At 71.2% G+C, this 45,446-nt stretch carries 40 protein-coding genes, 1 tRNA gene and 2 pseudogenes (1 of these 43 cut by a window edge); 27 read left to right on the forward strand and 16 right to left on the reverse strand.

All coding sequences use genetic code 11. The annotated features are described in order from the left end of the window. The 3 genes in view from BLT76_RS10075 to BLT76_RS10085 are tightly spaced (at most 44 nt apart) and all read left to right on the forward strand, a layout consistent with a single transcriptional unit that may run on beyond the window. Positions 1-503, forward strand: partial view of a Trp biosynthesis-associated membrane protein gene (locus tag BLT76_RS10075; protein ID WP_170867005.1) — the 3' portion only. The gene continues 121 nt to the left of window position 1, outside the view; only the last 503 of its 624 coding nucleotides appear in the window; its start codon lies off the left edge, out of view; its stop codon occupies positions 501-503. Positions 504-547: 44 nt separating this feature from the next. After that, on the forward strand, positions 548-748 hold the full coding sequence (locus BLT76_RS10080; protein ID WP_090854736.1) for an HGxxPAAW family protein: 201 nt from the start codon (positions 548-550) through the stop codon (positions 746-748). 7 nt (positions 749-755) lie between these two features. After that, positions 756-1,187, forward strand: coding sequence for a DUF2752 domain-containing protein (locus BLT76_RS10085; RefSeq protein ID WP_211752855.1), 432 nt, complete (start codon positions 756-758; stop codon positions 1,185-1,187). Positions 1,188-1,217: 30 nt separating this feature from the next. Here BLT76_RS10085 and BLT76_RS10090 read toward each other — a convergent pair whose 3' ends face one another. Further along, positions 1,218-1,529, reverse strand: a complete 312-nt coding sequence (locus BLT76_RS10090; RefSeq protein ID WP_090854739.1) for a DUF4190 domain-containing protein — start codon at positions 1,527-1,529, stop codon at positions 1,218-1,220. A gap of 145 nt (positions 1,530-1,674) precedes the next feature. Between BLT76_RS10090 and trpC the strand changes: the two genes are divergently transcribed. The 8 genes from trpC (at position 1,675) to pyk (ending at position 13,755) form a co-directional block, all read left to right on the forward strand. Continuing rightward, positions 1,675-2,457 carry an indole-3-glycerol phosphate synthase TrpC gene (trpC, locus tag BLT76_RS10095; protein WP_090854742.1) on the forward strand — a complete coding sequence of 261 codons (783 nt, stop codon included), beginning with the start codon at positions 1,675-1,677 and terminating at the stop codon, positions 2,455-2,457. Continuing rightward, a complete protein-coding gene (gene trpB, locus BLT76_RS10100) occupies positions 2,454-3,722 on the forward strand; it encodes a tryptophan synthase subunit beta (protein WP_090854746.1) in 1,269 nt (422 codons plus the stop codon). Before trpC ends, trpB begins: the two co-directional genes overlap by 4 nt. Further along, a complete protein-coding gene (gene trpA, locus BLT76_RS10105) occupies positions 3,719-4,516 on the forward strand; it encodes a tryptophan synthase subunit alpha (protein ID WP_090854748.1) in 798 nt (265 codons plus the stop codon). Before trpB ends, trpA begins: the two co-directional genes overlap by 4 nt. Beyond that, positions 4,509-5,111 (forward strand): SCO family protein, encoded by a 603-nt coding sequence (locus tag BLT76_RS10110; protein ID WP_090854751.1) that lies wholly within the window; start codon positions 4,509-4,511, stop codon positions 5,109-5,111. The genes trpA and BLT76_RS10110 overlap by 8 nt, the downstream gene beginning before the upstream one ends. A 1-nt stretch (position 5,112) precedes the next feature. Further along, positions 5,113-6,033 (forward strand): prolipoprotein diacylglyceryl transferase, encoded by a 921-nt coding sequence (lgt, locus tag BLT76_RS10115; protein ID WP_090854753.1) that lies wholly within the window; start codon positions 5,113-5,115, stop codon positions 6,031-6,033. 171 nt (positions 6,034-6,204) lie between these two features. After that, positions 6,205-10,749, forward strand: a complete 4,545-nt coding sequence (gene gltB, locus BLT76_RS10120; RefSeq protein WP_090854755.1) for a glutamate synthase large subunit — start codon at positions 6,205-6,207, stop codon at positions 10,747-10,749. After that, positions 10,742-12,211, forward strand: a complete 1,470-nt coding sequence (locus BLT76_RS10125; protein WP_090854758.1) for a glutamate synthase subunit beta — start codon at positions 10,742-10,744, stop codon at positions 12,209-12,211. The genes gltB and BLT76_RS10125 overlap by 8 nt, the downstream gene beginning before the upstream one ends. Positions 12,212-12,282: 71 nt before the next feature. Continuing rightward, positions 12,283-13,755 carry a pyruvate kinase gene (gene pyk / locus BLT76_RS10130; protein ID WP_090854761.1) on the forward strand — a complete coding sequence of 491 codons (1,473 nt, stop codon included), beginning with the start codon at positions 12,283-12,285 and terminating at the stop codon, positions 13,753-13,755. Between the two features lie 3 nt (positions 13,756-13,758). On the opposite strand, the gene BLT76_RS10135 is transcribed toward pyk, so the two are convergent. The 3 genes and pseudogenes from BLT76_RS10135 to BLT76_RS10140 form a co-directional block, all read right to left on the reverse strand. Continuing rightward, a complete protein-coding gene (locus tag BLT76_RS10135; RefSeq protein ID WP_244509371.1) occupies positions 13,759-14,247 on the reverse strand; it encodes a hypothetical protein in 489 nt (162 codons plus the stop codon). Positions 14,248-14,394: 147 nt separating this feature from the next. Then, positions 14,395-14,499, reverse strand: a pseudogene (locus tag BLT76_RS26580) (helix-turn-helix domain-containing protein); the annotation flags it as partial. A 40-nt stretch (positions 14,500-14,539) separates the two neighbouring features. Continuing rightward, positions 14,540-14,612: transfer RNA gene (locus BLT76_RS10140), tRNA-Leu, on the reverse strand. Between the two features lie 90 nt (positions 14,613-14,702). Between BLT76_RS10140 and BLT76_RS25680 the strand changes: the two genes are divergently transcribed. From BLT76_RS25680 to BLT76_RS10165, 6 genes are all read left to right on the forward strand, one after another. Continuing rightward, the gene (locus BLT76_RS25680) at positions 14,703-14,888 is read left to right on the forward strand and encodes a hypothetical protein (RefSeq protein ID WP_170866998.1); all 186 of its coding nucleotides are present in this window, start codon (positions 14,703-14,705) and stop codon (positions 14,886-14,888) included. 38 nt (positions 14,889-14,926) lie between these two features. Then, positions 14,927-15,538: an ANTAR domain-containing response regulator gene (locus BLT76_RS10145; RefSeq protein WP_280139635.1), complete on the forward strand. Its 612-nt coding sequence runs from the start codon at positions 14,927-14,929 to the stop codon at positions 15,536-15,538. 274 nt (positions 15,539-15,812) lie between these two features. Beyond that, positions 15,813-17,027 (forward strand): ABC transporter permease subunit, encoded by a 1,215-nt coding sequence (locus tag BLT76_RS10150; RefSeq protein WP_170867006.1) that lies wholly within the window; start codon positions 15,813-15,815, stop codon positions 17,025-17,027. Positions 17,028-17,040: 13 nt separating this feature from the next. Next, the gene (locus BLT76_RS10155) at positions 17,041-18,036 is read left to right on the forward strand and encodes a branched-chain amino acid ABC transporter permease (RefSeq protein WP_090854766.1); all 996 of its coding nucleotides are present in this window, start codon (positions 17,041-17,043) and stop codon (positions 18,034-18,036) included. Then, on the forward strand, positions 18,026-18,931 hold the full coding sequence (locus BLT76_RS10160) for an ABC transporter ATP-binding protein (RefSeq protein WP_090854767.1): 906 nt from the start codon (positions 18,026-18,028) through the stop codon (positions 18,929-18,931). The genes BLT76_RS10155 and BLT76_RS10160 overlap by 11 nt, the downstream gene beginning before the upstream one ends. Further along, on the forward strand, positions 18,928-19,698 hold the full coding sequence (locus BLT76_RS10165; RefSeq protein WP_090854769.1) for an ABC transporter ATP-binding protein: 771 nt from the start codon (positions 18,928-18,930) through the stop codon (positions 19,696-19,698). The genes BLT76_RS10160 and BLT76_RS10165 overlap by 4 nt, the downstream gene beginning before the upstream one ends. 439 nt (positions 19,699-20,137) lie before the next feature. Here the strand turns inward: BLT76_RS10165 and BLT76_RS10170 are convergent, their stop codons facing one another. Together BLT76_RS10170 and BLT76_RS10175 are read right to left on the reverse strand one after the other, a co-directional pair. After that, a complete protein-coding gene (locus BLT76_RS10170; RefSeq protein ID WP_090854772.1) occupies positions 20,138-21,451 on the reverse strand; it encodes an ABC transporter substrate-binding protein in 1,314 nt (437 codons plus the stop codon). A 156-nt stretch (positions 21,452-21,607) separates the two neighbouring features. Continuing rightward, positions 21,608-22,354 (reverse strand): DUF554 domain-containing protein, encoded by a 747-nt coding sequence (locus BLT76_RS10175; RefSeq protein WP_170867007.1) that lies wholly within the window; start codon positions 22,352-22,354, stop codon positions 21,608-21,610. A 119-nt stretch (positions 22,355-22,473) separates the two neighbouring features. Between BLT76_RS10175 and BLT76_RS10180 the strand changes: the two genes are divergently transcribed. Beyond that, the gene (locus tag BLT76_RS10180) at positions 22,474-23,052 is read left to right on the forward strand and encodes a GNAT family N-acetyltransferase (RefSeq protein WP_170867008.1); all 579 of its coding nucleotides are present in this window, start codon (positions 22,474-22,476) and stop codon (positions 23,050-23,052) included. Between the two features lie 7 nt (positions 23,053-23,059). Here the strand turns inward: BLT76_RS10180 and BLT76_RS10185 are convergent, their stop codons facing one another. Further along, positions 23,060-23,491 carry a PaaI family thioesterase gene (locus tag BLT76_RS10185; RefSeq protein WP_090854775.1) on the reverse strand — a complete coding sequence of 144 codons (432 nt, stop codon included), beginning with the start codon at positions 23,489-23,491 and terminating at the stop codon, positions 23,060-23,062. Between the two features lie 42 nt (positions 23,492-23,533). Between BLT76_RS10185 and polA the strand changes: the two genes are divergently transcribed. Beyond that, complete coding sequence (gene polA / locus BLT76_RS10190; protein WP_090854778.1) at positions 23,534-26,224, forward strand: DNA polymerase I; 2,691 nt, start codon at positions 23,534-23,536, stop codon at positions 26,222-26,224. Positions 26,225-26,372: 148 nt separating this feature from the next. Further along, positions 26,373-27,698: a hypothetical protein gene (locus BLT76_RS10195; protein WP_139175470.1), complete on the forward strand. Its 1,326-nt coding sequence runs from the start codon at positions 26,373-26,375 to the stop codon at positions 27,696-27,698. Here BLT76_RS10195 and BLT76_RS10200 read toward each other — a convergent pair. Both BLT76_RS10200 and BLT76_RS10205 read right to left on the reverse strand, forming a co-directional pair. Next, positions 27,682-28,971, reverse strand: a complete 1,290-nt coding sequence (locus tag BLT76_RS10200) for a lipopolysaccharide biosynthesis protein (RefSeq protein WP_139175471.1) — start codon at positions 28,969-28,971, stop codon at positions 27,682-27,684. The genes BLT76_RS10195 and BLT76_RS10200 overlap by 17 nt on opposite strands. A gap of 24 nt (positions 28,972-28,995) precedes the next feature. Then, a complete protein-coding gene (locus tag BLT76_RS10205) occupies positions 28,996-29,706 on the reverse strand; it encodes a class I SAM-dependent methyltransferase (protein WP_170867009.1) in 711 nt (236 codons plus the stop codon). Positions 29,707-29,731: 25 nt separating this feature from the next. Here BLT76_RS10205 and BLT76_RS10210 point away from each other — a divergent pair, with 25 nt between their 5' ends. Continuing rightward, entirely contained in the window at positions 29,732-31,456 is a 1,725-nt protein-coding gene (locus BLT76_RS10210) for an MmpA family trehalose lipid delivery protein (RefSeq protein WP_170867010.1), read from the forward strand. Between the two features lie 48 nt (positions 31,457-31,504). Beyond that, a complete protein-coding gene (locus BLT76_RS25685) occupies positions 31,505-31,654 on the forward strand; it encodes a hypothetical protein (RefSeq protein WP_170867011.1) in 150 nt (49 codons plus the stop codon). On the opposite strand, the gene BLT76_RS10215 is transcribed toward BLT76_RS25685, so the two are convergent. The 3 genes from BLT76_RS10215 to BLT76_RS10225 are packed head-to-tail and all read right to left on the reverse strand — an operon-like array spanning position 31,632 to position 36,339. Next, a complete protein-coding gene (locus tag BLT76_RS10215) occupies positions 31,632-32,750 on the reverse strand; it encodes a glycosyltransferase family 4 protein (RefSeq protein WP_090855605.1) in 1,119 nt (372 codons plus the stop codon). The genes BLT76_RS25685 and BLT76_RS10215 overlap by 23 nt on opposite strands. Before the next feature lie 11 nt (positions 32,751-32,761). Continuing rightward, on the reverse strand, positions 32,762-34,810 hold the full coding sequence (locus BLT76_RS10220) for a hypothetical protein (protein WP_090854790.1): 2,049 nt from the start codon (positions 34,808-34,810) through the stop codon (positions 32,762-32,764). Next, the gene (locus tag BLT76_RS10225; RefSeq protein ID WP_090854791.1) at positions 34,807-36,339 is read right to left on the reverse strand and encodes a bifunctional glycosyltransferase/class I SAM-dependent methyltransferase; all 1,533 of its coding nucleotides are present in this window, start codon (positions 36,337-36,339) and stop codon (positions 34,807-34,809) included. Before BLT76_RS10225 ends, BLT76_RS10220 begins: the two co-directional genes overlap by 4 nt. 118 nt (positions 36,340-36,457) lie before the next feature. On the opposite strand from BLT76_RS10225, the gene BLT76_RS10230 reads away from it, so the two are divergent. Beyond that, a complete protein-coding gene (locus tag BLT76_RS10230) occupies positions 36,458-37,306 on the forward strand; it encodes a 2OG-Fe(II) oxygenase (protein ID WP_090854794.1) in 849 nt (282 codons plus the stop codon). Positions 37,307-37,319: 13 nt separating this feature from the next. On the opposite strand, the gene BLT76_RS10235 is transcribed toward BLT76_RS10230, so the two are convergent. Then, entirely contained in the window at positions 37,320-38,492 is a 1,173-nt protein-coding gene (locus BLT76_RS10235; RefSeq protein WP_170867012.1) for an acyltransferase family protein, read from the reverse strand. Here BLT76_RS10235 and BLT76_RS10240 point away from each other — a divergent pair. From BLT76_RS10240 to BLT76_RS10250, 3 genes are read left to right on the forward strand one after another with little or no spacing between them, the layout of a single operon-like run. Next, positions 38,482-39,597 carry a PorA family protein gene (locus tag BLT76_RS10240; RefSeq protein ID WP_170867013.1) on the forward strand — a complete coding sequence of 372 codons (1,116 nt, stop codon included), beginning with the start codon at positions 38,482-38,484 and terminating at the stop codon, positions 39,595-39,597. The genes BLT76_RS10235 and BLT76_RS10240 overlap by 11 nt on opposite strands. Before the next feature lie 15 nt (positions 39,598-39,612). Then, entirely contained in the window at positions 39,613-40,773 is a 1,161-nt protein-coding gene (locus BLT76_RS10245; RefSeq protein WP_090854798.1) for an acyltransferase family protein, read from the forward strand. Continuing rightward, positions 40,770-41,933: a hypothetical protein gene (locus BLT76_RS10250; protein WP_139175476.1), complete on the forward strand. Its 1,164-nt coding sequence runs from the start codon at positions 40,770-40,772 to the stop codon at positions 41,931-41,933. The genes BLT76_RS10245 and BLT76_RS10250 overlap by 4 nt, the downstream gene beginning before the upstream one ends. On the opposite strand, the gene BLT76_RS10255 is transcribed toward BLT76_RS10250, so the two are convergent. Next, positions 41,874-42,728, reverse strand: a complete 855-nt coding sequence (locus BLT76_RS10255; protein ID WP_170867014.1) for a class I SAM-dependent methyltransferase — start codon at positions 42,726-42,728, stop codon at positions 41,874-41,876. The two genes, BLT76_RS10250 and BLT76_RS10255, sit on opposite strands and share 60 nt — an antisense overlap. Then, positions 42,725-43,321: a hypothetical protein gene (locus BLT76_RS10260; protein ID WP_090854804.1), complete on the reverse strand. Its 597-nt coding sequence runs from the start codon at positions 43,319-43,321 to the stop codon at positions 42,725-42,727. Before BLT76_RS10260 ends, BLT76_RS10255 begins: the two co-directional genes overlap by 4 nt. A 41-nt stretch (positions 43,322-43,362) precedes the next feature. Between BLT76_RS10260 and BLT76_RS10265 the strand changes: the two genes are divergently transcribed. Continuing rightward, positions 43,363-44,232 (forward strand): phosphotransferase family protein, encoded by an 870-nt coding sequence (locus tag BLT76_RS10265; protein ID WP_090854807.1) that lies wholly within the window; start codon positions 43,363-43,365, stop codon positions 44,230-44,232. A gap of 18 nt (positions 44,233-44,250) precedes the next feature. On the opposite strand, the pseudogene BLT76_RS26150 reads toward BLT76_RS10265, so the two are convergent. Further along, positions 44,251-45,446: pseudogene (locus tag BLT76_RS26150) on the reverse strand (hypothetical protein); the annotation flags it as partial.

Raw genomic sequence — 45,446 nt, forward strand, 5'->3', positions numbered from 1 at the left:
CGGTCTCCGGCCAGGCGCCCCTGGTCGGATACTCGCTGTCCGACTCGGCGGGCGAGGTCCCGCTCGCCGGCGCCCTCGCGCTGGTGGTCCTGGCCTGCTGGGGCGTCGTGCTCGTGACCCGAGGTCGGGTTCGCCGCGCCGTGACCGTGCTCGCGCTGGTGGCCGCACTCGGCCTCCTGGTGACGAGCCTCGTCGGTTGGGGACCGGCGGCCGACGGCATCCGCGACGCGTTCGCGCAGTCCGGCCTGGAGCCCGACGTCGGGCGGACCGTCTGGTTCTGGGTCGCCGTGGTCACCTCGCTCGTCTCGGTCGCGGCCGCGGCACTCGCCGTCCGGCTGGTGCCGCAGTGGCCCGAGATGGGCCGGCGGTACGACGCCCCCGCGGCGGGCGCGGTCGAGGACCGTCCCGACGCCGCGCCCGAGGAGCAGTCCAACCTCGAGCTGTGGAAGGCCCTGGACGAGGGGCACGACCCGACCGACCGCCACCCCGACGACGACCACTAGACTCCATCGCGACACACCCGCCCCACCCCGAGGAGCCAGCACCGATGAGCGCCAACCACGGCAACACCCCCGCAGCCTGGACCGCGGTCGTGATCGCGCTGCTCGGGTTCCTGGTCGGCGGCATCGCCCTGATGCTCGACCCCGCCAGTTGGGTGGTCTTCTGGGTCGGCGTCGGCCTGGTCGTCGCCGCCGGCGTCGTCTTCGTGATCATGGACAAGCTGGGCCTGCACGGCACCAGCCACTGAGCGAGCGGTGAGCCAGCAGCTCGCCCCGCCTCCGCCGCAGACGCGGCGGCAGCGGATGGTCGCGCCGGTGCTCACCCTCGGCGGACTCGCCGCCGCCACGCTCGCGCTGCACCTGCGCGACCCCCACTCGAGCGGGTCGTGGGGTCAGTGCCCGACCGCGGCCCTGGGCTTCGCCTGTCCCGGCTGCGGCGGTCTACGCGCGGTCAACGACCTGACGAACCTCGACGTCGCCGCGGCCGCGTCGAGCAACCTGGCCTTCGTCGTCGCGCTGCCGTTCATCGTGGCCGCGCTCGCGCTCTGGACGGTACGACGCTGGCGCGGCACGACGGTCCAGATCGACTGGCAGCGTCGTCAGCACATCGTCTTCGTCCTGCTGGCCGGTCTTGCGGCGTTCACCGTGCTGCGCAACCTGGCGGTCGGGCACTGGCTGGCGCCCTGACCCCGGAGGGCCAGGGCGCCAGGGAACGGTTCAGTTGCCGAGCAGGGTGAGGCGGACGATGAGGCCCACGATCGAGAGCACGGTGCCGATGATGCCGCAGATGTAGCCGGCCTTGATGAGGCCGCGGTTCGCGGTCGGCACCGGGTTGGCGTCGATCTCGGCGAGCGCCGAGCGGCCCATGATGAAGGCCGGGATGCCGGTGAACAGACCGCAGCAGACCAGGCTCAGGATGCCGAGCACGAGGATCAGGGTGCCGCGGGGGTGGTTCTGCGGAGCGCCGCCGTAGGGCGGCTGCGGAGCGCCGTACTCGGGAGGCGGAGGCGGCGGTGCGGAGTAGCTCACGGGGGAGACCCTTCGTCGGAGTGGACCGGCACGGACCCGGTCGGCTGGGGGGAACGTACCGTCCTGCGGCCCGGCCAAACCTCACGCATGGCCCGGGTGAGAGACTGGACGGGTCCACCCCGCCCGCTGTTCCGGAGGCTCTCGCATGTCCGTGCTCGACGACATCGTCGCCGGGGTCCGGGCCGACCTCGCGGAGCGCGAGGCGGCCGTCCCGCTGGCCGACCTGCGGGCCGCCCTGGCCGACGCGCCACCGGCCCTCGACCCGATGCCCCACCTCCGGGCGCCGGGCTCGAGCGTGATCGCCGAGGTCAAGCGCAAGAGCCCCAGCAAGGGCGCGCTCGCCGACATCCCCGACCCCGCCGCCCTCGCCGCGCAGTACGCCGCCGGCGGCGCGGCCGCGATCAGCGTGCTCACCGAGCAGCGCCGCTTCGGGGGCAGCCTCGACGACCTGCGCGCCGTCCGGGCCGCGGTCGACGTCCCCGTGCTGCGCAAGGACTTCATCGTGACCAGCTACCAGCTCGTCGAGGCCCGCGCCGCCGGTGCCGACCTGGCGCTCCTGATCGTCGCCGCGCTCGACGACGACGAGTTGCGCCGGCTCTACGACGAGGCCCGCCAGCTGGACCTGACCGTGCTGGTCGAGGCCCACGACGAGGCCGAGACCGAGCGGGCCGTGGCCCTCGGGGCCGAGCTGGTCGGCATCAACGCCCGCAACCTCAAGACGCTCGAGATCGATACCGACGCCTTCGGCCGCCTCGCGCCGCTGGTGCCGGACGACCGCGTCAAGGTGGCGGAGTCCGGGATCTTCTCGGAGCAGGACGTCAAGCGCTTCGTCGCCCAGGGTGCCCGCGCGGTGCTCGTCGGCGAGGCGCTCGTGAAAGACGGCGACCCCCGCGCAGCGGTGGCCGCCATGACGGGAGTGGAAGCATGACCACCGAGGTGCAGCGGACGACGTCGTACGACGCGGACGAGCAGGGCTGGTTCGGAGGCGCCGGAGAGGGGTTCGGTGGCCGCTTCATGCCCGAGGCTTTGATCGCCGCCCTCGACGAGCTCACGGTCGCCTGGCAGGACGCGATGGCCGACCCGGCCTTCGTCCACGACTTCGACACCATCCTGCGCGAGTACGCCGGCCTCCCGAGCCCGCTCTTCCACGCCCAGCGGCTCAGCGACCGGGTCGGCTGCCGGGTCCTGCTCAAGCGCGAGGACCTCAACCACACCGGCGCCCACAAGATCCGCAACGTGCTCGGCCAGGCCCTGCTCACCAAGCGGATGGGCAAGACCCGGGTGATCGCCGAGACCGGCGCCGGCCAGCACGGCGTCGCCAGTGCCACGGCCGCGGCGTACTTCGGACTCGACTGCACCGTCTACATGGGCTCGGTCGACACCCGCCGCCAGGCGCTCAACGTGGCCCGGATGAACCTGCTCGGCGCCAAGGTCGTCCCGGTCGACTCCGGCAGCGCGACGCTGAAGGACGCGATCAACGAGGCGATGCGCGACTGGGTGGCCAGCGTCGACCACACGGCCTACCTCTTCGGCACGGCGGCCGGTCCGCACCCGTTCCCGAGCCTGGTCCGCGACTTCACCCGCGGCATCGGCGACGAGGCCCGCGCCCAATGCCTGGAGCGGTACGGCGTGCTGCCCGACGCGATCGCCGCGTGCGTCGGTGGCGGATCCAACGCGATCGGCCTGTTCACGGCCTTCCTCGACGACGCCGACGTGGCGATCTACGGCTTCGAGCCGGGCGGCGACGGCGTCGACACGCCCCGCCACGCGGCGACCATCTGGGCCGGGGACCGGGGCGTGCTGCACGGCGCGCGGACCTACGTGCTCCAGGACGAGGACGGCCAGACCGTCGAGTCCCACTCGATCTCCGCCGGCCTCGACTACCCCGGCGTCGGCCCGCAGCACGCCCACCTCGCGGCGACCGGGCGGGCGTCGTACCTCCCCGTCACCGACGACGAGGCGATGCAGGCGCTCGCGCTGCTGAGCCGCACCGAGGGGATCATCCCGGCCATCGAGTCCGCGCACGCGGTCGCCGGCGCGCTGAAGGTGGCCGAGCAGTTGGCCGCCGAGAAGGGGCCGGAGGCCACCGTGCTGATCAACCTCAGCGGCCGCGGCGACAAGGACATGGGCACCGCCATCGAGTACTTCGGCCTGGGCGACCCCGAGAAGGTGACGGAGGACCCGGTCGGATGACGACTGCCACTGCGTTCGAGAAGGCCAGGGTCGACGGCCGCGCCGCGCTCGTCGGCTACCTGCCGGCCGGCTACCCCGACGTCCGGGGCGGCATCGACGCGCTGAAGGTGCTCGTCGACGCCGGCTGCGACGTCATCGAGATCGGCCTGCCCTACAGCGACCCGGTCATGGACGGCCCGACCATCCAGGCGGCGGCGCAGGCCGCCCTGGAGGGCGGCGTCCGCACCGCCGACGTGCTCCGCACGGTCGAGGCGGTCGCGGCCACCGGCACCCCCACCCTCGTGATGACCTATTGGAACCCCGTCGAGAAGTACGGCGTCGAGCGGTTCGCGGCCGACCTGGCCGGCGCCGGGGGAGCGGGCCTGATCACGCCCGACCTGACCCCCGACTTCGCGCCCGAGTGGATCGCCGCCGCCGACGCCCACGAGCTCGACAAGGTCTTCCTGGTCGCGCCCTCGTCGACCGAGGAGCGGATCGCGATGACCACGGCCGCCTGCCGCGGCTTCGTCTACGCCACCGCGGTGATGGGCGTGACCGGTGCCCGGACCTCGACCAGCGACCTCGCGGGACCGCTCGTCGCGCGGACCAAGGCCGCCACCGATCTGCCGGTCGGCGTCGGTCTCGGGGTCAGCAACGGCGACCAGGCGGCCGAGATCGCCGCGTACGCCGACGGCGTGATCGTCGGCTCGGCCTTCGTGCGCACCCTGCTCGACCACGCGGACGACCGGGCGGCGGGCCTGCGCGCCCTCGCCGCGCTCACCGAGGACCTCGCGGGCGGCGTCCGACGTGCGTAGGGCAGGCATCCTGCTGGCGAGCCTGCTCCTGCTCGTCGGCTGCGGCAGCGACACGCCCGAGGGCGAGCTGAGCGCGACCGTCGTACCTGACCGGCCGTTCGAGATCGGCGCGCAGCAGCTGACCGACACCGACGGCGAGCCCGTCTCGCTGGCCGACGGGGCCGACGCCCGGCTCACCCTGGTCTTCTTCGGCTACACGCACTGCCCGGACATCTGCCCGGCGACGATGCAGACGATCGCCTCGGCGCTCACCCGGCTCTCGGACGCGGACCGCAAGCAGGTCGGGATGACCTTCGTCAGCACCGACCCGACCCGCGACACCGCGCCGGTGCTGCGCCGCTACCTCGACCGCTACGACCCGTCGTTCGTCGGGCTGACCGGCGACATCACGACCGTGGCCGAGCTCGGCAAGACCGTGGGCATCTACGTCGTGGAGGGCGAGGAGGGCAAGCCGCTGACCGACGAGGAGCTCGGCGGGCACGGCACCCAGGTGCTGGCCCTCGACGGCTCGGGGGAGGTCCCGGTCTACTGGGGCCAGGACACCTCCTCGGCGGAGTACGCCGCGGACATCGAGATGCTCCTGGGAGACGACTGACATGACGATCCTGGCCATCCCGAGCCCCGACTCCGGGGTCTGGAACCTCGGTCCGGTCCCGCTGCGCGGCTACGCGCTGGCGATCATCCTCGGCATCGTCGCCGCCATCTGGATCGGCGAGCGTCGCTGGATCGCGCGGGGCGGCAAGGCGGGGGAGGTGCAGGACCTGGCCATCTGGGCGGTGCCCTTCGGCATCGTCGGCGCCCGGATCTACCACGTCGCCACCGACCACGGCCTCTACTTCGGCGAGGGCCGCACCCCGTGGCGCGCGCTCTACGTCTGGGAGGGCGGCCTCGGCGTGTGGGGCGGCATCGCCGCGGGCGCGCTGGGCATCATCGTCGGCGCCAAGGTCAAGGGGATCCGGCTGCTGCCCGTCCTCGACGCGCTCGCGCCCGGCGTCCTGGTCGCCCAGGCGCTCGGCCGCTGGGGCAACTGGTTCAACCAGGAGCTGTTCGGCAAGCCGACCGACCTGCCCTGGGCCCTCGAGGTCAGCGACGACACCGCCCGCGATGCCGGCTACGCCGCCGGCACCACCTTCCACCCCACGTTCCTCTACGAGTGCCTGTGGTGCCTGGCCGCCTTCGCGCTCATCGTCTGGGCCGACCGGCGCTTCCGCCTCGGCCACGGCCGGGTGCTCGCGCTCTACGTCATGGCCTACACCCTGGGCCGCGGCTGGATCGAGATGCTGCGCATCGACAACGTCGAGCTCTCCGACGTCGGCGGCCTGCGCTTCAACGTGTGGACCTCGATCGTGCTCTTCGTGCTGGCCGCGGCGTACTTCGTCTGGAGCCTCCGGGCGCACCCCGGCCGCGAGGAGCAGGTCTACGACGAGCCCGCCGCCGAGCCCGTCGAGGAGCCGGTCGACGAGCCGGTCGAGGAGCCTCGCGACGTCCCCAGGACGTCCGCCGACGATCGCGAGTAGCACGAGCGCCGCAACGTGCTGGTAACCTAAGCCCCTCCGCGTGGGCCAGTGTCGTCCCCTGCCGATCTGGGTCCAGATCACGATCTGCCAGATCCCAACTGCATTGCCGATTCCGCCGGCCAGGGGACTCCCCGCGAGCCACCTCCGGCGCTGACGACGACGGGAGGATCCGTGCCATACCAGCACGCGTTCCCGCCGCCCCAAGGGCTCTACGACCCCCGCCACGAGCGCGATGCGTGTGGCGTGGCCTTCGTGGCGACCCTGACCGGCGTGGCCAGTCACGACATCGTGGCGAAGGCCCTCACCGCCCTGCGCAACCTCGAGCACCGTGGTGCTGCGGGGGCCGAGCCCAACTCGGGCGACGGCGCGGGCATCCTGATGCAGGTCCCCGACGCCTTCCTCCGGGCCGTCGCGGGCTTCGACCTGCCGGCCGCCGGCGCGTACGCCGTCGGCACCGCGTTCCTCCCCGGGAACGCCGACGAGGTCGCCTCGACCCGCGCCCGCATCGAGGAGATCGCGACCGAGGAGGGCCTCGCGGTCCTCGGCTGGCGCGACGTCCCGGTCAACCCCGACATCCTCGGCAAGACCGCGCTCGGCGTGATGCCGACGTTTGTCCAGCTGTTCGTGGCCGGCGCCGGTCAGCGCGTCACGGGCATGGCCCTGGAGCGGCTGGCCTTCTGCCTGCGCAAGCGCGCGGAGCGCGAGACCGACGTCTACTTCCCGTCGCTGTCGTCGCGCACCATGGCCTACAAGGGCATGCTGACGACCGACCAGCTCGACAACTTCTTCCCTGACCTGGTCGACGAGCGGGTGGCCTCGGCCCTCGCCGTCGTCCACTCGCGGTTCTCGACGAACACCTTCCCGAGCTGGCCGCTGTCCCACCCGTTCCGGTTCATCGCCCACAACGGCGAGATCAACACGGTGATGGGCAACCGCAACTGGATGCGGGCCCGCGAGGCGCTGCTCGACTCCGACCTGATCCCGGGCGACCTGGACCGGCTGTACCCGATCTGCACCCCCGGTGCGTCGGACTCCGCGTCCTTCGACGAGGTCCTCGAGCTGCTCCACATGGGCGGTCGCTCGCTGCCGCACTCGGTGCTGATGATGATCCCCGAGGCGTGGGAGAACCACGGCGAGATGGACGCCAAGCGGCGTGCCTTCTACGAGTTCCACTCCGCGCTGATGGAGCCGTGGGACGGTCCGGCCGCGGTGGTCTTCACCGACGGCTCCCAGATCGGTGCGGTCCTCGACCGCAACGGTCTGCGCCCCTCGCGCTACTGGGTCACCGACGACGGCCTCGTCGTGCTGGCCTCCGAGGTCGGCGTGCTCGACCTCGACCCGGCCACGGTCGTCCGCAAGGGCCGCCTCCAGCCGGGCCGGATGTTCCTCGTCGACACCGACGAGCACCGGATCATCGAGGACGAGGAGGTCAAGTCCGGCCTCGCCGCGGAGCACCCGTACGACGAGTGGCTGCACGCCGGCCTGATCCACCTCAACGACATCCCCGACCGTGAGCACATCGTGCACACCCACGCGTCGGTGACTCGTCGTCAGCAGGTCTTCGGCTACACCGAGGAGGAGCTGCGGATCCTGCTCACCCCGATGGCCAACACCGGGGGCGAGCCGCTCGGCTCGATGGGCACCGACTCGCCCATCGCGGCCCTGAGCGCCAAGCCGCGGCTGCTGTTCGACTACTTCGCGCAGCTGTTCGCGCAGGTCACCAACCCGCCGCTCGACGCGATCCGCGAGGAGCTCGTCACCTCGCTGAACGGCACCATCGGCCCGGAGGCCAACCTCCTGGAGCCGACGCCCGCCTCGTGCCGCCAGGTCGTGCTGCCCTTCCCGGTCATCTCCAACGACGACCTGGCCAAGATCCGGCACATCAACCGCGACGGCGACGCTCCCGGCTTCATCAGCCACGTGTCGCGTGGTCTCTACGACGTCGAGGGCGGCGGCGCTGCGATGACGGCGCGGATCGAGGAGATCTGCTCCGAGGTCAGCGCCGCGATCGCCGGCGGCGCGCGGATCATCGTGCTCTCCGACCGGCACTCCACCGCCGAGCTGGCGCCGATCCCGTCGCTGCTGCTCACCGGCGCGGTCCACCACCACCTGGTCCGCGAGAAGACCCGCACCCAGGTCGGCCTGATCATCGAGGCCGGCGACGTCCGCGAGGTGCACCACGTCGCGCTCCTCGTCGGGTACGGCGCGGCCGCGGTTAACCCCTACCTCGCCATGGAATCCGTCGAGGACCTGGCCCGCGAGGGCCACTACGTCACGACCGACCCCGAGGTCGCGGTCAAGAACCTCATCAAGGCGCTCGGCAAGGGCGTGCTGAAGGTGATGTCGAAGATGGGTGTCTCGACGGTGGCGTCGTACACCGGGGCCCAGATCTTCGAGGCGCTCGGGCTGTCCTCGTCGGTCGTCGACCGCTACTTCACCGGCACCACGTCGAAGCTCGGCGGCATCGGGATCGACACCATCGCCGAGGAGGTCGCCCGCCGGCACGCCACGGCGTACCCGCGCGGCGGCATCCTGCCCGCCCACCGCGAGCTCGAGATCGGCGGCGAGTACCAGTGGCGCCGTGAGGGCGAGCCGCACCTCTTCGACCCCGAGACCGTCTTCCGCCTCCAGCACGCCACGCGTGCCGGTCGCTACGACGTCTTCAAGCAGTACACCTCGCGCGTCGACGAGCAGGCCGACCGGCTGATGACCCTGCGCGGGCTGTTCCGGTTCAAGGACGCCGAGGAGGGCGGCCGCCAGCCGATCGACATCGACGAGGTCGAGCCGGTCTCGGCGATCGTCAAGCGGTTCTCGACCGGCGCGATGTCGTACGGCTCGATCAGCCAGGAGGCGCACGAGACCCTGGCCATCGCCATGAACCGGCTGGGCGCGAAGTCCAACACCGGTGAGGGTGGCGAGGACGTCGAGCGGCTCTACGACCCCGAGCGCCGCAGCTCGATCAAGCAGGTCGCGAGCGGGCGGTTCGGCGTCACGTCCGACTACCTCACCAACGCCGACGACATCCAGATCAAGATGGCGCAGGGCGCGAAGCCCGGCGAGGGCGGCCAGCTGCCCGGCCACAAGGTCTACCCGTGGGTGGCCAAGACCCGGCACTCCACGCCGGGCGTCGGCCTGATCAGCCCGCCGCCGCACCACGACATCTACTCGATCGAGGACCTGGCGCAGCTGATCCACGACCTGAAGAACGCCAACCCCTCGGCCCGCGTCTACGTGAAGCTGGTCTCCGAGGTCGGCGTCGGCACGGTCGCGACGGGCGTCTCGAAGGCGCACGCCGACGTGGTGCTCATCTCCGGCCACGACGGCGGCACGGGTGCGTCCCCGCTCACCTCGCTGAAGCACGCGGGCGGTCCCTGGGAGCTCGGCCTGGCCGAGACCCAGCAGACCCTGCTGCTCAACGGGCTGCGCGACCGGATCGTGGTCCAGGCCGACGGCCAGCTGAAGACCGGTCGCGACGTCGTCATCGCCGCCCTGCTGGGTGCCGAGGAGTTCGGCTTCGCGACCGCCCCGCTGGTGGTCTCCGGTTGCATCATGATGCGGGTCTGCCACCTCGACACCTGCCCGGTGGGCGTCGCGACGCAGAACCCGGTCCTGCGCGAGCGCTACTCCGGCAAGGCCGAGTACGTCGTCAACTTCTTCGAGTACATCGCCCAGGAGGTCCGTGAGCACCTCGCGGCGCTGGGCTTCCGCTCGATCGAGGAGGCGGTCGGCCAGGTCGGCGCGCTCGACACGGCACGGGCGATCGAGCACTGGAAGGCGGCCGGGCTCGACCTGACCCCGATCTTCCACCAGCCCGAGCTGCCCGAGGGGGCGGCGCTGCGCAACACCACGGGCCAGGACCACGGCCTCGAGAAGTCGCTCGACGTCACCACCCTGGTGCCGCTCGCCGCGCCTGCCCTCGAGAGCAAGGAGCCGGTCCGGGCGCAGGTGGAGATCCGCAACGTCCACCGCACCGTCGGCACGATCCTCGGCCACGAGGTCACCAAGCGGTACGGCGGCGAGGGTCTCCCCGAGGGCACCATCGACATCACCTTCACCGGCTCGGCGGGCCAGTCCTTCGGCGCGTTCGTGCCGCAGGGCGTCACGCTGCGCCTCGAGGGCGACGCCAACGACTACGTCGGCAAGGGCCTCTCCGGCGGTCGGATCGTGATCCGGCCCGACCGGGCGGCGACGTTCAAGTCGCACGAGCAGATCATCGCCGGCAACACCATCGCGTACGGCGCCACCTCGGGCCGGATCCTGATCCGCGGCGGGGTCGGCGAGCGGTTCGCCGTCCGCAACTCCGGTGCCTGGACGGTCACCGAGGGCGTGGGCGACCACGCCTGCGAGTACATGACCGGCGGTCGGGTGGTCGTGCTCGGCAAGACCGGCCGCAACTTCGCGGCCGGCATGTCGGGCGGCATCGCCTGGGTCCTGGACCTCAAGGAGTTCCGGGTCAACAAGGAGCTCGTCGAGCTCGGTCCGGTCGTCGGCGAGGCCGCGGTGGAGCTCGAGGAGCTCGTCCGCGCGCACGCCGAGGAGACCGGCTCCGAGATCGCGGCGGAGCTGCTGGCCGACTGGGAGAACGCGCTCACCCGCTTCACCGAGGTGATGCCGCGCGACTACCGCCTGGTGCTGGAGGCCAAGGCCAAGGCCGAGGCCGAGGGCCTGGGCGAGGACGAGATTGCGAACGCGATGATGGGAGCCCTCAATGGCTGACCCGAAGGGTTTCTTGAAGGAGGGCCGCGAGGTCGCCTCGCGCCGGCCCGTCGACGAGCGGGTCCAGGACTGGGACGAGGTCTACCCGGGCGGCATCGGCCGCGCCCTGCTGCCGATCATCAGCAAGCAGGCCGGCCGCTGCATGGACTGCGGCATCCCGTTCTGCCACCAGGGCTGCCCGCTCGGGAACATCATCCCGGAGTGGAACGACCTGGTCTGGCGCGATGACTGGGAGGGCGCCATCGAGCGCCTGCACGCGACGAACAACTTCCCGGAGTTCACGGGTCGGCTGTGCCCGGCCCCGTGCGAGACCGCCTGCGTCCTGGGCATCAACCAGGACCCGGTGACGATCAAGAACGTCGAGGTCTCGATCATCGACAAGGCGTGGGAGTCCGGCTTCGTCCGGCCCCAGCCGCCGGAGTGGCTCTCGGGCCGCACGGTCGCCGTCGTCGGCTCCGGCCCGGCCGGTCTCGCCGCCGCCCAGCAGCTCACCCGCGCCGGTCACACGGTGGCGGTCTACGAGCGGGCCGACAAGGTCGGCGGCCTGCTGCGCTACGGCATCCCCGAGTTCAAGATGGAGAAGAAGCACCTCGACAAGCGCCTCGAGCAGATGCGCCGCGAGGGCACGGTCTTCCGGGCCGGCGTCACCGTCGGCGAGGGCGACCTCACCGCCGAGCGGCTCCGGGAGCGGTACGACGCCGTCGTGCTCGCCATGGGCTCGACGATCCCGCGCGGGCTGGACGTGCCCGGCAAGGAGCTCGCCGGCCTCCACCAGGCGATGGAGTTCCTGCCGCAGGCCAACCGGGCCGCGCTCGGCGAGGAGGTCGAGGGCCAGATCCTGGCCACCGACAAGCACGTCGTCATCATTGGCGGCGGCGACACCGGCGCGGACTGCCTCGGCACCTCCACCCGGCACGGCGCGGCGTCGATCACCCAGCTGGAGATCATGCCCGAGCCGCCTCAGGCGCGACCGGCCGGCCAGCCGTGGCCGACGTACCCGATGACCTTCAAGGTCTCCTCGGCCCACGAGGAGGCGGGGGAGCGGGTGTACGCCGTCTCCACCAAGGAGTTCATCGGCGACGACGAGGGCCGCGTGCGCGCGCTCAAGCTCGTCGACGTCTTCTTCGAGGGCGGGAAGCTCACCGAGGTCGAGGGCACGGAGCGGGAGATCCCGGCGGACCTGGTCCTCTTCGCGATGGGCTTCGTCGGTCCGGAGAAGGACGGCCTGGTCGACCAGCTCGGGGTGGAGCTCGACGAGCGCGGCAACGTCGCGCGCGACGGGTCGTACGCCTCGTCGGTGCCGGGCGTCTTCGTCGCCGGCGACGCCGGTCGCGGCCAGTCGCTCATCGTCTGGGCCATCGCGGAGGGTCGCGCCGCGGCCGCCAACGTCGACCGGTTCCTGACCGGGTCGACCACGCTGCCCGCGCCGATCAAGCCCACCGACCGTCCGCTGGTGGTCTGAACGGCGAACAACACCGGTCGGGCCGGGGGTTCGGTCTTTGAACGATCAAAGTCACGGTAGACTCTTCTCTCGTGCGTAGAGCCAAGATCGTCTGCACCCTCGGCCCGGCCACCTCCTCCCCGCGGCGCATCCGCGAACTCGTGTACGCGGGGATGGACGTCGCCCGGCTGAACATGAGTCACGGCACCCACGAGGACCACGCGGAGGCCTACCGGCTCGTCCGCGAGGCGGCCGATGCCGCCGGTCACGGGGTCGGGATCTTCGCCGACCTCCAGGGGCCGAAGATCCGGCTGGAGAAGTTCTCGGGCGGTCCGGTGCAGCTGCGCCGGGGCCAGGCCTGGACGATCACCACCCGGGACGTCGACGGCGACGACAAGATCAGCGGGACGACGTACAAGGGCCTGCCCGGTGACGTGAAGGTCGGCGACCCGATCCTCATCGACGACGGCAAGGTCCGACTCCGGGTCACCGGGGTCGAGGACGGCACCGACGTGCACACCGAGGTGCTGGTCGGTGGCAAGGTCAGCAACAACAAGGGCATCAACCTGCCCGGTGTGGCCGTCTCCGTCCCGGCGCTGTCCGAGAAGGACATCCGCGACCTGCGCTTCGCGCTGAGCCTCAGCGTCGACTTCATCGCGCTCAGCTTCGTGCGCGACGCCAAGGACGCCGAGGACGTGCGCGCGATCATGCGCGAGGAGGGCGTCCTGGTCCCGGTCATCGCCAAGATCGAGAAGCCGCAGGCCATCGAGAACCTGGACGAGGTCATTGCGGCGTTCGACGGCTTCATGGTCGCCCGCGGCGACCTGGCCGTGGAGTGCCCGCTCGAGGACGTGCCGTTCCTGCAGAAGCAGATCGTGCGCAAGGCCCGCCTCAACGCCAAGCCCGTCATCGTCGCGACCCAGATGCTGGAGTCGATGATCTCGAGCCCGTCGCCGACCCGCGCCGAGGCCTCCGACGTCGCCAACGCCGTCCTCGACGGCGCCGACGCGGTGATGCTCTCCGGCGAGACCGGCGTGGGGGAGTTCCCGATCCACACCGTCGAGACGATGGCCCGGATCATCACCTCCACCGAGCGGCACGCGCTCGAGGCAGCGCGCTCCTCCGGGGTCGGCGTGTTCGACACCATCGAGTGGGACCCGCACACCAACGGTGGCGTGATCGCCAAGGCGGCAGCCGAGGTCGCGGAGCGGGTGGGCGCCAAGTACGTCGTCGCCTTCACCCAGTCCGGCGACTCCGCTCGCCGGATGTCGCGGCTGCGCGGCCCGGTGCCTCTCCTGGCCTTCACCCCGGAGGCGACCGTGCGCTCGCAGCTCTCGCTGTCGTGGGGCGTCGAGACCTTCAAGACCCAGACCGTCGAGCACACCGACGAGATGGTCCGCCAGGTCGACGACCAGCTGCTGCGGATCGGTCGCGTGCAGGAGGGCGACCTCGTCGTGATCATCGCGGGCGCCCCTCCCGGCATCCCCGGCTCGACCAACGCGCTGCGCATCCACCGGATGGGCGACGCGATCAACGGCGTCGCGCCGGCGTACCAGCGGAGCTGACGCTCAGCTCTTCTGTCCGATCAGCTCGTCGAGGCGGGCGACCCCCGCGCGGGTCGAGACGCTGATGGTGCGGGTGGTCGACTGCCGCCAGGCGACATCGACCAGATCGAGTGCCCAGCAACACAGCTCACGGATGTCGGTCGAGGCGTTGACGAACTGCCAGCGGGGGTAGTCGTAGCGCTTCTGATGGCCCGCCACGACTCGCGTCGCCCAGTTGCGAACCCGGCAGCCGTCGGAGTGGAAGAGCCCGCGCAAGAACGCGGCCGGGTGCTCCTCGACCAGCACTCTCTGCCAGTCCTCCAACAGGATCGCGCGCTCGTGCTTGCGCCCTGGCCCGTGCTGCGGGAAGAGGCACGGCCAGTGCACCCAGTTGGACTGCACCACGACGGCTCCAGGAGCCGTTACCTGGAAGACCCGTCGGTGGGGGCGCACGGACTCGATGAGCTTCACGACGTCGTCGACGATCCCGGGGTACGTCTGGTCGCAGCTCACTCGGAGCGCGAAGTAGCGTGGCTGCCGCGAGAGGCATCCGTCGCCGAGGTAGTAGCCCAGCAGAGCGGCGTACGGCTTGGCAGGCGGCGATCTTCCTGCGCACCGGTGGCACCCGGGCGTCGGAGCTGGCCCGGTGGCGTCACGCCAAGCCCTGAGGGTCGACCGGCTGACTCCGGTGGCCCGACTCGCGTCGCTGAGTGTCATGTCCTGGAGCAGCTTGAGAGCGGTGGCTCTCGTGGAGTCGTCGTACATGCCGGCAGTCTTTCGCCCGCCGCCGACAGATTCGGTCGTGTGCCCCGGGTGGGATTCGAACCCACACTGGATGGTGTTTGAGACCACTGTCTCTGCCGTTGGACTACCGGGGCCGGAAAGCGGCGCCACCCTACCCTTGGCTTAAGTGGACTGAAGTACTAGAGTTTCACTGTCGGACGATCTCGGGACATCGGGAGGCAGCCATGTGGCAGCCGTGGCAGTGGGCCAGCACCAGCAATCTCCGCGCGGTCGAGAACGCGCGGCTCGCCTCCGTCGAGTGCTCGCGCCGACGCGTCGAGCGGGCCGAGGTCGACGCCTTCGTAGCTGCTCGCGCCGCGGACCGGGAGCCGGTCGTGCACGCCGCGGCGACCGCCCAGCACCTGGCCTGACCCCGGCGCCGTCGGCGGGCGGCGCTAGCCTGGGCCGCGTGACCGAGCCCGCTCAGCCGACTCCCTCGACCCGCACCGTCGTCATCGCCGAGGACGAGGTGCTCATCCGGATGGACCTCGCGGAGATGCTCACCGAGGAGGGGTACGACGTCGTCGGCCAGGCCGGCGACGGGGCCAAGGCGATCGAGCTGGCCCAGGATCTCCGTCCCGACCTGGTCATCCTCGACGTGAAGATGCCGGTGCTCGACGGGATCGCCGCGGCCGAGGCGATCGCCGGGCAGCGGATCGCCCCGGTCGTCATCCTCACCGCGTTCTCGCAGCGCGACCTGGTCGAGCGGGCCCGTGACGCGGGGGCGATGGCATACCTCGTCAAGCCGTTCAGCAAGGGCGACCTGGTGCCCGCCATCGAGATGGCCGTGAGCCGGTTCGCCGAGCTCGGCCAGCTGGAGGCCGAGGTCGCCGATCTCACCGAGCGCCTGGAGACCCGCAAGGCGGTGGACCGGGCCAAGGGCGTGCTGCAGCAGCAGCTCAGCCTCACCGAGCCCGAGGCGTTCCGCTGGATCCAGAAGACCGCCATGGACCTGCGGCTCTCGATGCGCCAGGTCGCTGACGGCGTCGTCGAGCACGGGCCGGGCATCGCCGGGGCCTGAGCATCACGCCCGCGTCGCCCCAGGTCACGGGCAGGTAAAGCCCGCATCTCCCTTCGGTCGACACTCACGGATGTGACACGTCTCGCCCTGTGGACCCCTAGACTGCATCCACCCTCGCCGCTGGTGCGTGGAACGAACGGAGTTGTGTGTGGTTTCGCGACTGATAGCGCTGGCGGTGGTGACAGCAGCCCTGCTGTCCCCGGCCGCTGCGTTCGCCGACGAGACGTCATCGCCGAGTCCCTCCTCGAGTCCGTCGGCCCCGGCCGACGCTCCCGTGGGGGACGGTACGGCGATCGACGTCACCCTGAGCGATGACTCGAAGAAGGTGGACGGCCAGCCGGCGCCGATCGAGGGCGTGACGCTCACCGTCACGACCGACGACGGCACCGAGGTCGGTGAGGACGTCACCGACGCCGAGGGCAAGGCCAGCATCCCGCTGCCCGGCGGTGGCACCTACACCGTCACGCTGGACGAGGACACGCTCCCGGAGGGCATCGAGCTCGACAGCAAGACCCGCACCGAGCTCGAGGTCCGCGTCCTGATCAGCGGCTCGGCCACCATCGCGGCGTTCCCGATCGGTGTCCAGGCGGCCGACACGACCGGCTTCGCCACGAAGCTGATCGACTCGATCGTGTCGGGCATCAAGTTCGGATTGATCATCGCGCTCGCCGCGCTCGGGCTCTCGCTGATCTTCGGCGCGACCGGGCTCACGAACTTCGCCCACGGCGAGCTGATCACCCTCGGTGGCGTGGTGACCTACTGGTTCAACCGCGATGCGGGGCTCCCGGTGATCCTCGCCGGCCTGGCCGCGGTGCTGGTGTCCGCGCTGTTCGGCTATGCCCAGGACCGCGTCCTGTGGCGACCGCTGCGGCGCCGTGGGACCGGCCTCATCGCGATGATGATCGTGTCGATCGGCTTCGCGCTCTTCCTGCGCAGCATCTTCCAGTACACCTTCGGCGGGTCGACCCAGACCTACGACCAGTACGTCGCCCAGGTCCGGCACTCGTGGGGCCCGATCCACCTGAACGACAAGGAGATCGCGATCATCGTGATCTCGCTGGTCGTCATCACCGCGGTCTGCATCGCCATGATGAAGACCCGGATGGGCAAGGCCATGCGCGCGGTGTCGGACAACCCGGCGCTGTCGGCCTCGTCCGGCATGCGGGTCGACAGCGTCATCCGCAACGCCTGGATCCTGGGCACGGCCCTGACCGGCCTGTCCGGCGTGCTGCTCGGGCTCAACAGCCAGGTCAGCTTCCAGAACGGCGGTCGGATGCTGCTCCTCGTCTTCGCCGCGGTGACCCTCGGCGGTCTCGGCACGATCTGGGGCGCCCTGCTCGGGTCGCTGGTGATCGGCATCATCGTCGAGGTCGGTCCGACGTTCGGCGTTCCGTCGTCCATCAAGGAGGTCGGTGCGCTCGTCGTGCTCATCCTCATCCTGCTGGTCAGGCCGCAAGGCATCCTCGGCCGCCGAGAGCGGATCGGGTAGAGGGGACACGGACATGGACTTCCTGGAAATTCTCCGCACCGCCCTGCAGCAGGCGCTCGGTCCGACGGCCATCGTCTACGTGCTGGCGGCCATCGGCATCAACGTGCACTTCGGCTACACCGGACTGCTCAACTTCGGCCAGTCCGGCTTCATGGCCGTCGGGGCCTACGGCCTCGCCGTGACCGTGGTCATCCTCGACGGGTCGTTCTGGCTCGGCGTGGCGGTCTCGTTCGTCGCGGCCCTGGCCCTGGCCATCGTGCTGGGTCTGCCGACGCTCCGGTTGCGGGCCGACTACCTGGCGATCGTGACGATCGCGACCTCCGAGGCGCTCCGACTGGTCTTCGGCTCGGTCGAGATGAAGGACACCTTCGGCGGCTCGAACGGCCTGACCGGCTACTCGAAGGTCTACAAGGACCTGAACCCGTACTCGGACGGGATCGACCTCGGCTTCATCAGCTACCGGCGCGACGACCTGTGGAACATCACGGTCGGCTGGAGCCTGGTGGCGATCTGCTGCCTCGTGGTGTGGGCGCTCATGCGCAGCCCCTGGGGCCGCGTCCTGCGCTCGATCCGTGAGGACGAGGACGCCGTCCGCTCGCTCGGCAAGAACGTCTTCGCCTACAAGATGCAGGCGCTGATCCTGGGCGGCATGATCGGCGGGCTCGCCGGTCTCTTCTTCGCCCTCAAGCAGGCGTCGGTGGTCCCGACCGACTACAACACCAACCTGACCTTCCTCGCCTACACCGCCCTGCTCGTCGGCGGCGCGGCGCGGGTCCTCGGGCCCGTGGTCGGTGGCGTGATCCTGTGGTTCCTGCTGTCCGGCCTGGGCGCGACGTTCGGCCAGATGACCAGCGGGCCCGACCCCATCCTGCCGACCTGGCTGATGGACTCGTCCCAGTCCAGCCTGACCCGCTTCATCGTCACCGGACTGGCACTCATGCTGCTGATGATCTTCCGACCTCAGGGGATCTTCGGCGATCGAAGGGAGATCGCGATCGATGGCCGCTGAACTCACCGCGGCGCAGGCCGCGCTCGCCCAGGTGGCGACGGACCCGGGCGCCAAGAAGCCGGACCCGATCGTCGTCGGCAGCGGGATCACCCGCACCTTCGGCGGGCTGAAGGCCGTCGACGTCGAGCACATCGAGATCCAGCGGGGCGTCATCACCGCGCTGATCGGCCCCAATGGTGCCGGCAAGACGACGCTGTTCAACCTGCTGACCGGCTTCGACGAGCCGAACAGCGGCCAGTGGAGCTTCAACGGCAACGCCCTGCAGAGCGTGTCGGCCTACAAGGTCGCCCGGCTCGGCATGGTGCGCACCTTCCAGCTGACCAAGGTGCTCGCCAAGCTGACGGTCATCGAGAACATGCGTCTCGGTGCGACCGGCCAGAAGGGCGAGAAGTTCTGGCTGGCGCCGTTCAAGTGGCTCTGGAAGGGCCAGGAGGACGAGATCACGTCCCGTGCGGACGACCTGCTCGCCCGCTTCAAGCTCGACGCCAAGCGGGAGGACTTCGCGGGCTCGCTCTCCGGCGGTCAGCGCAAGCTCCTCGAGATGGCGCGCGCGCTGATGGTCGACCCCGAGCTGATCATGCTCGACGAGCCGATGGCCGGCGTGAACCCCGCGCTCAAGCAGTCGCTGCTCGGACACGTGCAGTCGCTGCGCGACGAGGGCCGCACCGTGCTGTTCGTCGAGCACGACATGGACATGGTGCGCCACATCTCCGACTGGGTGATCGTCATGGCCCAGGGGCAGATCGTGGCCGAGGGCACCCCGCAGTCGGTCATGGCCGACCAGCGGGTCATCGACGCCTACCTGGGCGCCCACCACGACACCGACCTGAGCGAGCTCGACGAGGCTGCGCTCGAGGCCGAGGTCGAGGCGGAGATCAAGGAGGAGCAGGCATGAGCGAGAACTCCACCGAGCGCGAGAACCACCTCGCGCACGCCGACGGCGCCGTACTCCGCGCCGACAACCTGATCGCCGGCTACCTGCCGGGGGTCAACATCCTCAACGGCGCCGACCTCTACTGCCAGCCCGGCGAGCTGGTCGGCATCATCGGCCCGAACGGCGCCGGCAAGTCCACCCTGCTCAAGGCGCTCTTCGGCCTGGTCAAGGTGCACACCGGCCAGGTGCTGCTGAAGGGCGACGACATCACCAACCAGCGCGCCGACCAGCTGGTCACCAAGGGGATCGGCTTCGTGCCGCAGACCAACAACGTGTTCCCGAGCCTGACCATCGAGGAGAACCTCGAGATGGGCTGCTACCAGGCTCCGGGCACGTTCACGGAGCGGTTCGACTTCGTGACCGACCTGTTCCCGACCCTCGGCACCCGCCGCAAGCAGCGCGCGGGGTCGCTCTCCGGTGGTGAGCGGCAGATGGTCGCGATGGGCCGCGCCCTGATGATGAACCCCTCCGTGCTGCTGCTCGACGAGCCCTCCGCGGGTCTCTCGCCGGTCATGCAGGACGAGGTGTTCGTCCAGACCCGCAAGATCAACAAGGCCGGCGTCTCCGTGATCATGGTCGAGCAGAACGCCAACCGCTGCCTGCAGATCTGCGACCGCGGCTACGTCCTCGACCAGGGCCGCAACGCCTACAGCGGCACCGGCAAGTCGCTCGCCGGCGACCCGAAGGTCATCGAGCTCTACCTCGGCACCCTCGGCGCGGCCAGCTGAGGCAGCACCCGTACGACGCAGCAACACCCCACACAGGGCCCGGGAGCATCGCTCCCGGGCCCTGTGGCGTTCTCGGACGCGGCCCCACGGGGGTACGACGTCCTGCGTCGCGACGTGCGTCCGCGGGCACGGGGCGCCGGCTGCTGCCCCCGCCCGCCGGTCAGGCGCGGCCGGGCCGGGATGAGAGTTTCATCGGCTGGCCGATGAAACTCACGCCGGGACGACAAACCTTCATCGTCCCGGCGTGAGGTCTGTCGGCCAGCCGATGAAACTCTCCGAGCGAGCCAGTGCGACCCGGTGCGACCCGGTGCAGGGACGTGCGACCCAGCGCAGGGCGGACACGGCGGGCCGAGGCAGGTGCCCCGGGCATGACGAAGGGCCCCGGAGCGGTGCTCCGGGGCCCTTCGGTGGTGCGGGGTGCTGCTGAGTACTGCTGGGATCAGATGTTGCCGGAGATGTACTCGACCGGCGAGATCTTGTTCTCGGCGTCGTACTCGTAGATGCCGATGGACGCGGCGGTCGGGCTGCCGGTCTCACCGAGCTCGATCGGACCGGAGACACCGTCGTAGTCGATGTCGGCGGCCGGGTCGGCCTCGAGCAGGGCGGCGCAGTCGGCGAAGGTGGTGCACTTCTCGCCACCGGTGGTGACGTCGACGAGCTTGCTGGCGATGGCCTCACCCGCGTCGCTCTGGGCCGCGATGGCCGCCAGCGCCGAGGTCACGACGGCGTCGTACGACTCCGCCGAGTAGGAGTAGTCGGTCAGCTTCGGGTCGACACCCTTCAGGCGGTCCTTGAAGTCGCCCGCGGTCTCGGCGCCCGGGATGGTGCCCTTGGTGCCCTCGAGGGTGCCCGCCGGGAGCGGGACGCTGGCCTCGGAGCTGTAGTCGGCGGTGTTGCCGTCGACGAAGTAGGTCGGCAGGTCCTTGGGTCCGGCACCCGCGGAGACGAGCTGCGGGATGATCGAGGTGGTCTCCTCGAACGCGACCAGGACGACGGCGTCGGCACCGGCGCCGGCGATCTCCTGCACCTGGGTGTCGAAGGTCTGCGCCTTCTCGCCGTAGAACTCGGTGAGCGCGACCGCGGAGCCCTGGGCCTCCAGGTTCTTCTTGATCTCCGAGGCGAGGGTCTCGCCGTACGCGTCCTGACGGGCCAGGATCGCGACGTTCTTGCGGCCGTCCTTGACCAGCAGGTTCGCGAGGACCGCGCCCTGCAGGATGTCGGACGGAGCGGTGCGGAAGTACAGGTCGGGCTTGGAGTAGTCGCCCTCGTCGAACGCCGTGGAGGTGTTCGCGGGGGAGTACATGACGACGCCCGCCGACATGATCTTGTCGATGGCGGTCAGCGAGACACCGGACGAGGCCGCACCGACGATGACGTCGGAACCGGCGTCGATCAGCTTGTCGGACTCGGCGGGGGCGATGCCCGAGTCGGCGTCACCGGAGTCACCGCGCACGTGCACGACGTCCTTGCCGAGCACGCCGCCGGCCTCGTTGATCTCCTTGACGGCCAGGTCGACGCCAGCGAACTCCGGCGGGCCGAGGAAGGCCAGGCTGCCGGTGGCCGGCAGCAGGGAGCCGAACGTCAGGGTGCCGTCGCCCTCGGCGACGGGCTCGGCCGAGCTGCTGCTGCTCTCGCTGGGCGAGTCGTTCGACTCGGCGTCGCTGCTGCTGTCCTCGCTGCCGCAGGCGGCCAGCACCAGGGCGCTCGCGGCGGTCACGGCCGCCAGGCGAAGAGTCAGGGTATTGCGCTTCATCTATCCTCCGGGGTTCTCACGAAGCACCATGCGGGCATGGGCACCAGCAAGCACCGTAGTGCGGTGGGAGGGGTTTGGGAGCCGGGTCTGTGACCTGAACCCTTTTGTGGCCGTTTTGTGACCAAGCAGGATGTTTTGAGGCCGGAGAGCCCGCGCTCAGTGAAAGGCCGCGACCGTGGTCACCAGCACCGGAGCGATGAGCAGGGCCGGCAGCAGGTCCGCCACGGCCACCTCCCGGACCCGCAGCAGCCGCAGTGCCACGCCCACCAGGAGCAGTCCGCCGACCGCGGTGACGGCGGCCAGGTGCGCGTCGGGGAGCACGTCGCCGAGCGCCAGCCCGAGCAGCGTCAGGCTGCCTTGCACGGTCACGACGGTCACGATGCTGGCCGCGACGCCCCAGCCGAAGGACGCCGCGAAGGCGATCGCCGCGAAGCCGTCGAGCGCCGACTTCAGGAACAGCTGGTCGGCGCCGTTGCCGAGTCCGTCGTTCAGCGATCCCAGGATGGTCAGCGGTCCGGTGCAGAACAGCAGCGACGAGGCCACGAAGCCCTCGATGAAGCGCTGCCGCTCGGCCGATCCGGTCTGGCCGACGAGGCGGCGCTGCAGCCAGCCCCCGAAGGAGCCGACGCCGCGCTCGATGCCGAGTAGCGAGCCGACGATCCCGCCGACGAGGAGCGACCCGAGGACGATGAGCATCGGGGCGCTGTCCCCGACCTCGTCCGAGAACGCGGGGTCCAGCACGGCCGTCGCCGACGTCGCCGCGATGAGCAGCGTGACCAGTCCGAGCGCGTCGGTGACCACCTCGCGGGTGCGGGTCGGCAGCCGGTTGCCGAGCAGCAGGCCGAGCAGCGCACCGACCAGCACGGTCGCCACGTTCACGACCGTTCCGATCCCTGGGATCACCCCACACCCTCCTCTGCCGTCCGCGGCCTGCAGAGAGTAGCCTCGCCCCCGAGGAGCCGCGTTCACGGGGACAGACAGCGCGCTCGCCACACCAGGAAGGCGTGGAAGGCGATGGACCGATGATGCGCACACTGGTGACGCTGCGCAGTGCCGCGATCACCGACGCGCCGTTCCTGGCCACCCTGTGGGCCGACACGCTCCGCCGCGCCGACCGCCAGGAGCAGATCGCCGATCTCGAGGTGATCATCAAGAACGCGACGCAGTCACCGGACGAGAAGCTCGTCGTCGCCGAGTACGACGGCAGTCCCGCGGGTGCGGTCTACCTGCGGCTGACGACGCTCAGCGCCCTCAACCTGGAGCCGACCGTGCAGGCGCTGTCGCCGCACGTGCTGCCCGAGTACCGGCGCCACGGTGTCGGACGCACCCTCATGGAGGCGGCGGTCACCTTCGCCGAGGAGCTCGGCATCGGCCAGGTCGCCACGGCGGCGGCGTCGAGCTCGCGCGACGGCAACCGCTTCATGGCGAGGCTGGCGTTGGGGCCGCAGGCGGTCCTCCGGGTCGCCCCGACCCATGCCGTCCGGGCGCGACTGGTCGCCCAGCGACCCAGCCTGCACCGCGGCGGCGGTCGCCAGCTCGGCCAGGTGCTGGCCGCCCGGCGCTCGCTCAAGCGCTCGCAGGCCGCGCCCGACGCGGGCTGAACCGGCGCTACAGCCCCACGCGCTCGCGGGGGATCAGCGAGCAGGTGATGCGCGAGGTGCAGACGCGCTTGCCGTGCTCGTCGGTGATGACGACCTCGTAGGCGGCCGAGGAGCGACCGAGGTGGATGGCGGTGGCCACGCCGGTGACGAGCCCGCCGGTGGCCGAGCGGTGGTGGGTGGCGTTGATGTCGACGCCGACGGCGACCTTGTCGGGGTGGGCGTGGATCGCCGAGCCGATCGAGCCGAGCGTCTCGGCGAGCACGACCGACGCGCCCCCGTGCAGCAGGCCGTAGGGCTGGGTGTTGCCGGCGACCGGCATGGTCGCGACGACCCGCTCGGCGGAGATCTCGACGAGCTCGATGCCCATCTTCTCGTTCAGCCCGCCCATGCCCTCGGGCATCGCGGCGACGTACTCCTCGATCGACAGCTGCTCGCTCATGGCCCCATCCTGCCTGTCGGCGGGCGCCGCTAGAGTCGGCGGGTGCCTGAGTCGACCCGTCCGCGCCTGCTCCTCCTCGACGGCCACTCGCTGGCCTACCGCGCGTTCTTCGCGTTGCCGGTGGAGAACTTCTCCACGACCACCGGCCAACACACCAACGCCGTCTACGGCTTCGTGTCGATGCTGGTCAACGTGCTGCGCGACGAGCAGCCGACCCACGTCGGGGTGGCCTTCGACGTCTCGCGCCAGACCTTCCGGCTCGAGCAGTACTCGGAGTACAAGGCGAAGCGCAACAAGACCCCGGGGGAGTTCAGCGGCCAGCTGCCGATCCTCGAGCAGGTCCTGGACGCCTTCGGCATCACCTTCTTGAAGAAGGACGGCTTCGAGGCCGACGACATCATCGCCACCCTGACGACGCAGGCGCTCGCGGACGGCATGGAGGTGCTGATCCTCACCGGCGACCGCGACTCCCTGCAGCTGGTGACCGCCGACTCGACCGTGCTCTACCCCATGCGCGGGGTCTCCGACCTGGCCCGGATGACGCCCGAGGCGGTCGAGACCAAGTACGGCGTGCCGCCCCACCGTTACCCCGAGCTCGCGGCGATCGTCGGCGAGACCTCCGACAACCTGCCCGGGGTGCCCGGCGTCGGCCAGGGCTTCGCGGCGAAGTGGATCAACACCTACGACGGCCTCGACAACGTCATCACCCACGCCGACCAGATCACCGGCAAGAAGGGCGAGTCGCTGCGCGAGCACCTCGGCGACGTGATCCGCAATCGCCAGCTGAACGCCCTGGTCCGCGACCTCGACCTGGAGAAGGTCCCCAGCGAGCTGGTCCTCGCCCCCTGGGACCGCCAGGCCGCGCTCACCCTCTTCGACGACCTGGAGTTCCGCGGTGAGCTGCGTCAGCGCACCATCGACACGCTCAGCCCGGAGGAGGAGGCCCCCGTGGACGAGGGAGGCTTCGAGCTGTCCGGTCGCCGCCTGCCGGCCGGTGAGGTCGCCGACTTCCTCGGCGGCCTGGGTGCGCAGCACGTCGGGGTCCACGTGCGCGGCAGCTGGGGGTCCGGCACCGGTGCGGTCGAGGGCCTCGCGATCGCCGACGTCACCGGGCTCGCGGCGTACGTCGACGCGGCTGACCTGACCCCCGAGGACGACGCCGCGCTGGGGGCCTGGCTGGCCGACCCGGAGCGACCCAAGGTGCTCCACGACGCCAAGGGTCCCCGGCACGCCCTGGCCGCCCAGGGCTGGACGCTGGCCGGCCTGGTCAGCGACACCGCGCTCGCCGCCTACCTGGTCCAGCCCGACCAGCGCTCCTACAACCTGGGCGACCTCACCCTGCGCTACCTGCGTCGCGAGCTGCGCACCGAGAGCGAGCCCGACCAGGGGATGCTCTTCGACGAGCCGGTCGAGGGCGGCGACGACGTCGCGGAGACGGCGATGCTGCACGCCCGTGCGGTCATCGACCTGGCCGAGGCGCTCGACGGTGAGGTCGAGCAGGCCGGGGGCACCCGGCTGCTCGCCGAGGTCGAGCTTCCGCTCGTCCAGCTGCTCGGCCAGCTGGAGACGACCGGCATCGCGGTCGACACCGATCACCTGGAGCAGCTGGAGGGTCACTTCGCCGCCGAGGTGCGGCAGGCGGCCGACGAGGCGTTCGCGGTGATCGGCAAAGAGATCAACCTCGGCTCGCCCAAGCAGCTGCAGGTCGTGCTCTTCGACGAGCTCGGCATGCCCAAGACCAAGCGCACCAAGACCGGCTACACGACCGACGCGGATGCGCTGCAGGCGCTCTACGTGAAGACCGAGCACCCGTTCCTGCTCCACCTGCTCCGCCACCGCGACGTGATCCGGCTCCGCCAGACCATCGAGGGTCTGCTGAAGACGGTGCAGCCCGACGGGCGCATCCACACGACGTTCAACCAGATGATCGCGGCGACCGGTCGGCTCTCCAGCACCGACCCGAACCTGCAGAACATCCCGATCCGCACCGAGGAGGGCCGCCGGATCCGGGAGGCCTTCGTCGTCGGTCCCGGCCACGAGTCGCTGATGACGGCCGACTACAGCCAGATCGAGATGCGGATCATGGCCCACCTCTCGGAGGACGAGCTGCTGATCGAGGCGTTCCGGTCCGGTCAGGACTTCCACTCCATCACCGCCGCGCGGGTCTTCGACGTCCCGGCCGATGCGGTCACGGTCGAGATGCGGGCCAAGATCAAGGCGATGAACTACGGGCTCGCCTACGGCCTGTCCGCCTTCGGTCTGAGCGGCCAGCTCGGCATCGAGCCGGCCGAGGCCCGGGGGCTCATGGACGAGTACTTCCAGACCTTCGGCGGCATCCGCGACTACCTCCAGGGCGTGGTCGACGAGGCGCGCAAGTCCGGCTTCACCGAGACGATCATGGGCCGCCGGCGTCAGCTGCCCGACCTCACCAGCGACAACCGGATGCGCCGTGAGTCGGCGGAGCGGATGGCCCTCAACGCCCCGATCCAGGGCTCGGCCGCCGACCTGATCAAGATCGCGATGCTCGACGTCGAGCGCGCGATCCAGGCCGCCGGACTGCAGTCCCGGATGCTCCTGCAGGTCCACGACGAGCTCGTGCTGGAGGTCGCCCCGGGGGAGCGGGAGGAGCTGGACGCCCTCGTCCGCGCCCAGATGGGCGGTGCCGCCGAGCTGGCGGTCCCGCTCGACGTCTCCGTCGGCACCGGCCGGAGCTGGCACGAGGCCGCCCACTGAGTCGACGGCTACGGCGGGTTCGGCCCCGGATGACGGAGTCCCCGCCTAGGGTGGGGCGGCGCGCGGAGGCGCCACCAGGACAGGAGGAGTCGTGGGCACGAAGTTTGCACGGGGACGCACCGGCAGGGCAGGGCTGATCGCCCTTGTGGTGACGGTGTCCCTCGCCGGGTGCAGCTGGGTCAAGGACCCGGACGCGGACCAGCCGGACGCGGAGACCTCGGCGTCGACTTCGGCGCAGCCGCTGCCCGACGAGCGACCGACAGCAGTGCCCACCGCCTTCAACAGCCCGGGCTCGACGACCTTCGCCGAGACGGGCGTGCTGGCGGTCGGTGCCGGTGAGGACACGGTGATCACCGTGTCGGCCGGCAGCGCCATCGGACGGGTGCTGCCGTCCCTGAAGTCGGCCTACACGCTCACCACGACCGACGGTCAGTTCACCGACCTCGAGGTCGATCGCGCGGCCGGCGTCGGCATCCTCCTCGAGGCGGCCAACGAGGCAGGGAGTGGCACCTACATCGGCGAGGACACCTTCACGATCACCCGGTTCGACCTCCAGAGCGGTGAGCTGCTCGACGTCGCGACCGCCGTACTGCCGCAGGATCCCGAAGGGGAGGCGCTGCCGGCGACCGCTCGCATCGCCGGCGTCACCGGCGACGTCGTGGTCATCGAGACGGCGGTCGGGCAGACCGGCAGCCGGGCAGCGCTCGCGGTCGACATCGAGCTCGACGACGTGCTGTGGCGCCAGCGCCCGGCACGGGTTCTCGACGTCACCGACGACGTGGTGGTGCTCAACACCGGTCTCGCACAGCGGCCGGGGGCCGTCGAGGCGGTCGGGCTCGAGTCGGGCGACCCGGAGTGGCGCTCGCTGCGCGGCACCGTCGACGCCACCGCGATCGGTCACACCGACGACGCCGTGACGGTGGTGCGCTCGCTCGGCGCCGGCACCGAGCCGGCGATCGTCCCGCTCGACCTCGAGACGGGCGAGCCCGGCGCTCCGACCGAGACCGCCCGCTGGAACTGGGCGTGCGGTGCGACCTCGGGGACCGTGCGGGTGTGCACCATGGCCGACGACGACGACGTCGTCGGGTGGGACCTCGAGACGGGTGAGCCGGCGTGGTCGTTGCCCGACGAGGAGCGGTTCGCGCCGCTCGTCACGCTGGTCCAGGACGACCTGGTCTACGGGATCCTGGACAGCGGGGTCGGGGTCGTCCTGAACGCACGCACCGGAGCCGACGTCGCGAGCGACACCGGTGCCGGCCCGGTCGCGGTGAACGACTGGGGCGGGGTGCTGCTCTACCAGGACGTCGCGGTGTTCCTGCCCGCCTTCGAGGCCGGGGACAGCACGGACCCGGGGAGCACGCCGTCCGGGGCGGACGGCTCCGAGAGCCCGAGCGAGAGCCCGAGCGAGTCGTTGAGCGACGAGCCCGCGAGCCAGAGCCCGTCGCCGACAGGGACGGTCAGCCCGGAGGGCTGACCGCGGGCGCCAGCCCGCCGGGGGGCACCGAGACCAGGCGGTTCATCCGCCACAGGCTCAGCACCAGCAGGCCGACGAGCAGCACGCCGTCGACCAGCGCGACGGTCGCCAGCAGCCCGCCGAGCGAGCCCAGGGCGGCGCCGACGGTGACCAGCACCACCACGGCCGCCCAGATCAGGTAGGCGGTCCGGGTGCCCTGCCGAGCCAGCACCGAGTAGACCAGCAGCTGGAGCATGGACAAGAAGGTCCCGAGCATCGCGAAGAGCCACAGCAGCGAGCTGACCTCGTCGTACTCGTGGCCGCCGACGAAGAGCATCGCCAGGTCGGGGAGCAGCAGGACTCCGAGCATCGTGGCGACGCCGAGCGCGAGGACGAGCACGAGACTGCGCAGCAGGGTCGCGCGGCGTTCGCTGACCGTCGACATCGCCGGGAAGGCGACCACCACGACGAACTGGGGCAGGAACAGAGTCGCCTTGGTGAGGATCAGGCCACCGGCGTAGAGGCCCGCGTCGTGGGAGTCCAGGACGTTGCGGGCGACCAGGATGTCGATGTTGCTCAGGACGAAGAAGGCCAGCAGGGCCATCGAGGCGTGGAAGGTCTCCCGGGTCACCGCCCGACCTGCGTGCTCGGGGCTGTGCTCGCCCGCGTCGCGCGGGCGGCGGAGTGCGATCCACCCGGCCGCGACGGGGGCGAGAAGGCCGAGGAGGACGCCGAGCATCGCCGCGCTCTCGCTGGGCTCGATCGCGATGCAGATCGAGCCGATGAGCAGCCGCGGGACACCGACACCGAGGTAGACGAGCCCGAGCGGCAGCCAGCGCCGTTCGCCCTGCAGGATGCCGGCCTGGCCGCCCTGGATGGTGAGCGGCACTGCGGCGAGCGCGATGAAGACGGCCGGCCACACACTGTCGAGACGCAGCACGCGGTGGACCAGAGGAGCAGCCAGCAGCATCACCGCCCCCACCACCAGCGCCGCCCGGTAGGTGACGGCCATGATGACCCGCTCGATCTGCGCCACGTTCGCGGGGGTCGCCGAGATCCGGCGGGCCGCGGTCGCCTGGAGACCGAGCTGGACCACGGCGAGCACCATCAACAGCGCCATCAGGCTGGCGACCGCGCCGTACTCGGTCGGGCCGAGACGACGGGCCGCGACCAGCTGGTAGCCGTAGGTCGAGATGTTCATGACCGCCATCGCGACGGCGATGCCGGCGCCTCCGCGGAGTAGGCCTCTCAGCCCGCCCGGACGTGGGGCGGGACGGTCGGTCGTCGTCGTCACCGGCTCATCGTACGGCCGGGCCTGTCAGTACGGGTCCGCTTGGTCGTGGTGGCCCAGCGCGCGGGCCAGGGCCGCGAGACGCAGCCTCAGGAGCACCTTGACGAGGAGGTTGCGACCCCACCAGGGCAGCTCCTTCAGCACGCGCAGCCGGTCGGTGAGACGCGGCCGGGCCACTTCCAGTCGGGCGAGCGAGCCGACCCGTCCGCAGTAGCGCAACGTGCCGCTGGTCGCGAGCTCGCGCACCAGCGCCGTGGTCACGCCCAAGGAGGAGAACGCGTCGTGCACCAGGACGGTGCCGCCCGCGACGACGTGCTCGGACCAGCGCAGGTCGTCCCGGCAGGTCCAGTAGTCGTGCTTGCCGTCGACGTAGACGAGGTGGAGCGCGCCGTGCCAGCCGGCGCGGACCTCGGCGCTCGTCGCCACCCGGAGGTCGACGACGTCGGCGAGAACGGCTCCCGCGAGGTTGGCCCGGAACGCGGCCTCCGTGCCGGCGGCGCCGTAGCGCCAGTCGTCCGGGAACGGGTCGACCGCCACCAGCCGGGCTGCGGGGGGCAGCGCGGCGGCCAGCATCACGGCCGAGCGCCCGTGGTGGCTGCCGATCTCGACCACGGTCGAGCCGGGAGGTACGGCGGCCGCGGCGTCGTACAGGCACCGCGCCTGGTCCTCGGTCAGCCACCCGGGCAACCGGTCGGCGACGGCGTACGCCTCGGTGACGGAGAGACCTCTAGGCTGCACCCGCGCAGCATAGGGAGGGGCGTTGATGACCGACACACCGCGGACGTCCCTCCCCTGGCGCCCCGTCGTCCTCGACGTGTGGCCGGCCGTGCTCGCGGTGCTGCTCTGCTGGCCCCTCCTGGCTGGTGCGGGGCACCCGCTCGCCCGCGACCTGGTCTTCGTCCCACACCAGCCGTGGACCGACGCCAGCATCGGGTTGGGGGAGTCGGCGCCCCGTGCGGTCCCGTTGGACGCCGTGGTCTCGCTGCTCACCGCTGTGGTCGACGGGGGAGTGCTGGCGCGGATCGTCCTCCCCCTGGGCCTGGCGCTGGCGGGCTGGGGCACGCACCGGCTGGTGCGCGGACTCGGCACCGTGGGGCGGCTGGTCGCCGGGGGCGCCGCCGTCTGGAACCCGTACGTCGTGGAGCGGACCTCGCTCGGTCAGTGGGCCCTGCTCCTGGGCTATGCCGCCCTGCCGTGGCTGCTCGTCGCGGCCCGGCGCTTCCGCGAGGACGGTCGCGCCCGCGACCTGGGCGGCGCCGTCTGCTGGTTGGCCGTTGCGTCGTTGACACCGACCGGGGGGCTGCTCGGGTGTGCAGCGGTCCTGGTGGCCGGGACCGGGCGTGCTCGCCGGACCGGCTGGCTGGTCGCCGTGTGCGTGCTCCTGCAGCTGCCGTGGGTGGTGCCGTCGCTCGTCGGAACGGGAGGCGGTGGTACCTCCGATCCCGCCGGCGTCGCCCTCTTCGCCGCTGGGGCGGAGGGCCCGCCGGGCCTGCTCGGGACCGTGGTCGCGCTGGTCGGTGGCGGTGGGATCTGGGACGCCGGCAGCGTGCCCGCCAGCCGCGACCTGGTCTGGGGCCCCCTGGCCGCCGTCGCAGCCCTGGTCGCCCTGCTGCTCGGCCGCCGACTGCTACGGGACGTGCTCGAGCTGCGTCGGTTGGCCGGCCTGGCCGCGGGGGGCCTCGCCGTGGCACTCGCCTCGAGCCTGCCGAGCGGCGAGTCGCTGATGGAGATCCTGGTGGAGCACGCCCCCGGCGCAGGCCTGCTTCGTGACGCGCAGAAGTTCCTGGCGCCGTACGTCGTGCTGGTGGCGGTCGCAGCCGGGGCCACTGCCCACCGTGCGGTCCGGGCGGTTGCTGCTCGTGGGCCCGAGGTGGTCCTTGGGGTGGCGACGCTGGCGGTCGTGGCGCCCCTGATGCTTCTCCCGGACGGGGCCGGGGAGACCTGGCCCACCGTCGACCCGGTCACGTACCCGTCCGGCCTCGACGCCGTGGCCGAGCGGATGGACGCCGAGGGCGACGGCGACGTGGCCACGCTTCCGTGGCGGTCCTACCGGCGCTTCGCCTGGGGGCACGGCCAGGTCTCGTCGGACCCGGCCGTGCGGTGGTTCGACCGTGGGGTGGTGGTCTCCGACGACCTCGTCGTGGGGGACAAGGTCGTGCGGGGCGAGAGCGCCCGGTCGCACCGGATCGGGGTGGCGCTCGCGGCCGGCCCGGTGGCACCTGCCCTGGCGGCCGAGGGGGTCGGCTGGGCGCTGGTCTACCGCGACGACCCGGCGACGCCGGACCTCGACCTCGCGGGTCTCGAGGAGGTCTACGTCGACGACGACCTGCTTCTGTTCCGCGTTCCCGGAGCGGAGCCCGGTCCAGCGTCCACCTCCCTGGCCAGGGCCGTCGTGCTCGCGGCGGACTCGCTGGCCCTCCTCGTCCTGCTCAGCGGAACGGCCGCCGTCGCCGTTTCGGCGCGGCGTGCCCGGAAGCCTCCGCGCTAGGCCTGTGGCTGCTATGGTCTTCTCAGTACTGGAAGAGGGAGAACCAACGTGCTGATCTTCGTCAAGCTGCTCGCGCCGGCGCTCATCGGTGGCGCCACCGCTGCTGCTGTCACTTTCGGCGCTGTCCAGGTGCAGACCAGCCCTCCCGACAGCAACCCGGCCCAGACCGAGATCATCAACTACGGCGACCAGTCCTGACCTGATCGTGGGACGTGGTCCCTCGCAGGACCTCCTCCACCACGTCAGCGGTCGCCTGCCAGGTGAACGTCGCTGATCTCTCGACCGCCCGCGTGCCCATCGCCCGCCGGCGGTCGTGGTCGTTCAACAGGGCGCCCGTGCGCGCCACGAGATCATCGAGATCGTCGGCGAGCTCGCCCGTCAGCCCGTCCGCCACGGCCTCGGCGACGCCGCCCGCCTCCCGGTAGGCCACGGTCGGCGTGCCCTGGACCGCCGCCTCCATCACCGCGAGGCCCCAGCCCTCCTTGACCGAGGGCAGCAGCATCAGCCACGACTGCGCGAGCAGCCGATCGCGCGTGCTTGCGGGCAGGTGCCCGTGCAGGGTGACGTGATCGGCCACCCCGTGGCGGGCGAGGGCCGCCTCCAGTTCCGGACGCCACCAACCGTCACCGATGACGTCGAGGTGCAGGTCGGGATAGTCGGCCAGCAGCCGCTCGACGACGGCGAACGCATGTTCGACCTGCTTGTGCGGCACCAGCCGTGCCAGCACCGAGATCCTCGGGCTGGGTGATCGGCCGGCATCGACGGGCGAGCCACCGACGCCGTTGCGGGCGACGGTCAGCAGCGCCCGGTCGAACCCGATCGCGACCAGGTCGTCGCGGCTCGCGTCGGAGACCGTCAGGATCGGGGTACGCCGGTACAGCGCGGGCGTGAGTCGACGCTCGACGAACCACCCGAATCGGCCCCGCACGTCGGGGTAGATGATCTGCCACTGGCGTCGGTGGACGTGGTGGATCAGTCCCACCACGCCGCGCCGGCGCACCAGCGGCGCACCGAAGGGGAGGCCGTTGATGACGTCGACCACCACGTCGACCCGACGCCGGTGTCGGACCAGCCAGCCGAGCGCCCGCGGGTAGACGGTGAGCCGTCCGCCGGCACGGAGCAGACGGACGCCGTCCAGGTCCGCCTCGGCAGTCGCGCCGTCGGAGCGTGCGCACCGGATCGTCACCTCGTGACCGCGACGGTGCAGCTCGCGGGCGACCTCCTCGACGAAGACCTCCGAGCCGCCGCCGTCGGGGTGCGTCGAGTCCCGCCACGTCAGGAAGACGACCCGCATGTCCCCGGCCCTCAGCGACCGCGCGCGGTCGCGGCGATACGCGTGCACAACGGAGGCGCCAGCCCGAACCCGGTGCTCATCTCGACGCCCAGTGCCGCGAGCTCGCCGGCCGGGGGCTGGACGAACTCCAGTTCGGTCGGGGACGAGATCCAGTCGTCGCCCCACTCGAAGGTGCGCATCAACCCGACGTACCCGCCCGGGTTGGAGCTGACCTCGGCGTACCCGAGCTCGGCCAGGTCACGGACGCCGATCCGGATCTCCCGGGGGGCGACCAGGTCGAACCACCCGCCGGAGAAGGTCCCGGTCTCGTTCACCAGCTGCACCCGCGCGCGGCCGCGTCCGTCGAGCTGGAGCCACACCGACTTCGGGAAGTCGGTGAGGGCCCGGGCGACCTGCACCCGCCCGGCCTCCCCGCTCTCGGCGACCCGGAGGTCGATGACGAGACTCCGGCGCTCGACCAGCTGCCACGTGTCGTAGGTGTCGCCGGTGTTGAGGTAGAGGGCCTCGCAGTCGCCTCGGATCCACAGGTCGTCGGTGTCCCCGCCCGACGGGAGATCGTCGGAGAAGGTCACGAGGTCGGCCTGGGCCCCGGGGGAGAGTCGGTGCTGCACGTCGAGGTAGCGGGCCAGGTGGGGTCCACCACCGGTGAACGCGGCTGCGGAGTAGCCGACCAGCATCGAGGCGGCGACCGACCACGCGGTCAGCAGGCCGGCCAGGACGAGCCCGGCCCGGGCGATCGCGGTCCGACGCTGCTGCAGCCAGCGGGTCAACGCACAGGTGCCGACGGCTCCACCCATGATCAGGGCCGGCACGAACTCGGCGGTGTAGCGGTGCGCGAAGTACCCGTAGGCCATCACGCCGCCGGTGATGAGCACGCCGGTGACGAGCGGAACGCGCAGCCACCGGCGCGCCGCGTCGACACCGGGCCGGAAGAGCACGACGACCGCGATGATGGTCAGCACGAGGAGCCAGGGCATGAACGCCGTTACGCTGCCGGTCCGGTAGCTCTGGTCGATGAAGGCCCCGGCGTACGACGGCGCGGGGTGCGCCGGCAGCGTGACGAACGGGAAGTAGTCGACGATCCGGACGCCGTCGAGCCGGAAGTAGGCCATGAACGCCGTCGGGAAGAACTGCGGTCCGGTGATGGTGCCGCCGTTCGCGTCCAGCGCCTGGCGCCGGTGCTCGTTGAGCTGGGTCCAGACCTGGTCCTCGAGCGGGAACAGGTAGGGGTGGCGGAACTTGACCCAATTGAGCACGATGCCGACGAAGAGCATCAGCACGCCGCCGGCGACCACCGCCGCGCCTGCGCGTCGGCGCTCGGGATGGACCCGACCGGTGAGCAGCCACGCGCCGACGCCGACCGTGGCCAGGCAGACCGCCCAACCGCCGGTCGTGCGGGTCAGCACCGTCGCGACGTCGAAGACCAGGAGCCAGGCGATCGCGGACGGATCGGGAGAGCGCAACACGCGCAGCATCCAGTACATCGCGCCGAGCGCGAGCGGCACCGCCCAGGCGTAGACCTCGTGGTAGGTCCAGGGGAGGGCCGCCACGTAGGTGAGGCTGGTGCCTCCGGTCGCCAGCGCGATGAAGACGCCCATCGAGGCCGCCTCGAAGCGGGCGACGGGCTCGTCCGGGCGCATCAGGTCGCGGACCAGCCAGGTCAGCTTGGTGACCATGACGGCCAGCAGCACGAAGGCCAGCGCCATCGACGCCACGGTCAGGCGGCCGTCGTACTCCGTCGTGGTCTGGAGGATCGGCAGCCGCAGAATCGCCGGCCACGGCCCGAAGTACATGTATTCGCGACCGCCCTCGAGGAAGCCTTCGATCCCGAGCGTGCCCGGAGGGACGTCGAGGTGGCCGTCGAGGAAGGCGCGGCCCTGGGCGTCGAAGAACCCCGAGGCGTAGCCGAGTGAGTTCGCCGTACGCCCGAACCGGGTGCTGTAGTCGACCAGGGTCAGGCCGTAGGCGACCGCGCCGACCAGGAGACCGAGCCCGGTCGCGACGGCGCGACGGCGGGATTCGTCGGTGCTGCGGGGGCCGTCGGGACGACGGTCGCTCAAGCGCGCTCCAGGCGGTAGAGGAACTGGTAGCCGAACAGGGTCGGCCAGGTCCGGGTCGCGGCCCGGTCGGCGACCGCGACCCTACCGGCGATCCGCGCGAGCCGACTCTCCCCACCCGCTCCGCGCTCCAGGACGTCGAACGGCGAACCCACCGTCTCGGCCTCGACGATGCGCAGGCCGCACTGCTGCACGAGACGCTCGAAGCTGCGTCGGGTGAAGAACCGGACATGGCCGTGGTCGAGCAGGCCACGCTGGTCGTAGTCGAAGCGTCCGGCGACCACCCGGGCGCGGGGGTACCAGTGGGCGAAGTTCGGGACGGAGACGAACACCTCGCCGTCGGGCGCCAGCCGGTCGGCGATGTCGAGCAGCAGCGCGGCCGGGTCGATGACGTGCTCGAGGACGTCGCCGGCGACGACGACGCGGTAGTCGCGACCGGCGTCCGCGGGCAGTCCCGCGTTGAGGTCGGCCTCGACGAACTGGTCGACCCGGTCGGCGATGCCGACGTGCTTGACCAGGTCGACGCCCGTCACCCGGTGACCCATCCGGCCGACGAGCCCGGCGAACTGACCGTCGGAGCAGCCGACGTCGAGCACCCGCGCGGGCGCGACGGTGCGCAGCCAGCGCAGCAGGACGCCGTGCGAGGAGTGCTCGCTCGGCTTCAGCTCGTAGGCCTCGGTGTCCGGGCCGGTCGAGGGGGTCTCACCGAAGCCCATCTCGCCGAGGCGGAACTTCACCACGTCGATCGTGACGTCCTTGGCGTACTTCATGCCGTTCACGTAGCAGATCTCGTCACCGTAGTAGGTGGGGATCGGCACCTCGGCGATCTTCTTCCCCTGGGCGTGCAGCCCCAGGATGATCTGGGTGTCGAAGTCGAAGTCGTCGGTGTACGACGCGAGGTCGAGGTCGGCGAGGGCGTCGACGCGATAGGCCCGGTAGCCGCTGTGCCACTCGGTCAGGTCGAGGCCGGCGAGCTTGTTCTGCATCCGGGTCAGCACTCGGTTGCCGAGGTACTTGTACATCGGCATGCCACCGGCCCGGGCGTCGCCGCGCTTCATCATCCGCGAGCCGAAGACCGCGTCGGCCTCGCCGCGGGCGAGCGGGGCGACCAGGTCGCCGATGCACTCCGGGGCGTACTGGCCGTCGCCGTGCAGCAGCACCACGACGTCCAGCTCGTGCTCGATCGCCCAGGCGTAGCCGGTCTTCTGGTTGCCGCCGTAGCCGAGGTTGCGCTCGTGACGGACGACGGTCATCGGAAGCGTCGAGCCGCTCTTGAACTGCAGGCCGACCTGGTAGGTGTCGTCGGAGCTGGCGTCGTCGGACACGAGCACGTGGTCGACGGTCTCGACGAACGACGCGGGCAGGCGCGAGAGTGTCTGGGCCAAGGTGGTCGCTGCGTTGTAGGCCACGACGAGCACCCCGACGCGCAGGCGTGGGCGCTCGACGTCGGACGGCGTGTCGGTGACGACGACGGTGTTGGGCCCGGAGGTCCCCGGGTTGGCCGTCTCGACGGCGCGAGCATCGTGCAGCATCTGTTCTCCCTCACCCCGCCGAGCCGGTCGCGGCCACAGCGGAGTCCCTCGTAGGTGCCTTCCCGGATGTTACTCGGAAGTTTCGTCACCTGTCCGTTTTCGGTGGCATCATCGACACATGCCTGACCTGACGCTGATCGACTTCGCCCGGCTCGGGGCGAACATCGACTCCCAGGCCGCCGCCTACCAGTCGGCGGCGCCCTTCCCGCACATCGTTCTCGACGACGTCCTCACCCCGGCCGCCTTCGACAAGGCCATGGGTGAGTTCCCCGGGATCGAGGACCCGTTCTGGAAGGGCTACATCCACGTCAACGAGACGAAGTACTCCCACACCCAGCCCGACGTGTGGGGCCCGACCCTGCACGACGTGGCGAAGGAGTTCTGCTCGCCGGAGTTCGTGGCGTTCCTGGAGAAGCTCACCGGCATCGAGAACCTGATGCCGGACTGGTCGATGGACGGCGGCGGCCTGCACCAGACCCTGCGCGGCGGTCACCTCAACGTGCACGCCGACTTCACCACGCACCATGACCACGAGAACTGGGCGCGGCGGGTCAACATCCTGCTCTACCTCAACGAGGAGTGGCGCGACGAGTGGGGCGGCAAGCTGGAGCTCTGGGACAAGGACATGACGTCCTGCCAGGCCCGGGTCACTCCCGCCGGCAACCGGATGCTGGTGTTCACCACCGACGTCGACACCTTCCACGGCCACCCCGACGGCCTCACCTGCCCGCCCGACGTGGCCCGCCGGTCGATGGCGCTCTACTACTTCACCGAGGAGGAGAACGCCGTCCGGCGTTCGACCAACTACCAGGCCCGTCCCGAGGAGAGCGTCGCCCGCAAGGCAGCCATCGCTGCGGACCGGACCGCGCTGGACCTCTACGACCGGGCGAAGCGACGGCTGGGCATCTCCGACGAGCGGGTCCAGAAGGCGCTCGCGCGCGTCGACAGGCTGCGCCGCAAGCGCTGAGGGTCGGTCCCGTTCAGCGGGACCGGTCGGACTCCGGCTTCTGGGCGTCTTCCGACGGGGACAGCCTCCGATCGAGTGTCCGGACGGCGAAGCGGAGCAGTCCCTGGTCGGTCTCGCGCCAGCGCGGGGAGTCGAGGAAGCGTTGCACCCGGCGCTCGACCAGCAACTCGCTGACCAGGACGCAGACGAGCGTCAGGAACAGGGCGAGGGCCACGCGGACCGGCTCCCGCCAGTCTTCTGTGTGCCGGGAGACCAGGAAGATCATCGGCAGGTGCCAGAGGTAGAGGCTCAGGGAGTGGCGGCCGAGGAAGGCCAGTGGGCGTGACCCGACGAGCGCGATGACCCACCGTGGTGGAGTCGCCAGGGTGGCGCCCACGACCACGAGCACGAGCGCGACGTCCAGGCTCACGCCTGGCAGCCCGAAGTAGGCCTCCGACCCCTCGGTCCAGAAGAGGAGAGGGACGAGCGAGCCGAGCCCGACGAGCAGGGCTGGGCGTCCCCAGTGCGCGTGCGACCGGAGGTAGGGCATCGCCGCGGCGGCAAGTGCCCCCGCGACGGGGGCGTCCCCCCGGGCGCCGGTGCGAAGCAGTGCCCAGAAGGGGTCGAAGTCGTAGGTCTGGGCGCGCCAGAACAGGAGCGCCACCCACAGGGCACCGAGCGCGATCACGAGCCACTGGGGGCGTCGCCGCAGCAGCCAGACCAGCAGCAGCACGACGAGGAACATCTGGAAGTCGACCGATAGGTACCAGAGGTGGCCGAGGTCGCCTCTGGCGGCCTCCATCTGATCGTGGATGTAGAAGTTCCACGTGTATGTCGCCGCACTGATCACGGAGCCCGTCGTCGAGCGCCCGTCGTCGACGGGCTTCTCGATGGCGGTCCACACGACGAAGGCGAGCAGCAGGAAGTACAGCTGTCCGCTGAGCCGGGTGAACCGTCGGACGAGCGTGACCCCAGGGAGGAGACCGGTTGGGGCGGCGAGCTGGCGCAGCATTGCGCGCGTCGCGAGGAAGGCCCCGATGACGAAGAAGATCGACACGGCGTAGTTGCCAGCGCTGAAGAGGTAGCCGAGGAACTGCGAGCCCGTCGAGCCCGTGCCGTCCCGCGCGTCGAACATCCGCTGGAGCATCCAGGGGGAGATGCGCCAGAGGTGCGAGAGCACCACGAGGACGACGGCGATGCCGCGCAAGCCGTCGAACAGCGATATCCGCCGGGTCGATTGGGCCGGTACCGCGATGGTCATGGGGAGCACTGTAGGTCCCGGCCGCGGACACCATCCCCGACATGTGAACAACAAGTTGCGCAATGCGTACCAGCAGAGTGTGACCCCTGCTACTGTCAGCCGACATTTTGCACGTGCTTTGGGAGGGGTCTTCGTGCGTAAAACCATCGGTGCCGTCTGTGCGTTCCTCGGCGCTTTTCTTGTGATTGTTGCGATCCTCGCCCAGACCTGGGCCGCCGGGCAGCTGAAGAAGACGCCGCTCGACGTGGACTCCGTGACCCGTCTCTCTGGAGATGCCATCCAGTACACCGCCCAGGGCATCTCGCCCTTCGCGGTGAAGGCCACCAGCACGACGAAGGCGGACTCTGAGAAATCCGACGACGACGTGGTCGTCTTCAAGACGTCGACCTGCCTGGTCAAGGACACCAACGACGTCGGGGACTGCGTCTCGGCCGACGACCCGTTGAACCGCCTGCTCAGCGCGAGCTTCGACGACTTCGCCACGGATCGGACCACCGGTGAGGCGGTGAACGACCCCAAGTACCTCCCGGCGGACGCCGAGGAGCACGAGGGACAGGTGAACAAGTTCCCCTTCGACACCGAGAAGAAGGACTACACCTACTTCATCGGCCCGGGCACCGCGACCGCGGAGTACACCAAGACCGAGAAGGTCGACGGACTCGAGACCTACGTGTTCCACGTGGAGACCGAGCCGGCGCCGATCACGATCGCGGAGGGTCTCGAGGGCACCTACCAGGAGACCACCGATCTGTGGATCGAGCCGCGTACCGGTCAGATCGTCGACCAGGTGAGCGAGCAGGTCCGGACGGCGAACGACGAGCCGTTCCTGACCCTGAACATCTCGTTCACCGACGCCCAGGTGAAGGAGAACGTCGACGACATCGGTGGTGACGCCGACCTGCTGAAGCTGGCGACGTCGACCGTCCCGCTGATCGCCTACATCGTCGGCATCCCGCTCCTGCTGATCGGTCTGGCGCTGCTGATCCTCGGCCGCAACCAGACTCCTGCCCCGAAGACCCGAGCTCGCCAGTCCGAGCTCACCAAGGCCTAGAGGTACGCTGCTGCGATGTCAGAGGCGGCTGCTCGGGCGCCCCACGGGGCGACCCGGGTAGCCGCCCTCGACGGTTTACGGGGCATCACGATCCTGCTCGTCGTCCTCGGACACGGCACGGTCTACCTCTGGCCCGCGACAGCGGTCCTGGACGTGCCCTACCTGCGCGGGTTCTTCCTGGGCGGGACTGTGACGGTGTTCTTCATCGTCGGTGGATACGTCGTGACCCGCGGGCTCGTGCGCGAGCTTGAGGCCGGCGTGTGTGACCCGCTCCGGTTCTACCTGCGCCGCCTGTTGCGTCTCGGTCCACAATTGGTGCTCCTCTGCACGGCGCTGCTCCTCGTCGACCAGGTCGGCCCGGAGCCCACCAGGTCGGCCGAGCAGACCCGGGATTCGTTCTTGCACGTGCTGACCTACACATGGAACGTCTACCTCCAGGACCACGCGCTCGACGCCCGTGGCGACCTCGGTCACCTCTGGTATCTCAGTGTTCAGCAACAGGTCTACGTCGTGCTGCCGCTCTTCCTGGCGCTGCTGATCCGGCGGCGTGCTCTGTCGGTGCTCCTGCTGGCCGCGGGCATCGTCTCCGCGGTGGTCCTCCGATTCGTGCTTGTCCCGGAGATCGGCTGGTGGCCGGTCTCGCTGCGCGTCCTGACCCGGTGGGACGGCCTGCTCCTGGGCGTGCTTCTCGCCCTGGTGCTGCCGCGTGTCACGCGGGGGCTGCGCTGGGTGCCGGCGGCCCTCGTCGTCAGTCTGGTCGCGCTGGTGGCATTGATCCTGACCGCCGGGGAGTCGGGCGAGCTGGCCTTCCTCCGGTGGTGGGGTCTCGCGGTGCTGGTCGTCTCAGGAGCTCTCGTCGGGCTGATCGTCCTGCACCCCGGCACCGGGGCGATCCGCGCCCTCACGGCTGCGCCCCTCACCGTCCTGGGTCGGGCCAGCTACTCGATCTACGTCTGGCACTTCCCGGTCTTCTGGTTCGTCGGCACCCAGGCCCAGGACTGGTTCTGGTACGCCCGGGCGATGCTGGCGCTCCTGATCGTGGTCCCGATCGTCGTGGTGATGGAGATCTTCGTCGAGCGCCCGGTACGACGGCTGCTCGCTGAGCGGCCGTTCTTCCGGGTCCGCGCCGACGGCACAGCTCCCGCGCCCGCCGGTGCCGAGCGGGTGGCGATGTGAGCCGCGTGGCCGGCCACCGGACGGCGCTCGCCCTGCTCGGCTGCGCGAGCATCGTCCTGGCCTTGTCTCAGGTGCCGCTGGCCGTCCCGGGCCGCGACCTCACGGTGATCTCGCCCCTCGACGGCCCGCTCGCCTCGGGCAACCTGGCGATCGCCGTGCTGCTCGGGGCCTGGGGTTTCCTGCTGACCCGCAGTCTGCTGGTGGCCCGGACGACCTCGCCGCTGCGGGCTTTGCAGGTCGCCGGGTGGTCGCTGGTGCCGCTGGTCGCCACGACGGCACTCGTGAGTGTCGCCGCGGTGGCCGTCTCGATCGTCGACGACACGGAGAGATCGTCCTCCGACGCGACCTACGGCGGCATCGGGCGCGCCCTCTCGTTCACCTACAACTGGTGGCAGCGGTCCAACCTGGCGGCTGTCGGGGTCCGCCGCGATCTCGCCACCCTGTGGATGACGAGCATCGTCGTGCAGCTCACCGTGCTGGCGATCGTGGCGGTGGTCGTGCTCGGCCGCTGGCCGCGCCTGCTCGCCACGCTCGCCACGCTCGCCGCGCTCGGTGCCGCTGCGGAGCGGGTCGGCAGGTTGCAGGACTCCGGCTGGGTCGTGGTGGCGCTCGGCACCGTGGAGCGCGCCGACGCCTTCCTGCTCGGCATGGCCGCGGCGGTGGTGGCATCGCGGGTCAGCCTCGAGGCCTCCCGGGCGAGTGCGGTCCTGGGCGGCGCCGTCCTGGTGCTCGCCGGTGCTCTTCTCGTCCCCTCTCTCGTCCCGGTCGAGCTGGTCTTCGAGGCACTGCTCCCGATCGCAGCGCTCACCACCGCCGTGGTGCTCGTGGTCGCCGACCGGGCGACCGACCGGCGAATGTTGGTCGTCCAGCTGCTGCACCGACCCGGCCTCGGCGTTGTCGGGGCGTCGTGGTTCGCAGTGGTCGCCTGGGCGCCGTTCGTAGCCGTCACGGTCTCGCGGCACTCCGGTCCCCAGCCCGTCGTCGTGGCCGCGACCGCCGTCCTGATCGCGACAGCGCTCCTTAGTGCGGGCACAGGGTGGCTCCTGGGATCGGCCGAGCGTGCCTTCGCGACCTGGGCCACGCAGCGGCGCGGGTTCGCGTCAGCCGAGGTCGGCAGCGACGATCGCCGTCCCGGGGGTCAGCCGCCCGCGGACGGCTGACCAGCCGCCCCACACCCGGTCGTGGCCGGCGGGCCACTCCGGCTCCAGCAGCCGGCTGATCCGGAAGCCGGAGCCGGCCAGCACCTCCACCCAGTCGCCCAGGGTGCGGTGGTGCTCGACGTACGTGACGTCGCCGGTGGCGTCGTCGACTTCGACGTACGGCGTCCGGTCCCAGTAGGACTGGCTCGCGACCAGGCCGTCCTCGGTGGGGTCGTCGGGGAACATCCACCGGGTCGGGTGGGTGATCGAGAAGGCGAAGCGGCCACCCGGGCGCAGCACCCGGGCCGCCTCGGCGACCGCCACGTCGAGGTCGCGCACGAACTGCAGCGCACCGAAGGACGAGAAGACGACGTCGAAGGAGCCGTCCGCGAAGGGCAGCGCGGTGGCGGTCCCGAGCACGGCCGGCACGCTCACGCCGGTCGAGTCGTCGAGGCGGCGGCCGTGCTGGAGCTGGCGGTGGGAGAGGTCCAGCCCGATCGACCGGCCGCCCTGCGTCCGGATCCAGCGCGAGCACTGCCCGGCGCCGGAGCCGACCTCGAGGACGTCGCGGCCCGCGACCGGGCCGAGCACCCCGGCCTCGGCCTCGGTGAGACCCTCGGGGCCCCAGACGAAGCCGGCGTCCCCGAGGAAGGCGCCGTGGGTGGCCTGGTACTCGTCGGCGTAGCGGTCCCAGTCCGGCCCGTTGGCCCGCCGTGACTCGTCCTCGCCGACGCTGCGCCGCTCGGCGCGGAACGGCGGCAGGTCGGGGTGATGGCGGGAGTCGGGCGCGCCGGCGTCGCCGAGCGTGGCGCTCACGCGCCGGCCCCCACCTTGCGGCGGCTCAGCGGGATCCGCCCGGCCAGGTCGCCCAGCGGGCCGACCACCCGGCCGAGGGCGTCCGCGGACTCGCCGAGCGAGGGGATCAACGCGGCCAGCTCGGCGAGCTGGGGCCGGATCGCCTCCAGGGTCTCGCCCAGGCCGATCAGCTGCTCGAGCGTGCCGCCTTCGGAGACCAGCTTCTCGACGAAGCCGTCCTCGGTGAGCGCCCGGTCGGCCAGCCCGCCGGGCTCGAGGACCCGGTCGAGGACGCCGCCCGGGGTGGTCAGCCGGTCCAGCGCGCCGCCCGGGGCGAGCAGGCGGTCCAGCGCGCCCTCGCGCTGAACGAGCTGGTCCAGCGCCCCGCCCTCGGCCAGCAGCCGGTCGAGCGCGCCGCCCTCGGCGAGCAGCCGCTCGAGCGCACCATCGTCGGCGAGCAGCCGGTCCAGCAGTCGGCCGAGCTGCTCGGCGTACCCGCCGGGTCGGCGCAGTGGGCCGTCGGCGGCGGCGAGCCGGCCGAGCTGGAGCGTGGTCAGGGTGAAGGCGTGGCCGACGCGCCACGGGAGGAGCGCGGCGCCGACGATCGGGTGCATGGGACGACGGTAGCCCCCGGGGGTCGTGACAGCATCGCGTCGTGGACCTCGCCGCTGCGTCGCTGGAGCCGCTCCCGGGCGGCTGGTCGGGCCAGACCTTCCTGGCCGAGGTCGCGGGGGAGCGCTCCGTCGTCCGCGTGTACGCCGAGGACGGCCACCGCGGTCCGGCCGCCGCCGAGGTCGACGCGGCGCTGCTGCGGCTGGTGCGCGGCCTGCTGCCGGTGCCCGAGGTGCTCGAGCTGCGCCGGGCCGACCCGGCGAGCGGGATGCCGGCGCTGCTGGTGACGTCGTACCTGCCCGGGGTCCGGGGCGACCTGCTGCTGCCGGACCTGGACGAGGCGGGCCGTCGGCTGCTGGGGCGTCGGCTCGGGAGCCTGGTCGCCGACCTGGGCGGGATGCCGCAACTGAGCGACGGCCCGTTCGTCGACGGCGACCTGCGGATCGGGGAGTGGGGGCTGCCCGACGGCCTGCCCGAGCTGGTCGCGACGGTGCGTCCCGAGCTGGGCGCCGTGGCGGAGGACGCGCAGGACCTGCTCGACACGGTCTCGCGGCGGGTGCTCGTGCACGCCGACCTGAACCCGAAGAACCTGCTCGTCGACCCGGACACGCTCGAGATCACCGGGCTGGTCGACTGGGAGTTCGCCCATGCCGGCCACCCGTTCACCGACCTCGGCAACCTGCTGCGGTTCGAGCGCGACCCGGTCCTCACCACCGCCGTCCTCCAGAAGTACGGCGAGCGCCGCGACGTCGACCCGGCCGATGCGCTCGCCCTCGCCCGGGCCGCCGACCTCTGGGCGCTGGTCGACCTGGCGGCGCGCCCGGAGGCGAACCCGGTCGCTGCCAGGGCCGACCGTCTGGTGCGGGTGATCAGCGCGACCGGCGAGGCCGGGGCGTGGGACGGAGGGGTCTGACGTCCCACGCCCCGGTGGTCACTGGGGGCGGCCCAGGCCCCAGTCGGCCGGGTCGGTGCCCCGTCGTACCTCGCGGCCGTCGGACACGCCGCCCCGGTCGGTGTCGCACCGACCCGGGTCCGTCTTGGCGCGGCCGAACTTCCGGTTCCGGCTGCCCCTGATCTCCTCGCGGTCCGTCAGCCGGTCGCGGTCGGTGTCGCGCACCGCCGGGTTGGTCCGGACCACGCCGATCGTCACCTTCCGGCCGGCCTTGCTGACCACGACCTTCTGCTTGATCCGCCAGCCGCGGACCTCCTGACGGTCGCGCAGCCCGTCGCGGTCGGTGTCGGTGCTGCGCGGGTTGGTGAACACCCGACCGATGGTCCGGGTCCGCCCGGTGCAGGACTTGACCCGGTCGCGCACCCGGATCCTGCCCAGCACCTCGACGCCGTCGGTGAACCCGTCGCCGTCGGTGTCGCGGCGCTTGGGGTCGGTGGGCTTCGAGCCGTAGCGGGTGTTGCGCGAGCCGCTCAGCTCCTCACCGTCGGCGAGGCCGTCGCCGTCGGTGTCGGCCCTGGTCGGGTCGATGCCGATCGTCCCCTCCTGACCGTCACCGGCGTCGTCCCCGTCGGTGTCGGGGTTGTTGGGGTCGGTCCCATCGACGATCTCCTGGCCGTCCGGGACGCCGTCGTCGTCGCTGTCGGCGTCGTTCGGATCGGTCGGCTGGTTGCCGTACTGGGTGTTGGCGGTGCCCGCGACCTCCTCGAGGTCGCTCAGACCGTCGCCGTCGGTGTCGCCCGGCGTGCCGGGACCGCTCGGGTCGCCCGGGTCGGTCGGGTCGGTCGGGTCGTTGGGATCGGTGCCCCCGACGACCTCCGTGCCGTCGCCGACCTGGTCGCCGTCGCTGTCGGCCGTGTTCGGGTCGGTCGGCTCGAAGCCGCCCGCCTCGTTCTCGGAGCCCGAGGTCTCCTGGCCGTCGGTGAGCCCGTCGTCGTCGCTGTCCGCGTCCACCGGGTCGGTGGGCTCGTTGGCGTAGGCGTCGTTCTCGGAGCCGGTCGTCTCCTGACCGTCCTTCAGTCCGTCGTCATCGGTGTCGGCGTCGGTCGGGTCGGTGCCGAGCGGCCCCTCCTCGACGTCGTCGAGGCCGTCGTCGTCGGTGTCGGCGCTGTTGGGGTCGGTGCCGGCGTCGGTCTCGGCGCCGTCCTCGATCCCGTCGTCGTCGCTGTCGGCGTCGT

This window comes from Nocardioides lianchengensis (assembly GCF_900101465.1).
Lineage (GTDB): Bacteria > Actinomycetota > Actinomycetes > Propionibacteriales > Nocardioidaceae > Nocardioides > Nocardioides lianchengensis.

Excerpts from the sequence above, each read along its gene's own strand:
- BLT76_RS10080 (WP_090854736.1), top strand. The coding sequence starts at position 548 with ATGAGCGCCAACCACGGCAACACCCCCGCAGCCTGGACCGCGGTCGTG.
- trpC (WP_090854742.1), top strand. The coding sequence starts at position 1,675 with ATGTCCGTGCTCGACGACATCGTCGCCGGGGTCCGGGCCGACCTCGCG.
- trpB (WP_090854746.1), top strand. The coding sequence starts at position 2,454 with ATGACCACCGAGGTGCAGCGGACGACGTCGTACGACGCGGACGAGCAG.
- trpA (WP_090854748.1), top strand. The coding sequence starts at position 3,719 with ATGACGACTGCCACTGCGTTCGAGAAGGCCAGGGTCGACGGCCGCGCC.
- lgt (WP_090854753.1), top strand. The coding sequence starts at position 5,113 with ATGACGATCCTGGCCATCCCGAGCCCCGACTCCGGGGTCTGGAACCTC.
- BLT76_RS10125 (WP_090854758.1), top strand. The coding sequence starts at position 10,742 with ATGGCTGACCCGAAGGGTTTCTTGAAGGAGGGCCGCGAGGTCGCCTCG.
- BLT76_RS25680 (WP_170866998.1), top strand. The coding sequence starts at position 14,703 with ATGTGGCAGCCGTGGCAGTGGGCCAGCACCAGCAATCTCCGCGCGGTC.
- BLT76_RS10155 (WP_090854766.1), top strand. The coding sequence starts at position 17,041 with ATGGACTTCCTGGAAATTCTCCGCACCGCCCTGCAGCAGGCGCTCGGT.
- BLT76_RS10160 (WP_090854767.1), top strand. The coding sequence starts at position 18,026 with ATGGCCGCTGAACTCACCGCGGCGCAGGCCGCGCTCGCCCAGGTGGCG.
- BLT76_RS10165 (WP_090854769.1), top strand. The coding sequence starts at position 18,928 with ATGAGCGAGAACTCCACCGAGCGCGAGAACCACCTCGCGCACGCCGAC.
- BLT76_RS10170 (WP_090854772.1), bottom strand. The coding sequence starts at position 21,451 with ATGAAGCGCAATACCCTGACTCTTCGCCTGGCGGCCGTGACCGCCGCG.
- BLT76_RS10180 (WP_170867008.1), top strand. The coding sequence starts at position 22,474 with ATGATGCGCACACTGGTGACGCTGCGCAGTGCCGCGATCACCGACGCG.
- BLT76_RS10185 (WP_090854775.1), bottom strand. The coding sequence starts at position 23,491 with ATGAGCGAGCAGCTGTCGATCGAGGAGTACGTCGCCGCGATGCCCGAG.
- BLT76_RS10210 (WP_170867010.1), top strand. The coding sequence starts at position 29,732 with ATGACCGACACACCGCGGACGTCCCTCCCCTGGCGCCCCGTCGTCCTC.
- BLT76_RS10215 (WP_090855605.1), bottom strand. The coding sequence starts at position 32,750 with ATGCGGGTCGTCTTCCTGACGTGGCGGGACTCGACGCACCCCGACGGC.
- BLT76_RS10225 (WP_090854791.1), bottom strand. The coding sequence starts at position 36,339 with ATGCTGCACGATGCTCGCGCCGTCGAGACGGCCAACCCGGGGACCTCC.
- BLT76_RS10230 (WP_090854794.1), top strand. The coding sequence starts at position 36,458 with ATGCCTGACCTGACGCTGATCGACTTCGCCCGGCTCGGGGCGAACATC.
- BLT76_RS10240 (WP_170867013.1), top strand. The coding sequence starts at position 38,482 with ATGCCGCGCAAGCCGTCGAACAGCGATATCCGCCGGGTCGATTGGGCC.
- BLT76_RS10245 (WP_090854798.1), top strand. The coding sequence starts at position 39,613 with ATGTCAGAGGCGGCTGCTCGGGCGCCCCACGGGGCGACCCGGGTAGCC.
- BLT76_RS10260 (WP_090854804.1), bottom strand. The coding sequence starts at position 43,321 with ATGCACCCGATCGTCGGCGCCGCGCTCCTCCCGTGGCGCGTCGGCCAC.